Below are 57,671 nucleotides of genomic sequence, written 5' to 3'. Positions count from 1 at the left end.
GCATACGATTCAATGCGTTGAAAAGGTTAACTGCGGTCGGTCGAGCGAGTCGAAGATAATGGATAACCTGTTCCGCTTCTTGCCGGAATGAGCGATAGTCAGTAGTTTGCGAATGGAATAATCCGAGTACGACCCCAAACGCCGCGGCAATTCCGATAGCTGGTGCGCCACGGACTCGCATCTGCTGAATCGCTTCAAACACTTCTTCTTTCGTTTGGCATTCAATATACCCTTCAACTTCTGGGAGCATCGTCTGGTCAATTAACCGCAGTTTATTGTCAATCCATTCTAATGTTTTTATTGCCATACTTCAACTCCGAATTGTACCCATTACGGTGGTACCGTCGGGAGGGTTACCGTAACGGTCGTTCCTTTCCCGACTTCTGAACTTATCGTAATCGTTCCATCAATATCATTAATAATCCGTTTAGCGATTGGCAGACCGAGACCGGAACCATCTTCTTTCGTAGTATAAAAAATATCGAATACTTTTGCGAGATTTTTCGGTTGTATACCGATTCCTGTATCCTGAATGATAACTTGGATTGGATTCAACTCCGAGTTAACCGCAGTAGTCTTAATCGTTAGCGTTCCACCGGTTGGCATTGCTTCGATTGCGTTCAGAATTAGATTTAGAAATGCGGATTTGATGAGTTTATCGTCAGCGCGAATGGACGGTAGTCCTGACTGCAATTCGGAGATAATTTCGATCTGTTTAGCTTTCGCGGTTGGCATGATAAACTCAATCAAATTACGGAGCAGCTGATTGATATCGAGAGAAATTAATTCTTTATGAGCGGTTTTTGCAAAACGTAGGAAGTTCGATAGTAGATGTTCAAGCCGTTCGATTTCATGTCGCGATATTTCTATTCGTTGGCAAAATTTATTGCAATCGATTATTTGCGAAATTAATCCCAAGTCTAAATTGGTTGATTTGAGACGTTTTATATCTTCTTCAAGCAGCTGCAAATTTATCGAAATGGTATTGAGTGGATTCCGCAACTCATGCGCTAGTTTGCTCGACATCTGCCCTAGATATGCGAGTTTTTCTGTTTCTCGTAATTTTCCTTCAAGTTCTGTAGTATCCGGTGCCATAGTTGAATGTTGCAATTGTTAACTATTTGGATTGTGTTTGTTATGTTCTGCGGTTGCTACTGTGATGTAGTCAACAATCCCGACAATTAATTCTCGAATCGGAGCGCGGGGATATCCGAATACTTCTGCCGCAGTTCCCGGACCAGCACTGATGATAACAGTATCCCCTTCTCCTGCGCCGACATAGTCAATCGCAATCGTAATTCTTCCAGTGGGTAGGTTATTCGGGGTTAGCGGTTGGATAAGCAACATTTTTCGGTCAAGATACGCTGGATGTTTAATGGTTGAAATGACTTTCCCGATGACTTTCGCTAAATACATTATCGATAATCCTGAATACCAAATGACCTATACACTATTTTTTATTTTAAGATACGTAATGTCTATGATAAAACAATCCTGATGCTGAATAGTTTCAGTCGAACAATCATATAGGGTCGATGCCATTTATATTCGCAATGCTTTAGCGGAAATATCCTCGATACAGCGGAAGATACCCTCGACTAAACGCCGAGTCGAAACCGCAAAGTTTGATAGCCCAACCCCTTCATTATAAAATTTAATAGGACACCGGCAATTTAAAACCGAAAACCCTTTACAAATTGTATCATTCCTGTATATTATACAATAACAATTTCAATTTCCGAAATTGATTCTTTGCTAGAGACACGTTGAATATATGGCACAAGAACGAATTCTCGTTGCCGATGATGAACAAACCGTAGGCGAACTTATTGCGGATGCACTTGAGCCGGATGGATATAATATTACTCAGGTTGCATCGGTTGCGGATGCGATACAATCGTTATGTGCAAAACGGTATGCGCTGGTGATAACCGATATTAAGTTTCCTGACGGCAATGGGATGGATATCGCTCGGCATGCGAAAAAACTCGACCCGGATACAGAAATAATTATTATTACCGCCTACGCTTCCATCAATACAGCGATTGATGCGGTTACCTTGAATGTGTTTGATTATATTCAAAAACCGTTTTCGGTAGACCGAATTCGACTAACAGTCCGCAATGCGATAACAAAACGCGCATTAGCTATTAACAACCGCCAGTTAATTCATGATTTGGAACAACAGCAACGGATTTTAGAAGAGAAAATCGAACAAGCTACCCGTGAGCTGAAAATCGCAAATGAAAATTTATCGAAACTAGCGATTACTGACGATTTAACCCAACTCTATAATCATCGGTATCTACAGGAGCGACTTGATGAAGAAGTGAAAAAAGCGATTCGGTATGATTTGCCGCTGTCCTTGATTATGATTGATTTTGACCAATTCAAGGATTATAATGATACCTATGGCCATCAGCAAGGGGATATCTTACTGAAGCAAATTGCGAGGTTACTTTCCGAAAATGTGCGAGAAGTAGATTTAGTTGCACGATATGGCGGCGATGAGTTTGCCATCGTGCTTCCCCAAACGAACGGCACCGCTGCGGTTGTGGTTGCCGAAAAACTACGGCATTTGATTGATACCACCCAATTTCCAACTAATGAACCCGGAAAAACATTTCATTTAACCATTAGTGTCGGAGTAGCAAATATTCCTACCCATGCCAGAACAACAGATGAACTGAATCGGCAAGCGGATACCGCATTGTATAAAGCGAAAAAGGATGGGAAAAATAAAGTCTGTTTACCACCAGAGAACATAGTTAAATAGGTTCAATAGGTTACAAGGTTACATAAATATATATCGTTTTTCCTTTCTATCAGATTGTGGTAAATCGTTCATACCGAAATTATCAAATCATCGTCCAATTCTGTTCTCGTCATAAAGTATTTACTCAATTATCCGCTGAAAAACAAAACCAATTTATCCAGCAGGCGCTAGAATGCGGTAGAAAAATTGCATGCACAATGCAACAAAATTATCCGAATGTTCCGTTAGAAAAACTTGCTAATCAATTGGGGGTCATAGTGCACTATAATTATGAAACAAGTCGGCTCGGAACTCTGCGAATCTATGCAAAATATTCCGGCAATCCCCCGACGATAACCATTTACCGAAAAGCTATCCAGCAGTTAGCAGAAAAAAACAACCATGAAATTGCTGTTACCCAACTTGAACAAATCGCACTGGCTCATGAACTATATCACCATCTAAACTTATATAAGGTTCACGGTATACCATACGGTTTACAGAGTAAAGAACAAAGAGAAAAACTACCACGATTATTTGATGAACTTGCAGCGCAAAGTTTTACGCAACATTATTTAGGATTAGCGTTTTTCCCATGCATGCTTGATTTTACAGAATAGAACGCTAACCGCTAAGTTCACAGGAGTTGGCAAAGGAGGCACTTAGCATATGATATTATTTTCTAGCGGTCAGAAGTGGTATGACTTTAGGTTGATTGCCCATTTGGCATTAATATATGAATATAAATATCATACAGAAAATAGGTACAACTATTGTTATTGGTATATTAATAGTTTATTTTCTCTTTTTTCTCTACCATTGCATCATGTATATCATCTATCCCTATGATTTGGATAATGAAGAAGGATTTATCTTAAATCAAACCAAATTACTCGCTCAAGGGAAAACTATTTATCCGACGTTGAACGATTATCCTTATACCGTCGGGAATTATCCACCGGTATTCCAGTTGGTCTGCGTGCCACTAACCTGGATTTTTGGGAATAGCCATGCCATTGGCCGAACTTTATCAGTTCTCTCTACACTCCTAATCGGATTGATAGTATTTCTCATCGTTAAGAGGATAACCAATACGAATACCCCAGCATTCATCGCCGCATTGTTTCCATTTGCTACCCATTATTTCTATCGTTGGGCAGCGTATAACCGGGTAGATATGCTCGCGCTGTTCTTCTCTCTGCTTGGAATATATCTTATTTGGCGTATATTCGAAATTCACAATTCGAAATCAAAAATATCAGGTGTTTTAATCCCTTGTATATTGTTCATTCTCGCTTTTTATACCAAGCAGAGTATGGTAGCAGCTCCGGTTGCCGCCGCAATATATCTTTTTATGAAAGATAAGAAACAAGCTAGGATGTTAGTTTTCGTATATCTCGTAGGAATAATCATTGTTTTTCTGGTTGGAAACACGATTACCAGCGGAGAGTTTTATCAGCATTTGGTTGTATATAATATGAATCCATTTTCGTGGTTTACCGTCTGGCTCTATGCAAAAAACCTTATTTATTTCTATCCGATATTTCTGATGTTAGTTTTATTTGCACTATTTGCACTAGGTAGGGAAAAAATCAATATCCTCTTTTCGCTCTATTTTTCCTTTTCGGTCATAGTCGCGTTAAGTTGTGGAAAGGTCGGGTCAGCGGTGAATTATTTATTAGAACTTATCGCTGCGAGTAGTATCCTCTTTGGGATTAGTATAAATAAATTTCGGATTTCCAAACCAATGGTAATCAATGTTTTGCTTATAGTACAATTGGTTTGGATATACCATATCCCCTATAAATTCGAATATGGAGAAACGCCGACTAAAAAAGATTGGTTCTATGCTCGGGAAACCGAAAAATATATTCAGCAGACGATGGGGATGATTGTAAGTGATGATGCGGCGATGTTGGTTCGTAATTACCGACCAGTATTATTTCAGCCGTTTATCATGAGCACGCTCGCCCGCCAGAAATTATGGGACCAAACGCCTGTCGTCAATGATTTGAACCAGCAGAAGTTTGACCTGATTATCCTCTATTTCGATGTTAACCGCAATCCGGATTTAGAACGATATACGGAAGAAATGATTAACGCGATTCGAACCAACTATCATTTAGTTGACCATCTCGGGAAATATTGGGTGTATAGTAGGGATTCGAAATTATGAATCCTGATTTTACATACGTTAAAGATTAAATATATTTAACTTGTATTATGCTCTAGTAGGAATAATTCAACTCAACGAATTGTTTCAAATTGTCAGAATTATGCTAAAGATATTTTTCGCAAATTCGCATAAAGAGGTAGATTTATGCGAACTCAAACAAAAAGAATTACCATCCAGCATCGTGTAGACCAGGAATTTTATTTAAAATTTCGATTATTTAATATTTTGTTAGACTTCTGATTCTAATCATAAACAGTTGACGAATTTAGCGATTTCTATATACAATAATCACCTAAACTATAGTCAAACCATGTATTATTGGAGGGAAAACTTATGAATAAACTATGTATATCAGATATTGAGCTTAAAGGGAAACGCGTTTTAGTTCGGGTAGATTTCAATGTTCCGCAGGATGAACAAGGAAATATCACGGATGATACTCGGATTCGTGCATCGTTGCCAACTATTCAATATATCATCGAAAAAGGCGGGAAAGCGATTCTGATGTCGCATCTCGGTCGGCCGAAAGGGAAAGTAGATGAAAAATATCGGTTAACTCCGATTGGGAAACGGTTAAGTGAGTTGCTCGGGAAACCGGTGATAAAACTAGATGACTGTATTGGACCGCAAGTTGAATCTGTGGTGAACGCGATGAAAGAAGGCGAGGTCGTGTTACTTGAAAACGTCCGGTTCTATGCAGAAGAAGAGAAAAATGACCCGGAATTTGCTCGGAAACTAGCGAAACTCGGCGATGTCTATGTCAACGATGCGTTCGGGTCAGCGCATCGCGCGCATGCTTCAACTGAAGGAGTCGCTAAATATATCCAGCCGGCAGTAGCGGGTTTCCTGATGAAAAAAGAAATTGATTATCTTGGAAAAGCGTTAGAAAATCCGGCACGTCCATTCCTTGCTATACTCGGTGGCGCGAAAGTTTCAACGAAAATCGGGGTTATTAAAAATCTGCTTAATAAAGTTGACAGCCTGATTATCGGTGGCGGGATGGCGTATACGTTCCTAAAAGCGCAAGGGGGAAGTATTGGCAAATCGCTCATTGAAGAAGACCAGATTCCGTTAGCGAAAGAGATTCTTGCGAAAGCGAATGAAAAAGGTATTCCGTTACTGCTGCCGATAGACCATATTATAGCTGATAACTTTGCGCCGGATGCGAATGTGCAAACTGTGGTTCAAGGCAAGATTCCTGAAGGATGGATGGGAATGGATATCGGTCCGGCAACCATCGAGAAGTTTGCTAGTGAAATTAAGAAAGCGAAAACGATTGTCTGGAATGGTCCGCTCGGTGTGTTTGAAATGGAACCGTTTGCTAAAGGAACCAATGCGATAGCGAAACTCGTTGGTGAATCCGGTGCGGTAACTATCATCGGTGGTGGTGATTCAATTGCAGCGCTCGAAAAAGCAGGGTATATCGATAAAATGAGCCATGTTTCTACCGGAGGCGGTGCGTCGTTAGAGTTTTTGGAAGGAATCGAATTACCAGGCGTGGCAGCGTTAACGAACAAATAATAACAGATTCAGACGGGCATAAAATAGCCAGCGGATTTAAATGGATGCTATGCAAGAGCAAAGTCCGAAATTCGGACTTTGCTCTTTTTATTATCTATTACCTGCTTCGAGGTCAGATGCCATAAGTTAGAGGTCAGAGAACCGCTAGTAGCTAAAACATTCCCGAAGCCTTCCTGAACATAAGAAACCATATCAATCAGTTTAAATGGCAAAGTTAGCAGTGTGCAAATTTTCGTTTTGAAATTCCCGACTTTGTCGGGGTAAAACTAAATGTTTACCCCGTTTAACGGGGCTAAATTTGAAATGAATCCGTTCGTATCACCCGTTTCTCAAGCGCACAATAAATGCATGGGAAATTTCATATTCTATGCTGCAGTTGTACTAAAAACTTAAGAAACTGCCATACTTTATGCCAAAAAATAAAGCCTACAGTATAACTTACAATAAATATTACGATTGTAATTATGACAAATTGTTTATATTTTTTGCTGCTCTTAATGCTTCTTATTCTGCCTTCTTGACGAGCAACCTTGATAAGATAAATCATAGATATATTAATAATCAACATCCCAATGTCCATTCCAAAACTATTCCAGGTATTCCACCGAGCCCTGCCATCCCAATAACCCACCAGCATTGTATGTATTATTACGAAGAAAAAGTAAAACCAAAATATAAATTTTAAAATATAATCACTAATTACCTTTTTAAGTTTCTGCATAAAGTTTACTTGCCAAGAAGAAAGCGTAGGCACCACCGCACTAATCGGTATCGCTAAAATATTGGGGTTAATAATTCCGTAACCTGCTCCTCTTATATATAGACGGGAATAGACCATATAAAACCCTACAAAAAAATGCGAAAAAAATTGATTTTGATTATATTTCACTACTGTCCAAAAAAATTTAACTGACTTATTGTAAAGACTATCTTTCTATAGAGGTAAATAGTTTGAAACAAAACCGCACCCTTTATCATACCATAACGCAGGACACATCGTAGTGTAGTGAACCACAATTTTACCGCAAGTGTATGGTACCACAATCGAGCTGAAACACTGGGCGAGTTAGTTCGATAGTGAATAGCCTGGAATTTCGATATCCATTGGGATACTCCGCTTAAAACGAAAAATCCTGCTGCAAGTGAGTATCGGTTCTAATTCAAACTTCGGGTTAATTTGATAGTAAAGAAATAAGCTCTTGGAATTTTTGAGGTAACGGAGCAGTAAATTCGAGGTATGTTTTGGTTATCGGATGGTTAAATCCGAGCGTTTGTGCGTGGAGTGCGATTCCGTTCAGTTGTTTAACCGCTGATTCTAGGTTGGCTGGAAGTTTTCTGGTTTTTTTGCTCCCATAGGTTGTATCGCCAACAATTGGATGTCCGACGTAAGATAAATGGACTCGAATCTGATGTGTTCTGCCGGTAGTTAATTTGCATTCAACTAAGGTAAATCCAGAATAAAAATATTGGATAACGTTATAATAGGTGCCTGCAATTCTTCCGCCCTGAGTTACAACCGCCATTTTTTTCCGGTTTTTTGGATGCCGACCGATTTTGGTCTCGATATATCCTTCATTCGGTTCTACTTTCCCATAAACTAACGCTAAATATTTTCGGGTTATACTACGTTCTTTCAACTGTGCAGATAATATCTGATGCGCAAAATCGGTTTTAGCGACCATGAGTAAACCGGAAGTCCCTTTATCCAATCGATGAACAATTCCCGGTCGCTGGATTCCGCCGATGCCGGATAAACCTTTGCAATGCGCTAACAACGCGTTAACCAACGTTCCTTTTTTAACTCCAGCTGCTGGATGAACAACCATCCCCGCCGGTTTATTGATAACGATAACTTGTTCATCTTCATAATAGATATCAAGCGGAATTTGTTCTGATTCAATCGTTAATGGTTCCGGTTCAGGAATTATAATGTCAATACAATCGTTAGTCCGGAGTTGATAACTCGGTTTAACTGTTTTCCCGTTAACTTTGATTAATCCTTGGGCCAACAGGGATTGAATGCGTGCTCTTGATAGTCCTAGTTCAGGTTGTTTAGCTAAAAAAAGGTCTATCCGAATTTTGGGTGCGGTAGAATCAATTGTTAAGGTAATCTTTTTTGCCAATGTTATTTCCCTACCGGTTAACTCTAGCGTAGCAGATTGATTCATTTCGTAGATATCCCTCAAATTTTACAATAGGGAATATCCATTTTTTGTTTCCAGCCTTGCGGGATCAAGAGATTCGGGATTCACTCCCAACGTGGTTTAGGTACCAGTTACCCCGAACTGAAGCTCATAGGGATTTATTCTATTGAACTGAGTTCCCACTAGCTTGATAATATCGGACTTTAGCCCATACATTTTGAGATTAGGTGGAGTCAATAAAGTAAGCCGCTACTTTTGGTATACTTCTGGTTTGAGAACACAAACATACGGTAGATTTCGATAGAATTCACCGTAATCAAGACCATATCCAACAACAAATTCATTCGGAATATTGAATCCGATATAATCGAGATGAATATTTATCTCACGTGGAGCAAGTTTGTTTAAGAGAACGCAGGTTTTTACGCTTGCTGGATTTCGGAGTTTGATATGTTCAAGGATATAGTATATTGTTCTTCCGGTATCGAAGATATCTTCGATAATCAGAACGTGCTGATTAGCTACATCTTGTTTTAAATCCATGACGAGTTTAACCGATCCGGAAGAATGCGTTTTTTTCCCATAGCTGCTGACCGTCATTAAATCGAAAGTACAAGGGATTGTGATACAACGGAGTAAATCAGATAAAAATATAATCGACCCTTTAAGTACCGAGATTAACAACGGATTTTTCCCGACATAATCTTGTGAAATTTGGGCACCGAGCTCTTTAATTCGCGTTTGCAGCTGTTCTTCGGTTAATAATATTTTTTCTATATCAGAATACATATATCCACAAGCTTAATTTTTCGAGCATGTTCTCTAAGGTAATAATGTCAAATTTCAAATTCCAGATCATATATGATTGTTTTGACATGGGTCATTTATTAGCATGGGGATTTAGGCATTTGGTATTGTACTGTTCACAACCGAGATTTCTTATTGCGTTCCTTTCACGATTGCAATACTTGCGCTAGTGCCCAGTCGGGTTGCACCAGCTTGTACCATTTGTTCTGCGGTAGCTAAATCCCGAATCCCGCCGGAGGCTTTAACGCCCATTTCCGGACCGACCGCTTTTCGCATCAGCGCGACATCTTTAACCGTAGCACCGCCGGAAGAGAACCCTGTCGAAGTTTTAACGAAATCCGCTCCAGCCGCTTTCGCCAGAATTGAAGCGGTAACTTTCTCCTCATCAGAGAGCAGCGCAGTTTCGATAATAACTTTTAGGATTCGTCCTTGACAAGCTTGTTTAACCGCGCGGATATCTTCTTCAACTTCTTTCAGCCGACCTCCTTTAAGCAACCCGATATTAATCACCATATCGATTTCATCGGCACCGTCAATTATCGCTTGCAAGGTCTCGCAGACTTTAGCAGTGGTTGACGTGGCGCCTAACGGAAACCCTACCACTGTGCAAACTTTAACCGGACTCCCTTGTAATTGCGATTTAGCTAATTTAACATACGTCGGATTTACACAAACCGTAGCAAACCCAAACTGTTTCGCTTCTTGGCAGAGTTGAATAATTTCATCCGGAGTTGCTGTTGGTTTTAGTAGGGTATGGTCAATCAACCGTGCGATGGTGGCAGGAACCTGCGCGATATGCGGTGCAGAACTGATTCGAGCTACCCCGGCGTGAACGAATTCTTGCACCGCATCAGTTCGTTTAGTTGCGCAATGGCCGCAATCCGAACAGGAAGCCGGATCGTTGCTGCAACCAAGTGCGGTTGTGGGACGTTGGAGTTGATGAATCGAGTCTTTAGCCGATTGCAGACGCGCCAGAACGTTTCTGGTTATAGCAGTAACCAATTCGTTTATCTGTTGTTCATTCATAGTTCCTTATTTCAGTCCATCTATCGTGCTGACGTTATGCTGAAGTAACAACTTACCCCTAAAGGATGATAAACCCTGATTTTCCAGCGAAGAGTTCGCAGAGTCTGCTGAGAAACCAATTAGTTCTGTTTGTTACCTCTACCAGTTGTACCACCTCGGCATTCTCCGCAGTGAAATGATGTTTTTTCATTCAGCCGCCCCAAGGACGGGACTATTTCGTTTTGCTCGAACTAAATTTCCCAACATTGCATACTGGGCTAAACTAAGCGCAATCGCCCTTTGCAGGGCTTGTTGTTTATCCCGAATGGATAAGTGATTTAGCGCAGCCGTTTATGGCTGTGTTATGATGAACCGCCGTTTCGCTAGTCCCGCTAATGGCGAATAAACTTTCTGCATAGCCACAAGTTGTAACGTTCTACAGGCTTTGCGTTTTTTTTGTAGGTTGTTCTGGTAAATATTTATCAATAAGCAACGCTAGTTTTTTCCTGATTGCGGGAGTAATCCGTTTCGGGTCGGTTATAATTGCATACTGTAACGCCGTTGCACAATGACAATTCCGTTCTTTCGGCAGCATGGGAATAATATTGCGAATCATATTTTTTGCCGTTTCTACATTAGCTAACAGATTCTGAATCACCATTTCAACAGAAACAGTTTCTTCCGTCTGATGCCAGCAATCATAATCAGTAACCAAAGCTATTGCAGCATAACATATTTCTGCTTCCCGCGCTAATTTCGCTTCAGGAAGCACGGTCATCCCGATAATATCCATCCCCCATTGACGATATAAGTTCGATTCCGCTTTTGTCGAGAATGCCGGTCCTTCCATACAAATCCAAGTTCCCTGCGGATGGACAGTTTTATTGAGATTTTGTCCGGATTGAATAAGCCATTTCGATAAATCCGGACAGAACGGGTCAGAAAATTGAATATGAGCAACAATTCCATTCCCAAAAAAAGTTGAATGTATTCGATGCCGAGTTCGGTCAACGAGTTGGTCGGGAATAACCACATCGAGCGGTTTATAATCTTCTCGCAAACTACCTACCGCACTCACGGAAATAATCCGTTCTACTCCCAGTTTCTTTAACGCATAAATATTCGCCCGGGAATTCAGTTCCGTTGGCATAATCCGATGTCCGCGACCATGCCGAGGTAAAAATGCTATCCGCATCCCTGCTAAAGTGCCTATCATAATTGTATCAGATGGATTACCGAACGGAGTTTTCAGTTTCACTTCCTTCAGCTCCGTTAGTCCTTCCATCTGATATAATCCACTACCACCAATTACGGCTAAATTAACTTTTTCCATAGGAGTAAAAATCTATTCTAAATATCGAATGTCGCAACAATAAAAGACATGCCAAAAACCAAAATATACATACTCTACTTCAAAACTTACCAGTATCGTTGTCGGCTTTTCCGTTTTTTACGTTTTATAGTTATCTTTTTGTTTCGATATTCGATATTTCGAATTTATTTTAATAATTCTGGTTTATAAAGAACTTTCTCTAGTTCTTTTACTTTCTCCAATCGTTTGATATATCGACCACCGAGAAATTCAGTAGTCAGCCATTGTTTAACTAATATTTTCGCTAAACCTTTACCGGTCATATACCCGCCAAGACAGAGGATATTTGCATCAGCATGTTCTCGACTCATTTGCGTAGTAAACGCATCATAACAACACATCGCGCGAATCCCCGGCAGACGATTGGCTACGATTGGCATAGCGGTTCCGATACCATCAATCATAATCCCGCGATCGAATTCACCCCGCATCACTGCTTGTGCAACTAAAAACGCAATATCAGGCCAATCGACCGGCGTAGAACCATCAAACGTTCCGAAATCTTTCACTTCATGTCCGAGTTCAAGTAAATAAGATTTAATGGTTTCTTTCAATTCGAATCCAGCGTGGTCTGAACCGATAACAATCTTCATACGGAACCCCACACAGGGTTATACCACTGTTTGTTTAAAATAATAATACAACAATATAGCGAGAACTACACCATTTCGTCAAGCGAAAAAATGGGGAAGAACAAAAAAACCGCTATAATTATTTACTACGGAGCCCGTTGAAAAAATAAGGAAAAAAGTATATATTATTTAAATGTATTTTAATGTTTCGCTGTGTTTCTGCGTGTTCTGTGGTGAGATGAATAATATTATTCTTCCGACTCGATCGTAACTTGTTTAACTTTTGAAGAGCCTTGCCGGGGAAGACTGATAATTAAGAACCCTTGCTGGTAAGTTGCTTTTGCTAGTTGTTCATTTACTGGAATATAAAGTGGAAGGTGCCGTTCAAAAACGCCGTAATTTATTTCGGCTAGATGATAACTGCATTTCCGAATATGCCGTGTGTGAATATCTTTGCGGACACCACGGATTATTACATAATCTTTTGAAACTGAAACCACTACCGCATCCGGATTAATTCCCGCAATTTCAAGTTTTATAACTAACTCGGATTCGGTTTCATATACATCGGTCGCTGGAGAAAAAACTTTTTGCGGCCGAATAAACGCCATATTTTTCCGTTTACTCGGGAGAAAAGAATCGAAAATATTATCAATCAGTTCATCGAGATCCGCAACTTCATCTTTAACAGATTTCAAACTATCCGTTGAAAGAATTAGTACATCTGTAGATTGGTTGACCGAGTTATTTCTATGGTAAACCGTGCGGTAGAACATTGAATATGGTAAAGGCAGTCATTCGTCATCGGAGTATCGCATAGGTGATTTCAACTTCCCTTGTGCTTCTCTAACGAATGACTGCCTAGAGTAACTTGATTAATTTACTTTTTTTCCGGAGCCGCTGGTGCAGGTGCTGGTGCTGCCGGAGCAGCTGGTGCTGCAGTGGTATCAGGTGCTACTGGAGCTGGCTGTTCAACCGCAGGCGGTGGTGCCGGTGGCTGTTCTTGTGGTTTCGGCGCACAACCGTAAATACATAATGCTACCAAGCTGAGCATTAATGCGGTTACTAAGCCAAGCTTTATCCAACGTAACATATCTCGCAATACACCTCCTTTCAATCCATTAAAAAACTTTTTATTTATCAAAATTAACCTTTTTATTGTAGTAAAATATCCCTCGTTTGTCAAGGAAAACATCTCACGCTCCTTAAAGTCAAGTATTTTCTGGGTACTTTCGTTATATTAGTTCCTTTATTAACTTTTACCATGATTCTGAATATTGAATATTTTAAGATTCTGAATATTGAATATTTTAATTTTGAAGCGTTATTCGATAATGAAGTTAGAGCAGCAGGCAATAATGATTACGTTTAGCATCCAAGCGTACTATTCCACATTGTGTATATTGCGCTGCATAATGATACAGTATGTTATAATACTTGCATCGAAATCTAACATTTTTGTGAGGAAGATTAAATTATGGAATGGTATGAAAAACCAGTGCGAATGATGCGGCTAGACTATTTAGATGCATTTGAACAAATTAAATCCATTGATTTAGATGCATTAGCGAAAATAAAAAAAGAACAATGGCATATCAACTGTGAATGGCTCGTAGCCACGTTAGGAGTCGCTCCCGGATTAGGGTATACCGTGAGTTTTAACACGCCTAAATTTGAAAAATATCCCGCTTTAGGTGAGTTCGATTGGCTGCGAGAATATTTACCTTATGCGAAAAAATATGGAATCCGAGTGCTTGCGTATCTAAATATGCATTGGTTTAGCTATGAGTTTGCGGCTAACCATCCAGAGTGGGAACAATTGCTACCGGATGGGACACCTTACGGTCGCTATCGACCGCTATACGGTTCTGGAACAACCTTTTGCGTTAATTCCGGATGGCGAGATTGGGCATTTGAGATGATTGAAGAAACAATGAAAACCGGAGTTGATGGCGTGTTCCTTGATGGACCGGTAATCTACCCGAATTGCTGTTATTGTTCTGCGTGTAGGCGTAAATTCGAGTTGCAGGAACAAACTGAAATTCCTACCCAGGAAGATTGGTTTAACCCGAATTGGAAAAAATTTATCGAGTTTCGTGAACAATCAGTAGCTGATTTCCTCTATGATGCCCGCCAAGTCGTTAAAGCAATCAATCCGTTAGGAGTAATTTTTCTAAATGCGGGAAATTGGCTCGGTGGCGCATGGCGCATTGCTCGGGATATGGAGAAAGTTGGACCGTATCAGGATTTCAATGGTGCAGAAGCATTTTTCCATCCTGGTTTTCCAGATGTATCACTCTTTTTCTGGTCAGGGTTAGCGAAATATTTAACTGCAGGGAAAAAGCCAGCAGTAGTTTTTAACCATCATTGTCTTGGTTCTTGGCATTATATTCCACTGCCGGAAGAAGAAATGCGAATTGCAATTGCGCAGACTGTAGCGAACGGTGCAAATCCGTGGTTTGCAGTATTCAGCCCGGCATTAGAATATGGTTATGAAACGGCGCTACATCCGGTACAAGAAGTGAATGGATTCATTGAAGAAAATGAAGTTTATTATACGGCAACAGAATCCGCGGCTGATATTGCACTGCTTCTGTCCCGACAAACAACCACCTATTATCTATCGCAATTAACGGATATGTATCTCGATGTTGGAACCGGTCGCGAAGAAGGATTAGTGGCTGATGTTACCGCAGAAAAAACAATTGACTGGACGAAACGAAAATCAATCTGCGACCAGATTATGAATACCGCAATGCTAGGTTGGATGACAGCGATGTTTCGGAGTCATATCCCTTTTGATATTATTCTTGACGATGATATCAAACGAATTACCGCACAAAAATATCGCGTGCTCATATTATCAAACGCTGCTTGTCTGTCTGATGGCCAAATAGCTAAGATTCAGGAGTATGTGGCAAAAGGAGGAAGCCTTATTGCTAGCTATGAAACTGGACAATATGATGAATCCGGAAACCCAAGACCGCAGAATCCGTTATGGCAATTATTTGGCATAAACAAAATAGAACGGGTATTAGCACCGACTGCTGGCGAAGAATATTTAAAAATTAAATCGAATGAATTAATAACTGATGGGCTTAGGTTAAACCAATTGCTACCACGACCGGGATATAGTTTGCTGATTCAACCGACCTCGAAAACGCCGAGTCCGATAATATTTATGAATCCAGTAGGACAGTTGTATCGTTCGCTTCAAGGGGAATCGGAATATCCCGCCATGATATTGTCAGGCAATGGCAAACTCATTTATTTTCCGCATCTCGTAGAAGAGGCATATATGCGTTTGAAACTTGCAGAACATCTGCAATTGATGATTAATAGCATCAAACTTGCTTATGGAAATAGATTATTTTTGGAAACCGATGCACCACCAACGGTTGAAATCGAACTTCGAAAACAGTCGCATCCTAACCGATTACTGATTCACCTGATTAATATGAGTGGGGATATGCAACGTCCAATCAATAGAGTTTTCCCGATTCCAAAAATAGCTATTTCACTCCGGATATCACCGCCGAAAAAAATATTTTCGCTATCTTTAAAACAGCAAATTCCGTTTCAAATTGTTCTGGATAGAGTTAACTTTACGATCGATAATTTTGAGACCTACGAATTAATAGTTATTGAGTAAATTAATAACGTAAAATAAAGCAATAATTATTTATTTCAAACGTTTGACTATACACTAAAACTACTATTTATAATATTTTATAAATAATTTACATTTTTGTGAAAATTATTGACAATATTGCCAGTTTACGCTATGATATTTATTACGATTTAATTATATCAATATTAGTTCCCATTGAAATACAGAGGGTCAACGACCTCGACTGAGCTTGCGCTCAGGGTTTATCTCAGATACGGGATTAATGCTTTTCCATAATATTACCCGATAAATCGGAATATATCCTCGGTGGAAAGCCGGGTCGAAATAGTAATGCTTGATACATCAATTGCATTTCATATTATAGAATAGACACTAAATAATCAATCAAGATAAAATCAAAAACGAAAGAGTATTAAGTTTAAATAAGCGTACCATAAAAGAAAGGGGGTGAATTATTAATGAAAAAAAACTTAATTGTAGGTATCATGGTAAGCTTGATATTGTTAGCGGTAAATAGTCAAGCGAAAAGTGTCAAATGGGTATATCAAGGGGCGATAGATACTTCTAACGGTTTAGCATTAAGTCCAACAGAACGGTTAATTCGGGTTGCTGCTGATTCTCGTGGGGTGGTGTATTACGGTACCTATCAGAACCAGGCAGGTCGTGGCGATATTCATATCTACAAGCTGGTGAATGTGTTAGACCCGGGGACACGCGCTGCATCGATTTTACATACCGTGAGTGATATTTCGGTTTGGAACCAATACTATGGGCTCACCTGCGATACTGCGGATAATGTATATTTTTCCTACTATTACGACATTGGTGCGTTTGGTGGTGAAACGGCTATCTGCAAATATGATAAAGATGGGAATGTGGTGACCAGTTTCGGGACTAACGGGAAAGTGAGTCCACCGGTGATGGATGGATTATCGTTCCGAGCTGGTGGGTTATGTTACGTTCCAGCGTCGAATAAAATAGTCCTGAGTGGAATAAGTCCGAATCCGAACGTTCAGTATACCAGCCGGTTAGTCGGAATAGATGCGGCAACAGGGATTGGGATCGATACGTCGTATGGCGCATCAACTTCAGGCGGTTCAATCCGGTTTATTCGCGGTCTGACGTATGATGCAGCGAATAATAATTTCTTAACCCTTAATTCTATCGGATTGTTAGAACGTTGGTCAGGCGGAACTCCCTCGGATTTAACAGGGTATGCAATCGATTCGGTACTGATGAACTATAATTCAATGTATGGAGTACGGCTCCAGCTAGGATTTGATGGGGAATATCGGCAGACGTTTGCTTCGGTGAGTTCAGCGGTTCCGGAACGATATTTTATCAGTGTCTATGATTTAGATAGTGGCGTGGAAACACAACGGTTAACCGCAGATAGCACGGTTGGACCCACCGGCTGGTGTTCAGGGTCGTGCACCATTGGTAGTGGAAATAATAAGCGACTTATTGCCATCGATTTCGTTGCGAGTAAACTCCATATTTATGCGCCGGAATTACCACAGTTAGTACCTTCCGGTTCGCTCACTATTAGTATCGGAATCAATCGTGAGCTGACTGCAAGTTTAGGAACTAAACCGTATACTTGGTCAATCAACACGATATCAGGGAGTCCGGGAACATTGAGTGCGGTCAGTGGGGATAGTGTAACGTTTATCTCGACTGGAGTTGGGAGTTGTGTAGTGCGGTGTACTGATGCCAATGGGTTATATGCTGAAGTAACGATTAATGTCGTGCCGACCGTAGCGCCATTATATCCGGATACTCCAGAATTCAATCGAGTCCGATTAGAAGAATAAAAGATATATTCAGCGGGGAGCACAAGAGATAATCGTCGACTCCCCGCAAATTTTGTAATTCTAACTTAATAGATTCGAATAAAATATTGAGACATATTTATCTACTGGTTTTATCTTGGACGATAAGGCGCTTATCATAGGTAAGCGCTTTTATTATGAATAATAATTATTATTGTTAATTCACGTTCTCGTTCATGCGAGGGTGAATTCAGCGGAAAGGATTATAAGATTGCATTATGGAAAGGAAAAAAATCGTAAATATAGAAAATGTATCTATTGCACCTGATGGAACAAGGTATCCCTTACCGGATAAATCACAAACAGATGTGGAATTAGAACGAGTTAAACAGAAAATCCATGAGGCGAAACAGCGCGATGCCGAGATTGTTGTTGTGCAAGGACAGGGATTTGTAGGTGCGGTTATGGCAGCGATCATTGCTGATGCTAAAAATAAATTTGTTGTTGGATTACAACGTCCATCCCGCAGGTCGTTCTGGAAGATTCCGATGTTGAATGCCGGAATTTCGCCTATCGCTTCAGAAGACCCGAACGTTGCGGAAGGGATTGCACGAACTGTTCTCAAAAAGAAAACTTATATTGCTACATGGGTCGATGAAGTCTTAGCATTAGCTGATATTGTGGTCGTGGACGTGCAATGTGATGTCGTTAAGCCAGAATTCGGTAACGCTGACTCTGCAACCGTTGAAATTGATGCATGTAAAGAAGCGATTCGTACAATAGGAAAATATATTAAACCAGAAACGTTAGTTTTAATTGAAACCACGGTACCGCCGGGATTTTGTGAGTATATTGCTAAACCAATTTTAGAAAAGGAATTTATCCGACGCGGAATTAATCTAAACAAACATCCGGTTCGGTTAGCGCATTCGTATGAACGGGTTATGCCGGGAAAGGATTATTGGGATTCGATTGTAAATTTCCCGCGGGTATATTCGGGAATTAATCAAATAAGTGCAGAATTAGCCGGAAAATTTTTGAGCGAAGTATTAACTGGACCGAAAGCGGAATTAACCCAGTTACCGACGACAACGATGTCAGAGTTTGCGAAATGTTTTGAGAATAGTTATCGTGCGAGTTTGTTAGCTTTCGCTCGGGTAGGCGGATTTTTAGCTGAAATTATGGGAGTAAATTTAACTGCGGTAAAAGATGCGATTACGAAACGACCAACGCATCGGGATTTGATTGTTCCCGCCACTCCAAGTACCGGCGGATACTGTTTGCCGAAAGATGCGGTATTTCTGATGTGGTCAGCGCGAAATATCCCAGCGTTTGTTTCCCGACTCGATAGAAAACAGCGAGAAAAACTTAACGCTTGGTTGCGGTTAATTTCGCTTATCGTTGATATCAATGATACCAGTGCATTACGAATGGTCGATTTAGCGCAGATTGCGTTAAAAAGCATTGGGAAGAGAATTAAAGGAAGTAAAGTTGCCGTACTTGGTGCCGCATATCGGGAAGATGTTGGCGATACGCGCTATGCATCGTATGAATCTATCGTTCGCCGTTTGCAAGAATTAGGCGCTAAGATAGCAGTTGGTGACCCATACGTTAAAAGTCTTGACGAACTCCGGGACCAAGATAGAAATCCATACTCTATGGCCAACCATTTTAAAAATCAAGCGCCGTTGAAAAAACTAACCGTTTCAGCGAATACCCAATTGGTGTTACAGGGAGCCGATGTGATATTATTCGTTGTGCCACATCAAGAGTATCGCGAAATAAATCCGGATACGGTTATTAAAGCAACCGGGAAATCAGCACGTTCGTTAGTAATCATAGATTGCGGAACCTTAAGTGATGATAAGATAGCGGTATTCCTTAAACGAGGTTGTGTAGTGAAAAAGATGCATCACGGACATATTTAGCGACAAAAGGAAAACGGTATATTCCTAATATCAACTCAACCATACACGAAAAAACGGAAGAACTAAAGAACAGAAAACTCATAAATCATTAATTTTTGTTTCTTTGTTTCATCGTTTTTCTTTAGTTATTCGGTAGTTTTTGCATTTTGATTTTCCAATTTTGAGTTTTTTCTTTTAAGATGGATGAATATGCTCAGTTAAGATTAGTAAAACGGGTTCTAGCGGTGATACCCGCAGCGGGATTGGGTTCACGCATGACTCCGTTATGGACGATAGGCGACCCGTTTCTCGATGCGTTAGCCAAACCAGCGACGCGAGAACTATCAACCGGGAAACCGTTTCTCGACCTAATATTTGATACCTTATTAAATGGACAAGTTGCTGAACAGATTTTAGTTCGGGTCGGCCATCGACCCAAACCGAAAGACCAGTGCCAAACAGACTATGAAAAGATTCGATATAAACTCCATGCTGATGTAGTTGCGCTTATTGAAAAACGAATTCCAACCGTTAGACACTATTATAGCAATGCCGATGGATTAGATGATGGAACCGGTGCAACGGTGGTCGCGCGGGAAGCAAAAGAGTTTCTCTTGAATCATCCGGAATATCAATATATTCTTATCCTTGCTTCGGATATTCCAACGATACCAGCGGAACTATTGAAAGAGATGGTGTTGTTTCACATCCGCATGGGATATGAAATGACCATCGCATCGGTTATTGAGGAAGACCCCTTTAATTACGGACGAATTGTTCGAGAACCGCAGACAGGTGAATTTATTGCCGTCGTTGAACAATCGGAAATTGGACGAACTCCAGAAGAACGTTCTGGGACGATTTCGTTCCCAGGCATCCCCGAACCATTATCAAAAGAATACTTACATCAGATTAAAGAACGGAACGTGCTTCTTGAAGTCATAAATCGTGAGGTTTTTCTGAACACCATTCGAGATATCGATGCGCCGAATTATGCGCGTGTAATTCGAGATGAATATGGTCGAGAGATTGGAGTGGTTCCGAATCCGGATATAAATGCTTTATCGCCATCTCAAGAGGTTAGTATTCGTGGGAAACTATATACAAAATCAGAGTTATTGTCTATTTTCGAAAGTCGGAAAATAGCACCAAATCCAGTGGGAACCTATGTTTTACGGCGGCATAAAAAAAATGAATACTATTTGCCAGAACTTGCTATGGAACTGAAATCCCAGAATAAATCAGTCGGAATATTTTCACTTCCGAGAAAAACTGCTATGGGATTCGATACGCGGACCGATTTACGCCACTACGCTCAAGATCGAATGCAAAGTTTCCCGCAAAGACCGTCAACTCTGATGTCTTACCTACGTAACGATTTCCGAACCTCAAAACTTCTCGGAGAACCTGAATTTGAAGTTTTAGAGCAAGTGTTTGCAGTCACGGTTATGCCAAATACCGAGATTTATGTTGACCCAGAGATTGCTTTTTTCTTAACCAATTTAGCGCACCGAGTTAAACTCGTTGGTGGAGCGAAAGAATTTTGCGAACAGTATATACACCTGCTCCGGGAACACGATTGGTCCGCGATTCTTGAAATCCCCCCAAAAACCATTCCATCATTTTATATTGGACCCCACGTAGTGCTTAACGGTATAATTGGGTTGAAGGGTAGGATTGATATTGCACCCTGGGCGACGATTTTGAATAGTTACATAGAGAACAGCCGGATTGAACGAAACCAGGTAATTGAAAATAAGATACTTATTGATAATGTAAGTAAAGAGATTTTATAACTGCATCAAATATATGAATGTAGACCAATGGATTGATAAACTAATTCGGTTTGACCAAAAAACGCAAGAACAGTTTGCATTAATGTACGGAGATTCTTTAGAATTAATCCAGGAACGAAGACAAGCATATTTAACCCTTTTAACCGCATTCAGAGACCAATTTGGTGTTCAATCCGAGGTTATTGTTAGTCGCAGTCCATCGCGGATAAATCTCAAAGGGGTACATATTGAGCATCGTGGCGGGTATGTCAATTATTTAACCCATTATCGCGAAATTCTTATTGCGGGTTCTGCACGATCCGATGATATAGTGCACATCCACAATCTACGTTCAGCATTATTTCCAGCGCGTACTTTTTCAATTCATTCGGAGAAACAAAAAGGGAATTGGCAGAATTGGTTGGAATATATCTCTGCGGAAGAAGTAGTTCGTGCGGTAACAGAGACACAGGGCGATTGGTCAAATTATATTAAAGCTGCGGTTTTACGCGTGCAATCCGAATTTCCAAATAAACCATTAACCGGAATGAATTTATTCGTCAATGGTAGTATACCATTTGCCGCAGGATTGAGTTCATCTTCGGCGTTAGTTGTTGCTGCTACGCTTGTTACGCTAGGATTAAATAACGAACGAATAGACCCTACAACCCTCGTTGAACTTTGTGGTCAAGCGGAATGGTATGTCGGTACCCGTGGTGGCGCTGGAGACCATGCGGCGATGCTGCTTGGGAAAAGAAATCAGATAGCGCATATCCAGTTCTATCCATTACAGGTTCAATATTATCCTTTTCCTAGCGGATATGAAATTGTAATCTGTAATTCATTTAAACCGGCAAGTAAATCGAAAGATGTTAAGGATATGTTCAATTCGCGGATCGCGGGGTATGAACTCGGATTTCTGCTCATTAAAAAGAATTATCCGGAGTTTGCGGCAAAATTAGAACATCTCCGGGATATAAATGCGCATCATCTCGGTGTATCTGAATCAACAATTTATCGAATGCTTAAATCACTACCCGAAACCATGACTCGAGCAGAAGCATATGCGCAATTGTCGGAACACAAAGAGCATTTAGATGAATTATTTTGTACGCACGATGAACCGGCAACCGGATATCGGGTTCGAGATATCATATTATTTGGGTTAGCTGAATGTGAACGTGGGAAAATTTGTGTAGATTTTTTAGCGAACAATGATATGGTGGGATTTGGGAAATTAATGAGTATTTCCCATGACGGTGACCGTGTAGTCGAATACGATTCTGAAAAGAATTGTCGACCGTACAATAATCATACTACTGTAGCGCAGTTGGAACAGCTCATCTCCGATTTGGAAAGTAACGAACCCGAACGGATAGAACGAGCGCAACTCTATCGGCAGAGCGGTGGATACCGGTGTAGTTGTGCGGAGTTAGATTTATTGGTTGATATCGCGCGACGTATCCCAGGTGTGGTTGGCGCTGGATTAACCGGAGCTGGGCTGGGTGGCTGTGTTCTTGTCCTTGTGGAAAAGAACCAAGTTGACCGAGTATTGAACGTATTACAGCAAGAATATTATACCCCGCGGGCGTTGCCATTAGGAGCAGAACGGTGTATTTCTGTTTCGGGTGCAGGTTTAGTTTGCTTCTAATCAATCGTTAAATGAGTGGATTCGTGCAGTAAATACGTTAAATAATATCCAGTTATGTATCAGGATTCATCATCGGTAGCCGATTGAGTATTTAACCATAGCCGCGGAACGCAATCGATAAAACAAATCGTTTCCATAACCTTAACGGTACGATTAAGTTGAGTACATGAAATTAGCGCAGAAAACTATTCAATCACTTGCGGGTCCGGTAGTAATCCACTGGATTACATTAGACCTAAAAAAACTCATTCAGAAAGAAATTTCGATATTCCCGGTCATAGCTAATGTTCCGAACACCCTTAAAAAAATGGAACAAATTGCCGCTGCATTCCGACGAATTAAAAATGTTAGCTTGAACGGTATCCGGGGCGAAGAAACGAATGATACAGTATTAATTATCAGTCGCAATAAAGGAGTGCCTAATATCTGGAAACCGTTATCCATCAGAGGGAAAACCATTTTATCCTTTGATGCAATAGAATTTATCGTTATAACCAATTTGGTTCAGGAAAAACGACTCTGGATGCATAAGGGATATCGACGCTGGTTCGAGGTTGCCCCGGTTAAAGATGAATGCGAACGACAGATAGTAATGCAGGTGAGCAATCAGCGTAGATTGTATTATTCAATACCACGAACCGCGACTCCATTTAAATTTTCTGAAGAGTTCAAAGAAAATCAGTTGGCGTTATATAACGATGGTTGGTTTCCGGTTATTCCTACCTTAATGCCTATTGGATATACAAACAGTTTTGCCACGCTACCGGAACTTTGTGAAACAGCTAAGGCTAATGCTGGGATTAATGCCGGCTATTTTTTGAATATGCCGGAAGAATTGGATAGTATCCATGGTGTTATGAATGATCCGGTTGGATTCTTAATGATAGACGGCACTATTCTGATTCCGCCAACATTTACTCGTAGTTGTCTCTTAATTAATACTCGAGGGGAAGTATTTATCCATCGGGTTTCGATGAAAGATATCGAAATTAAAATTAATAATTGTAACATTCGCTCAGCAACCATCTATACACGAACGTATGGTACCACCACCCCGAATGATGCGAATAAAACGGAATTAGTCATAACCGAACAAGAAGTTGTTGAACTCAATGAAGAACCGGGAACGACCATACCACAAAATGGATTTGTTCTTTCATACGATAAAAATAGTCCGGAATTAGACCAGATTCTTGCCGGATTATCCGTCAGTCGGAAAGTAGAATATACCTTAAAATTACCGAGAAGATTCGGGACAATGTTACATGGAATTGCTGCTGGACCACAGCTGGTTGACCAAGGAAGACTTATACCTGCCTATTTTTTTGAACAGGAACCGCCTAGGGAAGAGTTTCGTGCAAAACTATGGGCACCAACACGATTTACCCATACGGTTACCGATGAGAAATCGCGTGCGCCCCGGTCTGCAATCGGAATAACCACCAAGCATCAACTGATTTTATTGACGGTTGATGACGACCGAAATATTGAAAGACCAGGTAATAAACGGTATAGTATTGGTGCAACATTGAGGGAACTTGCTGAAATTATGTTAGATTTAGATTGTTATGCTGCGCTTAATTTCGATGGTGGAGGGTCTTCAACCTTATGGTATAATGGAGAGGTTGTTAATCGACCATCAGATGGTTTCCCTCGGGTTATTTCAACCGCAGTTGTGGTTAAAAAATAAGAATAATTCGTCGAGAGTTAGGTCGATACTTGGCTATCAATTTTGTACAGATATATATGGATGTATCGCGAGAACTCTCATAATGGTTAACATCGGTACTATGAAGTTAATAGTGCAAACCGAGATATCTCTGTAGAGAAGTGCAAATTAAGGAGAAACAGTTCCCATGGATACATTAGAACGATTGGCAATTAATGGTGGAGAAAAAGTGAGAATAAAACCTTTTCCAACGGTAAACGATCAATCCGGCCGGTGGATCGGAGAAGAAGAAAAACAGTTTGTGATGGAAGTTCTTGAAAGTGGTCATTTGTTTGGAGTCGGTGGAAAATTTGTCACCCAATTTGAACGAGCCTTTGCTGAATATTACGGGATAAAATCCGCAGTAAGTTCAAGTTCAGGAACCGCTGCACTTCATATAGCACTCGGTGCTTTAGAGGTGGGACCGGGCGATGAAATTATCACCACGCCGATAACCGATATGGGAACGGTGATCGCTATATTATTATGTAATGCGATACCGATTTTTGCTGATGTTGACCCGTTAACCGGTAATCTTTCACCGCAGTCAATTGAAAAATATATCTCGCAAAAGACAAAAGGAATCATCGCTGTGCATTTATTTGGTCAGCCGTGCGATATGGATGCGATATTAGCGATAGCGGATAAATATCATCTCTGGGTAGTAGAAGATTGCTGTCAGGCGCATGCTGCTGAGTATAAAGGGAAAAAAGTCGGAACGTTCGGTATTATGGGTTGTTTTTCGTTTCAGCAATCGAAACAAATAACGACCGGTGATGGCGGAATGACAATCAGCAATGATGAACAACTCGGATACCGCGCGAAATTATTTTCGGATAAAGGATGGCCGCGAGATAAATCCGGTCGCGGTCATTTATTTTTAGCACCGAATTATCGAATGACCGAATTACAAGCGGCAGTGGGATTAGCGCAGTTGTATAAACTGGATGCTATCGTTGCTACCCGGCGGAAAACAGCAGAACAACTAACTAGTCTGATTCGTAATATTCCTGGGGTCAATCCACCAAAAATGCTTGAAGTCGTTAACCCCAGCTACTGGATGTATTCGTTTACGGTAGATGAACAAGAATTAGGTGTCAGTAGTCAGGAGTTTCAGCAGGCGCTAGCAGCGGAAGGAATCCCGGTTACGTTAGGTTATATTCCGAAGTTAATCTTCGAATATGACGTTATTAAGGAACAGAAAACGTATGGGAAAACCCATTGTCCATTTGATTGCGAAAGAACGAACAAAGGAGCAGGTCGGTATAGGGCGGAAGATTATCCAAATGCGCTCTGGTCGCTCAAGCATTGGTTATGTATAAGTTGGAATGAAGGAATAAGCGAATCGGATGTTCAAGATATTGCAACCGCAATAAGGAAAGTAGCAACGGTATTGAGTAAATCCCATAAATCAAAAGATGACTGTCAAATAAAAAGTTAACCACGATATCCCAATAGAGTGAAATAATATGGAGTTAATTTTGGTGGTATAGATACTCTTGAGTATGTTTACAATTTCATATTTTCGCTGGAAAAGTTTCGGAAAATCAAGGAAAAGATAGGAACAAGAATATGAAACTCGTATATCTTGATGGTCTGATTATCGCTGCATATTTTATTTTCGTTTTGCTCGTTGGTATTTCATTTACTAAAAAGGGCGGGAAGAATGTCGGTGAATATTTCGTTTCCGGAAGAAATCTGCATTGGTGGCTAGCTGGAACTTCAATGGTTGCAACTACGTTCGCTGCGGATACACCATTAGCGGTAACCGGATTGGTTGCAAGTCATGGGATTGCTGGAAACTGGCTCTGGTGGAATATGGTGTTCAGCGGAATATTAACCGTATTCGTTTTCGCACGATTATGGCGGCGCAGTGAAGTTATCACTGATGTAGAATTCGTTGAAGCGCGATATTCGGGTACTCCTGCAAGTATCCTTCGCGGATTTAAAGCGGTTTATCTAGCGATTCCGATCAATTGTATTATCATCGGTTGGGTAAATTTAGCTATGGTAAAAATTTTACAGCATACCATTGGAATTCCACCAATTCAAGGATTAGCGTTGAGTCTAGGTATCACCTTGGTTTATTCAGCGCTTGGCGGATTATGGAGTATCGTTATAACGGATTTCATTCAATTTTGGTTAGCGATGGTAGGTGCGGTGCTGTTAATGTTTTTTGCATTAGAGAAAGTTGGCGGTATTGCCGGATTACAAACTGCATTAGCAGCCACCTATCCTAATGGAAAAAATCTGTTAAATTTCTTCCCTGATATTGATTCACCTTGGATGCCATTATCTGCACTGGTTACATATCTAGCGGTGACCTGGTGGGCATCATGGTATCCCGGCGCAGAACCCGGTGGTGGCGGATATATTGCCCAGCGGATTTTTTCCGCAAAAAATGAACGGCATTCGCTATTAGCAGCATTATGGTTCAATATAGCACATTATACCATCCGACCTTGGCCTTGGATTTTAGTCGCATTAGTTGCAATGGTATTATATCCAAATTTAACGGATAAAGAAACCGGCTACATTCTAGCAATGAATGATTTACTCCCAGCAGGATTGCGCGGATTGATGCTCGCTGGATTTTTCGCCGCATATATGTCAACGTTATCAACCCATCTCAATTGGGGGGCATCCTATCTCATTAACGATGTCTATAAACGGTTCATCAATCCAAATGCTTCAGAGAACCATTATGTTTTACTCTCTCGAATTACAACCATTGTAATTGCCGGAATTAGTGTTATAACCACCCTGTTGATGAATACTATTTCCGGCGCATGGAAATTCCTTATAGCTATCGGCGCGGGAACCGGGTCGGTATATATCCTTCGCTGGTTCTGGTGGCGGATTAACGCGTGGTCTGAAATTTCAGCTATGCTAGCAGCTTTTATTATTTCCGTTTCACTCCAATTTGGCTTAGGATGGAAGGTTGATGTACCATACCAATTTGTTCTCATGACGTTAACTACCGTTATTGGCACTACATTCGTTTGGGGGGTAGTAACCCTATTGACTGCTCCGGTTGCACAAGATAAACTTATCGAATTTTATCGCAGAGTGAAACCACCTGGATGGTGGAAGCCGGTCAAACAAGCTATACCGAATATCCAATCGCCGGATAATTTGCCGTTAAATTTGATTAACTGGTTAAGCGGATGTGCGCTCATTTATTGCGTGCTTTTCGGACTGGGTAAGCTCATTTTCGGAGATATCCTATTTGGGTTAACCCTAATTATTATCGCGCTGTTCCTTTGGTTGAACATATCGCGCAATTTAAAAACCCAATTCGGAAACGAATAAATTTGAACGTATCGAACCCATTTCAGCAGAACTAATCTGAATTCATATATTCCTAATTTGCGCGCGATGACCACTTGTATCCAATGAAATTTCATTTTCGTAATATATCGAGGTTGCAATGTATCAACCATTGTTTAGTGTGACCTGGTTTGAGCTGAATTTGGTATTGGACATTAATGTTTGATTATCGGGAATTCGATAAACTGTTCGGTATGTCGGTTAAATCAATTTCAATTTTTTTTCTTATCCAGCTGTTGACCCATTCTGCATTCAGCGCATATATGCCAGAAGGAGATAGTCGTGCTGGTGGAATACATCATCTTGTCCTTTTTTACAGTTTAAATGCTCCTTCTCCGGGCACGAGAAGTCGGATGCCGTGGATATCCGCAGATGGTAATACTCTTTTTTTTGTGAACGGGAATTATGGTGCTGAAGAAATTTGGTATAGTGAAAAAACCAGTGGAATTTGGAAACCAGCTCGGAAAGTGGTAGAGTTAGATATTCCGGATATTTCGGAGCAATCGCCGTGTTTAACTAGTGACGGACAACGAATCTATTTCACATCAAATCGCGCGGTCGGTCCACCGTATAATCTAGATTCCGGCCGATGGAGAATTTTTACTGCAACTCGAAACGCGAGCGGTGGTTGGAATTCGCCATATTTGGTCAATGATGATGCGGCACCTGGGATCAATGTTACCACCCTAACTGATGGCCATGATTTTGGCGTATTTTTATCCCGAGATAACCAGACATTATATTTCTGTTCTTCCCGGTCTGGGGGCTATGGCGGATACGATATCTGGTATTCAAAAAAAGATGTGAATGGAAAATGGACTGCTCCGGTTAATATTGGTTCCCCGATTAATTCTACTGCAAGTGAACAATCCGGCGTTAGTGTTACGGCAGATGAACTAACTATGTACGTTGCGTCGAATCGAACAGATATCCGGATTCATGGGAGTGATACTTGGAACATATATCGCGCGGTACGTTCGAGTACGACTCAGCCATGGTCAACCGCATCGGTATCACAAGTCGGAACCATATCTCCGGCGACTACCTCAACGAGTTGGGGGGTGAGTTGGCCATGTATATCTAGCGATGGGAATATATTATACTATTCTGATAAAGGACCCTATTTATGGCAGGATTCGATTTATGATATTTTTTATTCAATTAATTCCGGCGGCATGTGGCAGGCACCGAAAAATATTGGAAGAGCGATTAACAATCTCAGCTGGAGCAATCGAAACGATTATCTTCCTTATGTTGCTTATCTAGAAGCAACAACGAAATGGGTTTTAGATACGATGTTTGATGCGGCGTTGTATTTAGCTCTCAGTGGTTCTCCTTCCGGTCAAAATTATGCAACGGGGTCAACGAATAAAGTTGATTGGCTTTCATTCATTGATACTATTCATCATCCGGATATGCAGTTATCTATGCTGAATCAAGTTGTCGGCGAAGTTAAAACCACCTTAAATCTATCAACCTCATACAAGATGAAAATTGTAATGATGATTCCATACCCGAATCCCGGGGTGTCCAATTTTGGAGATGTTGATGGTGATGGATTAACTGAAAATCTATCTACAGATTCTGTGCGATTGAAAGTAGTTAAATGGTATTTGAACGAATTGTTTTCCCGATGGTCCACAGCGAATTACTCGAATCTAGATTGGGTCGCATTATATTGGATGGTTGAAAGTGGTAGTGATGCAAGTTTGGTTAGACAAATTGCAGATGAAGTACATAAGCGTGGAATGAAATTTCTTTGGATACCTTACTATAGTGCCACTGGATGGTCTACTTGGACTTCCTATAGATTTGATGGTGTAATATATCAACCGAACTATGCTTGGATGTTTCGTACTGGTAGTCCTGACCCCAATAGATTATCTACTGCTGCGCAACGAGCAAGAACATATACCATGGGAATAGAAATTGAATTAGATAATCGTCCGCTTACCGATGGGATAAATTTACGTACGTATTTAGATTATGGTAATTTCGACCGAGAAGCATATATAGGAGATTGTCTTTTAGGATATTATCAGAATGTTGATTCGATTAAACGGTTCTGTTTTTCTAGTTATGATAGTGCTCCGTATGCGCGTGATGCTTATGATAATATATATCATTTTATCAAAGAAAGATATCCAACGCTCCTTTCCATAGGAAAACCATATGCATATTCTCCTTCACCGGATGCAAATTATCCGGATATCAGTTTTACCAAACTCAATGATTTCCGATATTTACCGGATACTACTACCACATTACGGGTTGTTGGATTTCAGAATGTTAATCCGGTAATCACTTTCAATTTGCAGTCAACGCAATTAGTCCAAAAAGTATACGGCCATTTTTTAGGTGGGAACTATAGTGGTATTAGTTTTCCTGCAAGTATGAAAGTAGAAGTTTCAACTGATAGTACCAATTGGCAGCATGTTGGAACAACCAGCGTGCGACCGACTGAATCAGGAAATGCAATCAGCGGAGATATGTTAGTAACGTTTAGTCCCTGCTATGCGAAGTATGTCAGAATAACGCTCACGAGGAATAATACGTGGGTTATGATAGATGAAATCCAAATATATAGTCCCGTTCGGCCGGTTGCAGTCGAGTTATCCTCCTTTTCCATAGAGTAACCACTATGTGTATCGTTTTTCGTCTAACCTATATTTTCATTGTGGTTTTATTATTTTCGACGAATGGAATTCCGGCTAGAAGTATGGAGTATAAAGAATGTGCAGAATTCCGGAAATTAGTTCAAGAAAAGAAACTTCCCCCAATTCGAGAAAGGTTACCAGAAGAACCGTTTATTGTCACGGTTAAAGAAATCGGACACTACGGCGGAATCTGGCGACAAGCGCATCTCGGCGTGATAGACCTAGCTGATTGTCTTCGAATTATTCGCGAACCACTAGTGGTTTATGATACTTCATTTACCTGTATAAAGCCGAATATCGTTCGCGCCTGGCAATGGAATAAAGATATAACGCAACTGGTACTTTATTTACGGAAGGGAATCAAGTGGAGCGATGGCAAACCGTTTACGGCAGACGATTTATTATTTTGGTATGAAGATATCGCTTTAAATAAGGAATTAACCCCGATTCCGCCATCGTGGTTGAAAGTTGATGGGAAAATCGGTAAACTTGAAAAACTTGATGTGTATACGGTTCGGTGGACGTTCCCGAAACCGAACGGTTTTTTCCTCGAGCATCTTGCTTCAGTTTGGAATCTAACCTATGCACCGAAACATTATTTACAACAGTTTCATCCGCGATATACTCCGCTAGAGAAAATAGAAGCGATGCGAAAAAAAGAGAATTACGATACGTGGTCCGCATTTTTCTCCGCGAAAAATGCGCAATTTAATAATCCAGAATTACCGGGAATTGAAGCGTGGATATCGAAAACGAAACTTGATGCACCGGTTCACCGTTTGGAACGAAATCCGTATTATTGGAAAGTTGACCAAGCTGGCAATCAACTACCATATCTTGACCGAATTGACCGATATTTTGTTCCATCACCTGATGCGGTATTACTCCGTGCATTATCCGGAGAGATTGATGTTCAACAGCGTCGATTAGCCGATATGAATAATTATCCGATCCTGGTTGAACATCAACAACAGGGGAACTATCGCATTCAACTATTTCCAACTCCGGAAAGTAATTTTTCGACGATTTTTTTTAATTATCATATTCAAGATAAATTTTTACGTACTCTTTTTTGGAATAAACAGTTTCGACGTGCGTTGTCGTTAGCGATAAATCGAGACGAAATCAATCAGTTATTTTTTAAAGGAACATTTTATCCTTCTCAAAATTTTCCTGGGAAAGGAACCCCATGGTATATGCCGGAATATAATAATCGTGATATTGAGTATAATCCGAAGGAGGCTAACCGTATTTTAGATGAACTTGGGTTAACCAAGCGCGACCGAGAAGGATATCGGCTTCGACCGGATGGGAAACGATTATTTTTGATTAATGATGTTTTCGCAAGTTGGTTTTTAAATATGGAAGTTCAGGATATGGTTAAAGAATACTGGCGAGATATTGGTATTCAAGTTATTCCTAGACCAGTAGCAACCTCACTGTGGGTGACTCGAGTTGCAGGAGCACAATTTCAATTAGCAACGTATATGTCGTTTAATGGTTCTTATGGCGTTGACCCAATACTTCAACCATTTGTTTATCCAATTAGTTCAAGTTCATATTGGGGTCCGCTCTGGGGACTATGGTTTGCGACTGATGGAAAAGCTGGAGAAGAACCACCACCTCCCGTTAAAGAGTTGATGGTTATCCGGGATAAAGTTCGAGCCGAACCAAATATGGATAAACGGATTGCGTTAAATAAACTCGCATTCAAAATTCGCGCAGAAAATTTATGGGATATCGGTATTGTTAACGAACCACCACTGAGTACGGGACGATTTCTCGTCATTCACAATACGATGCGTAACGTTCCTGAAACCGGCTTATATGACGGTAATTTTATTTATTATCACCCAGCGTCATGGTTTAAAATAAACCAATTAAAAAATTAAATGCGAATATCGAAATCCGAAACACTTAATAATTCATAATTCTAATATCGAAGCTCTGAATAGTTTAAAAGTTAAAATTTATGATTTCGTTATTGGAACATTCTATTGATATGTTCATTTCGAATCTTGGATTTTGGAGTTTGTCTGCTTTAGGCAGGTGAGGAGATTATGTTTCGATATATTGTACGCCGAATTGTATTAATGGTCCCGACGTTATTGGCGATATCCATGGTCTCGTTTGCGGTTATTGAGTTGCCACCGGGTGATTTTGTAACTTCATATGTTGCGCAATTAGCTAGTCTAGGAGAACAGGTGAACGATGATGTCGTTGCTGCACTACGGGAACGGTATGGATTAGGGGAACCGTTGTATGTACGGTATGCAAAATGGTTCATCGGAATTCTGCATGGGGATTTAGGGCAATCGTTGTTATACAATAAACCGGTGAGCAAGATTATATTAGAGCGATTACCGTGGAGTGTAACGATAACCGTATGTGCGTTTTGTTTTGTATGGCTCATTGGTTTACCCATCGGAGTTTTTTCGGCAACCCATCAATATTCAATTCGGGATTATATCTTTACGTTTCTCGGATTTATTGGCATTTCAATTCCTGGGTTTGTTTTAGCCATCATTCTATTATGGCTATACTTTATTAATACCGGTAAAGTCGCAATAGGTCTTTTTTCACCGGAATATGTTTCCGCACCATGGAGTTTGGCGAAATTCATCGATTTGCTGAAACATCTCTGGCTACCGGCAATCATATTAGGCTTACATGGGACCGCAGGATTAATTCGAACGATTCGGGCAAATCTACTTGATGAACTGCAAAAACCGTATGTCATGGTTGCCCGAGCTAAAGGGTTATCGGAAAGAAAACTGCTCTATAAATATCCGTTTAGAATAGCAATAAATCCGGCAATTAGTACTATTGGTTGGATACTTCCCGCACTGGTTGGTGGTGAACTACTCATTTCGTTAGTTCTCGGATTACCAACGCTCGCGCCGATTATGCTCGAAGCGCTGATGAATCAGGATATGTTTCTAGCAGGTAGTATTGTAATGGTGTTAAGTTCGTTGACAGTTATCGGAACCTTAATTTCCGATTTATTACTTGCTTGGGTCGATCCACGGATCCGTGAATCGGTATAACTCAAGGATGAAGTACAAAGCATTAGGATGAAATCGAATAAAGACGAAAAAATATTCATGGCTTCCCAGTGGCAGTTAATTCGCTGGAAGTTTTTGAGCCATAAAATGGCAGTGGTGGCTAGTATTATTTTACTCATCTTCTATGGTATAGCAGCTTTGTGTGAGTTTTTATCTCCTAATGACCCACGGAAACGCAATATTGCGTATCTCAATGCCCCGCCACAAGGAATCCATTTTATTGATACGAATGGTAAATTTCATTTTCGACCGTTTGTCTATCCGATGACCATGACTCGAGATCCGGTAACCTATCGAGAAAAATATCTTATCAACTATCACCAGCGAATTCCGATATATTTTTTTGTTCGCGGTGATGAATATAAATTATGGGGATTGTTCAAATGTTCCCGACATTTATTTGGAACTGGGATAGCCTCGCAGCCGATATATCTTTTAGGAACTGATAAAGCCGGAAGATGTTTACTCTCGAGGATATTTTACGGCAGCCGGATTTCGTTAACGGTCGGTCTATTAGGAATTGGTATAAGTTTTTTATTAGGAATAATCATTGGCGGAATTTCAGGATATTATGGCGGATGGATTGACCGTGTCATTCAGCGAATCATCGAGTTTATTATGGGGATTCCGAGTTTACCGTTATGGATGGGATTATCTGCGGCATTACCGCCGTATTGGTCAATGGTAAAAATTTATTTTGGCATTATTATCATTCTTTCGTTGATTGGTTGGACATCGTTAGCGCGAGTGGTACGCGGAAAATTCATGGCGTTACGGGAAGAAGATTTTGTTATGGCAGCTCGATTAGATGGCGCTTCCACACTACGAATTATCTTTAAATATTTACTTCCTTCGTTTTATAGTCATATCATTGCGGTGATGACGTTAGCTATTCCCGGAATGATCCTCGGAGAAACTGCATTAAGTTTCATTGGATTAGGATTACAATCCCCAGCGATTAGCTGGGGGGTATTGCTGAAAGATGCGCAGAATATCCCGGCCATCGCTCATACCCCGTGGTTATTAAGTCCGGCAATATTTGTTTTAGTTGTTGTTCTAGCATTCAATTTTGTTGGTGATGGATTGCGAGATGCTGCTGATCCGTATAGTCGGGTGTAACGTTTGGTATCAAAGATATTACCATCAAGCTTCAATAGCATTTAGCCGAACTTCTTTGACCAAGGATAAGCTCAGGGTTAGTAATCTTTTAAGGTTAGATGTTTATGTCAAGCTACAGGTTTGATATTCTGCTAAAGACGGACGGAACCTAGGATTAGTGATTGAAATTATGCAGGATAACCAGTTACTTTCGGTAAAAAATCTTAAAACCTATTTTTATTCTCGTGAAGGTGTTTTAAAGGCGCTCAACGGTGTATCTTTTTCAGTTAATCCGGGTGAAGTTCTCGGAATTGCCGGAGAAAGTGGCTGCGGGAAAAGTATAACTGCGTTATCGATACTTCGTATTCTGCCGAAACACGCGCAAATTGTTGACGGCGAGATTTTATTCCATTCACATTATAATGGGGTCAGGATAATTGACTTAGCTAAACAAGACCCATTAGGAAGCGAAATTCGGGCGATTCGCGGAAAAGAAATTGCGATGGTATTTCAGGAACCGATGACTTCGTTCAGTCCAGTCCATACGATCGGAAACCAGATTATGGAAGTCATTCGCTTACATCGGAAAAGTAGTAAAGCTGATGCGCGCGAGCAAGCAATTGCGATGCTGCGGAAAGTGAAAATGCCGAAACCGGAACAACAACTTGATGCCTATCCATTCCATCTATCCGGCGGGATGCGACAACGGGCAATGATTGCTATGGCGTTATCCTGCAATCCGAAGCTGCTAATTGCAGATGAACCGACTACTGCATTAGATGCAACCATTCAAGCACAAATTATCGATTTACTAATCCAGCTACAGCAGGAATTGAAAATGTCGGTTATTCTTATCACCCACGATTTGGGAATTATTGCCGAATTGGCGAAAAAAATATTGATCATGTATCTAGGCGAAAATATAGAATATGGAGCAGTAAATAATATTTTTATAAACCCGAAACATCCATATACCCGGGGATTACTTGCGGCAATCCCGAAGTTAGGTAAAAAATCGAAATCAAAATTAGCGGTCATCAGCGGGACCGTCCCAAGTTTATACGAGCGACCGAGCGGATGTCCGTTCCATCCCCGATGTCCGAATTATATTGGTACAATATGTAAAGAGCAGAAACCGAACGAAACGGTTATAGCTTTGAATCATTCTGTTTGGTGTCATCTATATCAATAAAATGCGTAGTGATGTACTGTTACAGGTTGATAAGTTAAAGAAATATTTTATTGCAACTAAAGGGTTAACCCGCCGTATTGTCGGATTGGTAAAAGCGGTTGACGAGATTAGTTTTGATATTCGACACGGGGAGACGGTTGGATTAGTCGGAGAGAGCGGCTGCGGGAAAACAACCGTTGGTCGTTGTTTACTTCGTGCGATTGAACCTACGTCCGGAAGAATATTGTTTCGGTTTGATGAATCCCACGAACCGGTAGATATTTGCCGATTAGAAAAAGAACAGTTGAAAGAAATCAGGCGGTGGTTACGCCTGATTTTTCAGGATCCGTATTCGTCATTGAACCCGAGAATGAATGTTATGGAAATCATTGCTGAACCACTGATTGTAAATAGATTGGTTACCAATAAAACTGAAATTGAGCATCGTGTTGCAGAAATGCTCAAACATGTTGGGTTAGATCCGCAGCATTTACGACGATATCCGCATGCGTTTAGCGGCGGACAACGGCAGCGAATCGCAATAGCCCGGGCGTTGATATCAGAACCAAAATTTGTTGTTGCCGACGAACCGATTTCAGCGTTAGATGTTTCCGTGCAAGCGCAAATTCTGAATTTATTGCAAGAGTTACAGGAGAAATTCAAATTAACCTATTTATTTATTGCGCATAATTTAGCTGCAGTTGAGCATATCAGTGAACGGATTGCAGTGATGTATGTAGGTAAACTCGTTGAATTAGCTGATACCGAAGAACTGTTTGCGATGCCGAAACATCCTTATACAGAAGCGTTACTATCCGCAGCATCGAGTCCGGAACCAGGGTATAAAGAGAAAAAGAAACGAATTATCCTCGAAGGAGATATCGCTGACCCAGCAAATCCGCCGACTGGTTGTTATTTTCATCCGCGATGTCGATATGCAAAAGAAATTTGTAAGCTTGAATCGCCAGCATTCGTTAATATTAATCCAATGAGTGCTAAACCGCATTATTCAGCATGTCATTTTGCTGAAACTCTGAACCTAGCTGGAATATCAGGGTAATCAAATTAATTTGATATAGAATTAGCACAATGAAAGTGGTATTTAAATGTGATAACGAGTAAAAGAGTTAAAATGGTAAAATGATATGAATCCAATATCAGTTATTATAATCGGAGCTGGATCACGAGGGTATAATTACGGTACGTATGCAATAGCATTTCCTGACCGTATGAGAGTAATTGGAGTGGCTGAACCGAGAGAATACTATCGAACTAGGTTAGCACAGCTGCATCAGATCCCTTCAGAGAATATCGCGAATGACTGGCGGGAACTAGCCGACCGTCCAAAATTTGCTGATGCGGTAATTATCGCCACGCAAGATACGATGCATACTGAACCAGCGATTGCGTTTAGTAAACAAGGATACCATATCCTGCTTGAAAAACCCATGGCATCAAATGAAACGGATTGCCGACGGATTGCCGAGCAGGTACGAAACTCGCATATCATCTTTGCGGTATGCCATACTATGCGGTATACCTCATATACGCGTAAAGTGAAACAACTGGTTACCAGCGGACTTATCGGTGATGTAGTTAATATCCAATTGTTAGAGCCGGTCGGATATTGGCATCAAGCACATTCGTTCGTTCGTGGGAATTGGCGGAATGAAGCGGAATCTTCTCCGATGTTATTAGCAAAAAGTTGTCATGACCTTGATTGGATTCGATATATCATGGGCGTCCCCTGCATAGCCGTTCAATCATTTGGTACCTTAAAACATTTCCGTCCTGAAGAAAAACCTGTGGGAGCGGGGGATCGATGTCTCGATTGTTCGATTGAATCGAAATGTCCCTATTCAGCGAAAAAAATATATTTAGGATGTTTAGCGCGGGGAATTACCACCTGGCCGGTGAGTATTATAACTCCGGAAGTAAACGAGCCGAACGTTATTATCGCGTTACGGGACGGTCCGTATGGCCGGTGCGTTTATGCATGTGATAATGATGTGGTTGATAATCAGGTGGTTAACCTGCTTTTTGCTGGTAATCGTACTGCTTCGTTCACCATGATAGCGTTTACCGAATCCGCACCGCGGCAAGTTCGGATTTTCGGGACGCTCGGTCAATTGGAAGGTGACGGGACGAAATTACGACATTTTGATTTTTTAACTGATACTTGGCAAGAAATCTTACCGGATAAGGTCGACTATCCAGTTTTGAAAGGACATAGCGGCGGTGATTTCGAACTCCTGCACACATTTATTACCGCAGTAGCAAAAGATGACCCGACGCTTATTCTATCTGGTCCTGAAGAAACGCTTGAAACTCATCTGATAGTATTCGCAGCTGAGAAATCGCGACACCAACATATCGTTGTGCCAATTGAAATAGAGAGGGGAAACCGAAGTTGTTCGGAGTTAGATCCCAATATATAGTTTCTCGCGTGCTTTTTTTTGATAGCGCCTATTATCCTATCTGAGCCGCTGGAATAGATTATGCCAATGCCTATTAGGATTCGATACTATTTAGTTGCAGGAGACTGCAACGTTACACGAGCTATCGCTGAGTGAGAAAATGATGCTTAACAAGCCTGCGTTTTACCTTTCAAGCTATTCATCCCTCGAGGCATAAGATTATTGATAGAATATTTCCTATTCTATGATTCGGGATAAATCATCAGGCTTGGCTATTCTAAATGAACATACATATCCCATTTTTCCGCCGGTATCGGCAGCGGTTGATTAAGATGAATTGATTGTATTGCTAGATTACAGAGTAACGTTGCACGATATCCTGCTACGACATCACACGGTTCCGGTGTATTATGAATTATCGAATCAATAAATCCATCAAACATCCCCTGATATCCATGGTCAACCATTAACGAACCCCAATCTTGTTTTGCATTTTGTGAGGTTTGAACACGATACCTATATTTTTCGAGGTATCCTTGGAATCCGCCTTGTGTTCCGATATTCGGAAATGGGTCTCTTTCTAGCGGAAATAATTCTCGCTGTTCTCCTGGTCTACCAAAGTATTGATTTTCTACATAGAATTCCATTCTGAATAATGCACCATCCGCTGCAATTTCAAACATTTCTTTTGGATAATCAAAGGTACCGTTTGGAGTATATATGATGGTAGCAGAATTTCCACTCTGAAATGTGAGATAGATACCATACCGCATTCTGGCTGAACCCCACGCTCTAATTTCTATCGGGCGATCTTGGTCGAACAACCAACATGCTAAATCGAGCCAATGTCCAGCTTCACCGATAATCAAACCACCACCACTATAAGGGTCGAGATGAATCATGCGATAGGTTGAACTTTCATCTTGTACGCGCACTAAAAAATCACTGACGGTTTCTTCTAGTAATTTATCGCGTTTGCTTTCGATATACCTCCACGGTTGATGTTTTGGTTTTTTTATATGATTAAGCCATTCTCGTTTCAAAGCGAGTACTGCCGGCGCTTTTCTCCGCATGTAATCAACACAAAATTTTTTGCCGCCTTTTCGGACAGCTTTGATAATCTCGTAACATTCTTTTTCATGTAACGCCATCGGTTTTTCACAGAATATGTGTTTTCCATGGTTCGTTGCACTTTGGATAATTTCAACTCTACCATCGTGAGGTGTAGCAATACAGATTATATCAACCTCCGGGTCAGTGGTTACCTCTTGAAATGAATCTGTTACCTTTTCAACATTAAATCTTTCCGCGTAGGCTATGGCATTTTTATGAGAAATATCGCAAGCCCATTTTATTTTGGCGATATGTGGGTTCCGTAGACAATTAGGACCATGTTGTTCTCTAGCAAATGCGCCGCAACCAATTTGTCCAACAACAAATTTATGGTTAACCATACGAACACCTCTTATAGCAATAGGAGTAATGTAACTGGAGCATTATTACCCAATATATTTAATCGGCGTACGTTGTTTCCCTGACTGCCGGAATGCAACTGCGTCATCGATAATTTTGGTTATATCATACACCGGATTATATCCTAAAATAGACCTTGCTTTAGCGATATTGTGCTGGAAATCATGATATTCAGGACAAATAAACTCTACCACCGGTAAACCTAATTTTTTACTGAGATATTTTGCTGCATAATCATAACTGAACGGTGCAGGACCTGCAATGGTAAACGCATGACCGATAGCCGCGGGGTTTCCAATCGCGAGTAGGCATGCTTGCACAACATCTTTTATCCCTACCACATGCCGAATTCCTGGTGTTCCGTCAGATTTAAGAAGTTTCGCTACAGCATCACGATTTTTCTTGAAATACATCTTTTGTTCTTTCGTTTTTGCTAGTTCTTTCCAAACTGGAACACCAAAATTTGGTTCTTTCAGAGTCATATGCGCAATCGCGTCATCTTCGTCCCAGACCCACGAAAACCGCAGTACCGTTATCGGGGTACCATATTGAATCCGATATTGTTCACACATGGTTTCTTCAAGCACCTTGGAAAATGCGTAGTAACCCGGATATGCCGCATGCGGGAACGTTTCATCTATCGGAAAGGGACGAGGATAATAATATATCCCTGCTCGGGCGTCAGAACCGGCTTGAATAAATTGTTTAATATGCCCGCACCGCATTGCTTCGTCTAAAAGGTAGAACGTTCCTTTTATATTCGTTTCCATGAACAATTCCCGGTTTTCTTTACAATTAGCGAAATGGATTACCGCATCCATATTTTTTAAAGCTTTCGGAGCGAGTTTCGGGTCTCTGATATCACCTTTAATAATGTTGACTCCTTTACACTCAATCTTTTCATTATCGAACTCGAGCGCAGTTACCTGGTATCCAGCTTTAACTAATTCCGGTAACAATGCTCTACCAATTTTACCACTACCACCGGTCATAAAAATATTTTTAATCTTCATAAAACAAAACTCCTCCTTTGAAAAATAATGTTTAAAATGCTTTGCTACATAGAAAAATACCCGTTTCAAATTAATTTTTAGCGATTGCCTATTTAATCTAGCCTATCTAAGAAACCGGTAGTATTTTTTTATCAATGAAATTGTACCATGTTCATTTATTATTTTCAAAAATGCTTTTAAGATATTTTATACTTTCTGCTGCAATATTTCTTTTCTAGTTCGAGGCGGAAACGTTAGCTACCGAATCAGCAAAAGTAAACGGTGCTATTTCAATTCTATTGTAGCCCAGCGAAGATACACATAACAGGTTACTTTTTCCCAATGCCATCCTTGAAATATTTCATTACAAATGCCAAGTTTCATACGAGGTGGAACAAAATGTAGATTCCGCTTACATATTTTTATATTCCATAAATTCGATAACCACTTTATCCTTACTTTCAAAAAATCCTACTCGCAATGATTCATTGACCTGGAACGGCGCTAATAATACGTTCAAGCCAGCAGCTGCCTGTTCAATATTATCAACTCTGAACGCTAAATGCGGTTGATTTCTAACCGGACCGGTAACAGGGCTATCCGGTTCGTATCGTAACCATTCAATTCGATAAGGATGGTGACTAGGGTCGGTTACCCAAACCCGAGTAGGTTCAACCCAAATTTCATTTTCTTTTTTTTCAGTAGTAATTAATCCGAGATGGTCGAAAATCATGCTTCCCTCCTAGCTAACCAACGTTATTTCTTTTCCGATTTTCGCTGATTCTTCAGCAGCAGTAACTATAGCTACTGCTTGCCGAGATTCTTGCGGTGTAATAATTGTCGGAGCCGTGTTGGTAAGAATACAATTTAAAAAATACGCAAGTTCTTCTTTCAGAGCTCCGATTCTGCCGATATGGATTTTAGGCCAGTAAACAGTATCAGGATATTTCCATCCGGTAGATGAACTTATTGCTACAGAATCGCCTGGGCTATTAATATAGATCGAACCTTTTTCGCCAATAATCTCCATTTTGGCATCAAGTTCAAATGGCGTATTATCTGGCAAACACCAAACATTCTCTAGCACCGCCACTGCTCCCGTACTCAAAGAGCACATTGTCCATCCTAAGTCCGGATTTGGTAGATTTCGATATTGCACAGTTTTCGCATATACGGTTTTAACTTTTGCATTGGTAAACCATAGAATAATATCAATATCGTGAACCCCGTCTCCAACGATAGGAGAAATTTTCGTCAGAACCTGTTCGGTTACTTTCGCCGGAATATTTCTTCGGGCATAAATAGAGAGAATGTTTCCAAGGTTTCCCGCATCAATATAACGTTTCGCTAAAGCATACGAGGGATCAAAACGACAGATATGTCCTACCATAAAGAATTTTTCAGTATGTTTTAGTGCAGCGATGATTTGATCACATTCAGTCACGGAAGCAGCCATCGGTTTCTCTAAAAATATATGTTTTTTCGCTTGGATTGCTGCCAAGGTCGGTTGAAGATGGTCGTTGATATGGGTAACAATACTGACGGCATCGACTTCCGGATTGGCGAGCAATTCATTATAATCCGTATATGCATACGGTACGTTATATTTCTTGGTTATTTCTTCTAATCGCGATTGACGACGTGTACATACTGCTATTACCTCAGTTTGTGGTAAGGTTTTTAACGCTTCAATATGTTTTTCACCGAAAAAACCTAAACCAATAACTCCATATCTAATCTTATTCACAAACGAAACCCTCCCAATATTACTTATTATTATTCCTTATTGTTGATGATGATGGCGGTGGTGGAACTGTGATAATTTTTCCACCTTGCCGTAACGATTCAGTTGCTGCATACCCAACCGCGACACTCATTCTTCCGTCTAATGGATTGACCAGCGGCTTTTTATCGTAAAGAATCATATTAATAAAATCTTGGGCGATCAGAAAATCGGAACCACTATGAGAACTATCACCTTGTTTCAGTGTATATTCACCATCAGCATAACTTTTCCATTTCATTTTGTTATTTCTCATGAGGAGTTTAACCGTTGTTCTATCCGTAGTATTTTCGATGCGACCTTCAGTTCCGATAATCGTATAATTTCTGAAATAATCCGGGGTAAAAAAACATTGCATATAGACCGCTTTAATATTATTTTCGAGTTCCATCATCACTATATTGTTATCTTCAACGTTTATTTCTTTACGAAAAGCGCAAAGTTCGCGTCGTTTATTATCAACGAATTCCATACACAGCTCTTGTTCACAGCATGCAGAACATTTCAGGTTGTTGGGTTTGGTACCGCCGTAATAATCTAAACTCCCGAACGCTGCAACCTTTTTCGTATACTGACCGGTTAACCAATGTATCATATCGAAATCGTGACTCGCTTTGTGTAATAAGAGACTGGTAACCCATTTAGTATTAGCATGCCAATCGTGATAATAACTCGCTCCGCCGTTCCCGACAAAATGGCGTACCCAAACCGATTTGATTTCCCCGATAGCACCTGAATCAATAATATTTTTCATAAGTCTAAATATCGGCATATATCGCATATTAAATCCGACCATAAAATGTTTATGCGATTTATGCCACGCAACAAGCATGCGGTCACAACCTGATGTAGTTATTGCCATTGGTTTCTCACAATATACATGTTTACCCGCTGCAAATGCAGCGATGGTATAGTGTTCGTGGGTATGATCCGGGGACATGACCGCAACGGCGTCAATATCTTTTTTCCGGAGAAGTTCTTGGTAATCGCAGGTTATCAATGCCTGCTGGTTGACCTCCTTTCGGAAGTCGTTAAGCATTTCCTGATTGATATCAGCTCCGGCGATAACCACGGATTTCCCCTCAGGGTTATGCCAATATTTCGATAATCGAGCTCGTCTCCCAACCCCAATAATACCAATTCTTATCTTGTTCACATTCCGTCGTTTCCTTTCTTGGAGTCAATTGCACCGAGATATACCCCATCATTTTCTAAAACACTTTGCAACAAGGATATTTCGAGCTGGGAAGGTATTATTTGTTTATAAACCGCAATTGCTGCAGCTGTACCTGCAGCTTGTCCGATAGCCATACATGCAGGCATGATGCGAACGGAACCCAATGCTTCATGTGTAGTTGAAATACATCTCCCTGCAACTAATAAATTATCGACCTTATCTGGCAGAAGACACCGATAGGGAATCATATAATAATTTTTTGGTTTCTGCAGGTCATGATATTTTTTCTTCTGATTTGTTGGAAGATGGATATCAATATGGTAGGCATTGCAGGCGATGCCATCATAGAATTGTTTACCCGATACAATATCCTCTTTCGTTAACATATATTTTCCTCGAATTCGTCGGGATTCACGAATACCAACTTGCATTGCCGTATCAATTAAATAAGCATGGCTACATCCCCGGACATATTTCCGAAAAAATAAAAGGATTTCCTGCGCTTGCTGTCTTCCGATAATTTCTGCTTGACTGATATCAGTTGGTGAAATGGGGTTCAAATCATAGATATGCGACATATTAACCGCGATTACTCCGGGCATTCCCGGAACAAATTCCGCTGCACCTATCCCGTCGGTATCGAAGGTTAATTCACCGTTCCGTTTCGCAAGGTTGATTTCTTCTGCATATCGGAAATTCCCTTCCCATCGATATTCTTTTTCGTCAACACCACCTAACCGACATACCATTGTCATAGGTTGTACCCAACCAGTTTTAGCATCGCCAACTTCATACGGAACCCCACTTAAACTCGCAAGGGTTCCATCGCCAGTAGCGTCAATATATTGTTGCGCAACGATTTTCTTTAACCCTGATTTCGTCGCAATCGTTATATGGTCAATCAATCCGTTTTTCACTGCTACATCCACTAAAAGAGTATGATACCATACGCTCACCCCTGCTTGGACAAGCATCGCATCGAGAACAAATTTTAAAGTTTCCGAATTGATAGGAATGAATCCGGTAGCGCGTTCTTCCGCAGCTTTTAATGCAAGAAGTCTGGACAGTATCTCTTCGGGAATACCTCGAATAATTCTTTCTTGCCCATTATCAAACGGACCGAAGATAGATAACAGACCGGAAGTAGCCATCCCTCCGGCACAGTTCTCCTTTTCAATTAACAACGTTTTACATTGTTTTCTACCAGCGGCAATCGCTGCAACCGTTCCTGCAGCACCAGCGCCCACAATAACAATATCATAATCATATTTGTTCATGGTTATTTCATTCCCTATTTGATATAAGAGCGTTATTCCTTTTTCTCGATAACCTAAACTTAAATTTTATTTTTATTTCTGATTTCAATATATTTCTTAGCGATATTCGTACAGGCAGTATCAAAATCGAGTTTCCCCGCTTCAACTAATTCAAACTGGCTCAACGTATAATCGTTCCATTCATATTGTCCGATAAACGTCGGATATGCTTCAGAATGAACCACCGCATCAAAAAATATCTTGTTTACTTCCGGAGAAAAATGCATCGTTAAAAATTCTTCCGATGTACCATTGGAATAGAGAATGGAGATATCCGACCTGGTTGTAAGAATATATTTCTGTCCGGATTTACTAATAGCAAACTTTAGAAATTCCCAGCATGCTTCAGGATATTTTGTTTTTTGCGAGATTGCTAGCGAAATGGTAACCCGGTTTGTGGTTGCGCGTTTCCCTTTCGGCAAGGGCGCTATACCCCATTTGAATTTTAGTTTGTCTAAGTTATATACATGCCACCATCGGCCACATTTCGACATAGCGACTTTTCCAGATAAAAAAGCAAAATTAGCAAAACCCGGCGCATAGAAATTACCGGAATTAATTTCTTTGCTCAACGGAGCGACATGTTCTTTCATTTTTAAATCTAATGCCCAGCGTATCGTTTCTTTAACTTCTTTATTTTCAATGAGACATCGTTCTCCATCTTCGCTGAATAAGCGAAGATTATTTTGTATAATATACATATACAGGTCCCAATTCGGTCCGCCTAACGATGATGGTACCGCTTCCCAACCGAACTGATCAATACGACCGTCGCCGTTAGTATCTTTCGTTAATTTTTTCGCTGCGGTTAAAAAATCGGTCCAGGTCCAATCTGAAGTTGGATAGGATAAATGTTCTTTATCAAACAAATCCTGGTTATAAATCATAGCAATTGCATTAGTCCAGAACGGAACCGCATAATGTTTTCCAAGATATTTCGTATCATCAAGGAGTCCAGGAATAATATCATTTTTCAAATTGATAAACGTTGTGTCTTGTTCCATATACGAATCTAATGGCAAAATTACGCCCCGATGCGCATATTCAATTAAATCAACCGGCCCTAATATCATCATATCCGGTGCCATTCCCCCGGAAATTAAGGTGAGTAGTTTTCGTTCATACGGGGATTCTACAGGAAAATATTCAACGGTTACTTCTGGATTTAAACTATTGTATTGGTCAATGAGTGTAGTTACAGAAACCCGATTAATCCTATCAGCCCAGAACGCAAATTTAACCACCTTTTTTTCTCGCTGATTACCGCAAGATGCTGTTAAAAAGGCTATGATAATACTACAAGCCAATCCTATAAAAATTGGTTTGTTGATCTTTTTAATGAGATTCCGAAAATTCATATAGTCAATTTTCTTAATATCCATAACTTTATGTTACTTTCTGAAATAAATTCTTATTAAACTTCTTAACTTTTATGTAAATTATAATAAGATATAAGGTTACTATTTGTCAATCTTATTATCTATAACATATTTATATGTATTGCTTATTGCCGCGAATTTCTTTTATAGACTGATATCTTAGATTCATAGGTTGTACGGTTGTACGAAAACGTAAGTGTTTGTTTATTTTCTATTTGAGTTTCGGTAGCTGAAAATAAAGCAGGTTTAGATTGCTAGCTTGGGCCTGCACGTTTCGAGTTAATATATAAAACGGCGAGATACACAAACCATTTTTCAAAGGATAATTTAATGATTCGGTATCTTCAAGAGCAATCCTCAGCCATAATCTTGCTATTCAATTCCGAATAAAAAGGTTCTACGATATAATTAATAATTGACATCAATTTATACGAAAAAAGTTGACAAAATAATTTTTATGTGATATAGTTTTAATATCAAAATTGTAAATAACCGGGTTGAACTAATCATCTTTTTCTCCATAGCTTATATAGAATATAATCGAAAAATTTTTTTAAATTGATTTTTTATTCTCGATTGCTATGTGGTATTGTTGCTAAACTAGCAATTGAGCACAACGCAATAAGCAATAATTAAAAAAATTTTTTCCTAAAACGGAAAGGAGGGTTAAGATAGATGGATAGTAAAAATAAATACCAAATTTATGTTACTCAAGAAAGGAGGGAATATGTTATGAGACGTTTTTTAGTTTTCGTTTTTATGACTATCGGAATTGTATTACCGCTCACCGCTCAATCGCAAGAAGTCTGGATTGATGCTTCGCAACCCACCGATACGTCTGTTGCGCGATATCAGACCTTACAGGAAGCGATTGCCCAATTTAATCCCGGCGGACTCTATTATGAAGCTTTGGATGTAACCCCGAATATCTTTAATGTGAAGAACACTGCGCCCGTTGGACCCGGAACAGGTCAGATTCTGTTCACGTTGAAAGGTTCAGAAATGGGAATACAGCCGGGTGAACCGGGATATTGTCGGGCAACAGTTATCGTTCGCGCTGACCCGACCATTTCGACGCCGACATATACCTCACCTACCACTGAGTATCGCCCAATTATTTTAGTTCCAGAATTGCCGTATACTGGAGGTAATAGAGCTGATAAAGCAATTGCGATCGATAGCATTGGCTCAGCGTATTATCGGTTTGAAAATTTAATTTTTATGCCGCCGGTATTGCCGGATAAAATTTTGGGTAGTATAACGACCCATAATGACGGTGATGTTTTCTGGATAAACTGGAATTATCGGACTGACCCAAGTTCGGAAATTGTATTAAAAAACTGCCTATTAACTTCGAATGCTGGTGATACGACTCCGGGATGTTACGAAAATGGATTATACGGCAATTGCACCGTGAAAGCAAACTCGACAATTATTGGCGATGAATGGCTTGCGTTGGAAGCAGCGTTTATGTCACGGAGTTTAACGCGAATAGCTACCTTTTCGAAGACCGCATACACTATAGTTCCGCCTTATGTGCCGATGACAACAGTATCAGGTGTATTCGTTAATCCAGATGGTTCCGGTCGAAATTATGCAGCACCAGCGACGTATACGCTCGAATCAGTACTATCTGATAGTGCTACACAAGTTACGGTTGGTTGGACACCACTAAATTCGGTAACCGGTGTGTGGACAAATAGCGCCGGAGCGGGATTCAATTTCTACAGTGGTCCTGGTAATAGTTTTACCAGCGGTGGAATTATTACATTGAATTCAGTGACTACATTACCTGGTGCTGGGACTCCGGTTTGGGTCACATATAATGCGGGGACGGCAGCAGATGTATTTTCGGGGATGACAATTCAGCTTAATGGCGCCGCATTACCTGGTGGAGCTGGTACCCCGGTCTGGGTAAGCTATACATTAGATTCAGCAACGTGGGCGACGAACTTCAGTAAACAGGGACCGAAAATTGTTTTTGATAATACCATTATCACCCAGGCTAAAGGATACGGAACAATGATCCACGGTGGTGTTGTCCAGATTCTCCCTGGAACACGGTTCGATTATAACGATGCGATTGGTTTTTGTTTATGGACTCCGGCAGTGAAATTAACCGCTATCGGAACACCATCAAATCCGATTTCGTTCAGTGGTAATAATCGTGGTGCGCGATTTGTTACCTATTCAACGCATTCGAGTTCAAATCAGTTCGCTAGCAACCTGTATATTGCGAATCCAGCAGCTCCGTTCCCATGCCATGAAGCCTATTTCCAATATTGCAATTTCGATAATGCACTCCCGCAGGATATTTTTGGCGTTGGTGTTACCGAAAACATTGTTAATGATAATCCGTGGTCAGTAATGACGATGAAAAACTGCAATATTCGACAAACGCCGCTCGGTACCTATGCTGTAGCGACCGGTACGGAAATAATCAATATCCTCCAACACGGGGTTAGTTTAACAATCGAAGATAGTTTAATTAGTTGGTTAGACCCAGGTAGAGGATATACGGTTATTCGAGTGCGCAATACTCCACGTGAAATTGTATTAAGAAATGTTGATGTGATACGTTCACCGAATGCAACGGACCAGATTCTGAATACTTGGTGTATAGTTACGGTAGATTACGATAATAATCCTGCTAATGGTATCCAGCCTGGACAAGTGATTTTGGATAATTGTCGGTTTGTCGGCGGAAATCGTACCGGTACAGATTGGTTAATCCTGCAACGAGCGAATACCAATATCCAGTCGCCTGGATTGCCTGTGTTTACTTTGACAAACTGTACATTTGACCCAGCGACAACCAGTAACGGTAGATATGGAATATATATTGACGGAGTAACTTCGTTTACTGCGACTTCGTGCAAGTTCTATAATCCATGGAGTAGTGCGATGTATGCAGCTGGTGCAGCAAAAGATGTTCGGTTCGAGAAATGCACGTTCTACAATTGGGGCGTTCGAGGTACAGGGAATATGGCGCTATATAACGATGTTAGAAATGCGACTAATACCACTACTTTCATTGGCTGTACCTTCTATACGCCAGATCCAGACAGAAATTTCGTAGTTCTGGTAAACGCTGCAGCGGTAACTACACAAGTCAACTTGCGGGATTGTGTTCTTTCCGCCTATAACGGAACGGGAGTTGATAACCGGTCAACAGCACCAGGTGCGGCAATCAATGTTTATAATAGTGTATTTGCTATCGGAACCAGTACTCCAGCGTTTGATAATACAGAACGACTTCTATCTGTAATTGGTTCCGGTGCAGCAACGGTATCATTGAACTCAGTATATTACGCGATGCCTTACTTTGCAAGTACAGATACGGCTAATCCGCAATTTTTAGCTGTCCGGAATACGTTCCTAGCTGGGAAAGGTACTGGAGGTACAAATCTTGCTGGTAGCGGAAGTTATGTTGGTGGTATAACGCCGAAATGCGTTGATACTGATGAATATACAATACCAGGAAGTAATCCTATCGGAACCTATGTGTTCGGTATCGGAACTACTGGCGCTTCATTAGCGGAATTAACACCGGTATTATTCCGGTTGACTTCGGTTACCACAACTGCTGGTACTGCACCACGAATTCAAGCGAAAGTAACGGATGCAAAACATCCGTTTGCAAACGATACGAGCGGATTGTTAGGTGGTCAATATTTTGTATCGCGTTACTTCACTTTGGATACGACTGCCATCGGGATTTCTGTAATGACCGCGCATATTACCTTGACTTACACTGCAGCGGATTCAACGGATGCTAATCTCGGAGCTGGGACAATCGGGACGGATGTTTATATGAACAAATGGGATGGTGCGACGTGGACATATTCTGTTCCAAATTCACGTGGTTGGATAGATAATTATAATCTCTATACAATCACTATGAACAACCAGAGCTCGCTTTCCGATTGGACTATCAGCGGTCCGTTTGGTGTGCCGGTTGAATTATCCCGATTTGAAATAGAAGCAGTTATTGACCCGAAGAAGTAAACTGCGGTTTTATGGGAGGAGAGTTTCCAGAACTCTCTTCCCATTTTTAATAGATTGATTGAGACATTTTTGTTAAAAAGATTTGCTGGATTAAAAGGGGAATATAGTGTGGAATCATTATATTGCTGTTTAGTTAAAATGGGACATTACGGGCATAAAAAACATGTTACGAAAAAATTTATTATTCGCTCACAAAACGCTGTTGACGCTATGATGAAAGCGAAACAATTGCCCGGAGTGAAAAAAGGATGTGCGCATCTTCAGGGACAGAGTGTACTGGAAGTGTATCCAGTTAAGCCATATACTTCATAATTTTAAGGAGGTGAAAATAAAATATGGATAGAAAAGGGTTTACGTTGATAGAATTATTGATTGTTGTAGCCATAATTGCGATACTTGCTGCGATTGCGATACCGAATTTTCTCGCAGCGCAAACGCGAAGTAAAGTATCTCGAATCCAGAAGGATATGCAAACAGTAGCGACTGCGTTAGAAGCATACTATGTAGATAATAACGATTATTTACCCTGTTTTGAATATGGGAAAGGATATACTTATAATATCGTTCCACACGATATCCGACTAGTGCGGTTAAGTACACCGATAGCGTATTTAAGTAGTATTCCTAAGGATACATTTCAGGAAGCACGTCGCGCATATACCGACCCGGCGTATGTTAATGTGACTAAAGAGCGGCAATTTGATTATTGGTATTGGGATGCTAAACTCTACGGAGCAGCAACACGACATCATGAAATTTATGGTGGTCCGTTAGTTTGGCAGTTACGTTCGGTTGGACCGAATGGAAGGTTTGATGCACCATACGAAACTCGTGGCGTACAAGTATGGTATTTATCTACATCAGTTTATGACCCGACGAATGGTGTGGTTAGTCCCGGTGATATCTGGCGCGTTGGTCCGTAACGTATTAAAACCAAAAGTTCGGAAGTTGAGTTCAGCTGAATCTATCTCAAAAGAGGAGGGAGGTGCTGCTAACTTATGAAAAATATTATTGTCGTTATTTTAGTGTTACTATGTGCTATTCCCGGTTACGCCATTATTGGTACGCAATTATTACAAAATACCGGATTTGAAAATCCTATTTCCCTGGATACTATCGTTCGATATCGAACCCAGCTTGGACAATGGGGACTCGGAGCGTTTGCTCCTAACTCGGAAGGAATTTATCAGACGGATACATTGTATTTTGCTGGGAATAAAGCAGTATGTATTTCCCGAAGAACTGATGGTCGAGCTATTTCGCAATGGGCGGATGTAAGTCCGTATTCCGGAAAAAATCGTGTTCATATGGGATGTTGGGTATGTATTCCGAACGTCTATGCTGCACAAGGTTGGTATGCCGGCACTGGAAGAACTGGATATATTTCGAATACCTTTTCTACCGGGACTGGGGATGACCTTCACGTCGGCGCGTATAGCGCAGGAACAGGACCGTATGCAGCGTTAGCAACCTGGCAGCCGTTTTTCGGTTGGCCTCTCTGGATACCAGATACTTGTGTAAATTTCCGGACTTCGTTTTATTTAGATTATCGAGCTGGAGCGACTGATGATATTGATAACCATTTTATAGACGAGTATAAAGCGTGGGTTGATGACCAGGTTACTGAATATAAAGCGATTAATTTTGGTTCCCCGGTTATAGCGCTAGATACTGCACCTGCTAAAGATGATGATATGGAACGCGGTCATCCTTGGGTAATTAAAGACGGTGACCTGTATAAAATGTGGTATACAGGCAGAGCGCAGGATTCTGTATTTCGGATCTGTTATGCGGAATCGACAAACGGGATAGATTGGCTGCGGTTCGGTGCGGTCTATGCGTTTAATGATCATACCGCTGATGGATATTACTATGATACTACCCGTATTTGGATACCTTGTGTACTGAAAGAAGTTGATGGTGTTACAACAACTTACAAAATGTGGTATACCGGGCTGGGTCTTTGGAAAGACCGAGGAACTCCAGCGAATCGTATCTGTTATGCTACTTCTCCTGATGGAACGACGAATTGGACGCGATATGGTCCGGTGCTTGGTGTAGATACTGGCACGAAATTCACAATGAATGAAGGTTCAGCGATGTGTCCGCGAGTGATTAAAGTCGGTAATACCTACAAAATGTGGTTTTGTGACGATGGTGGAACCAAAATTGGATATAGTGAATCGACTGATGGGATTAATTGGAGTAAACCGTATCAGGTGATGCGAACTAGTACGATGACTTCCGATACTACACAATACGATAGTTTTAGACTCTGGTTACCAGGACCATATTATGATGCTGATGCTGAAGTATATCACCTTTGGTACACTAGCGGCACCTCAGCTTCACCGTGGGATATTTCTCACGCGGTATCAGATGATGGTTTCTTTTTCACGAAAGACCCAAGAAATCCGATAATTCGCACGAAAACTTCATCCGATTGGGATTATAATTTACGCGCAGCCCATGTGATTCGAGTTGGGAAAAAATTTAAGATGTGGTATAATCCTAGTGGTACAAAAGACGGAGTGAACGCTTGGCGCATTGCCTATGCTGAGGGGACGGTAGACAGTTCGCCGACGCAGATTGCGCCGCAGGTAGCGAATCGGAATCCTGGGAGTCAGATTGTGTTCACGCATACTGGTGGGGTAGCGCCGGTGACGTGGGTGAGTAGCAATTCTGGGATAGCGGCGATAGATAGCACAGCGAACAAGGGGCGGACGGCGTATGTTACGACTGGGTTGACGTATGGTACGGCGACGATAACGGCGGAGGATGTGTATGGGAATATGGCGACGGCGGAGGTAGTGGTGACGCCGACCAATGCGCCGTTACAGCTGGATATCCAGCCAGCGATTCTGCGCAAAGGGAACATCAGCTATACTTGGGAACTTTTCGAAGAATAATTTTGAAATATAACTGGGTTGAACGATGGTGCTGTTATTTTTTATATAACAGCACCATTTTTTACTATAAAAAACTATTAATATGAATCAAATATATAAACCTGTTAAAACTATCAATTGGTATGTAATACTTCTTATGTTTTTTAGTCTTATAACCTCTATCATTTCTGCAGAAAAAAAATATCAACATGATTTGGTTTTTTATACTATTTCTCCTATCACCAGCGAAAAAATTTTACCTTTCAATATTAAACTACCTGAAAAAATAGGACACGAGATGAATCTTATCGCTTGTCCTGGAGAATATGAACCGGGAAGTTTTGTCGTAGTAGCAAACTCAGATATTATCGGATTACATTTTACTGCAAGCGACCTGGTAGGTAAATCAGGAGTTATTCCAGCGAACAATGTCGATATTAAACTGGTTAAATGCTGGTATCAAGCGGGTAGCGCATGGATTGGTATCGGTCAAGATAAACGGGATAAAGTATTGGTTCCGGAACTATTGGTAAATGATGATACATTGGTTAAGGTGGATTATGAAAAAAAAGAGAACTATCTCAAACTTTCATTTCCAGATGGGGAACGCTATGTTTGGATTAGCGATACAACCGAATTACGACCATATTATGTTCCAACGCCGGAAGAATATCCGGTAAAAGATAGTCCGACCTTATTACCAGTGAACATACCAGCGAATTCACAGAAACAAGTCTGGGTTACTGTTCAAATACCTGAGGATGCATTATCTGGAATATATAAAGGGAAAATCAACTTGATGATTGGTAAAAAAAATGTCGGGACGATTACGCTAAACGTTAAAGTACTTCCGTTTAAACTCGCTGAGCCATACTATACCTCGAGTATATATTATCGAGGACGACTCGATGCCACGGGAAAAGGGTCGGTTTCTTCAGAACTGAAATCACGAACGCAGCTTATTGCTGAATATAAAAATATGTTAGCACATGGCGTAACGAATCCGATTGTATATCAACCGATTACAGATACCACATTATTAGGGGAAGTATTATCAATTCGTGAACAAGTAGGAATCAAGAACCAGCCGTTATATTATTTAGGATTAATTATTGAAAAGAAAGACCAGCTTGATACTATAAAATCAGCGTTAGCATTTTTTAAACAATATGGCATATCAGAAGTATACTTTTATGGGCGCGATGAAGCACGTGGTACGCGATTAACCGAACAGCGCGAAGCTTGGGATGAAACGCGAAAGGTCGGTGGTAAAATTTTTGTTGCCGGATATCGAGATAGTAATTTTGAAAAGATGGGTGATATCCAGGATTTATTAGTTTGTGCGTTTAAACCTTCAAAAGAAGAAGCAGATAAATGGCATTCGCTCGGTCATAAAATCTGGAGTTATTCCTATCCGCAGATTGGGGTCGAAAATCCAGAAGTATATCGCCGTAACTACGGTTTATTGTTATGGCAAAATAATTACGATGGCGCTGCAGATTATGCATATCAACATTCGTTTGGGAATATCTGGAATGATTTTGACCATCCGCAGTATCGCGACCATGTTTTTGCGTATCCGACGGTAGATGGAGTGATTGATACTATTGCTTGGGAAGGATATCGCGAAGGGGTAGATGATGTTCGCTATTTAACCACGTTACTGCAGGCTATAGAAACCGCGAAAAAATCAAACTCGTCTTCCTTACGAGATATTGCGGCGAAAGCGGAACAATACTTAGCGAATCTTAACCTCAACCGCAATCTCGATATCGTCCGATTAGAGATGATTTACTATATCTTACTGTTACACCAGAATCAACCTAAAACTGAAGTGGTGTTTGATTCGGTGTTAAGTTCAACTATTCAAGAAATACAGAAGAGTTATCCGATATATCAGCTTGAGCAAGAACCACAGTTGGATGGAAACGTGGAAGATGATATCGCTTGGCAAAATATCCCAGCAGCATCAGATTTTTTATTGTTGAAAAATCAAATTGAATTCGCTCCGAAACAAACCTACTTCAAAATAGGGTATACGAGTACCGCGCTATATGTAGGTATCGAATGTTTAGAACCAGAAATGGATAAAGTAAAGGGAGAGTATAAGGATAACCAGAGTGTGTGGTTAGATGATAGTAACGAAATATTTATTAAACCATACGGCAGCCGAGCTTATTACCAATTTGCGATAAATATTGCTAGCGCCCGATGGAGCGGAATCTCGTTTGGAGAAGGTAGCATTCCTTTAGACCAATGGCAAGGGAAAGCATATCGAGGTGAGCAAAAATGGTCCGTTGAATTAAAAATCCCGTTTTCAATATTGAAACGTATTCCGGAACATAATGAACAATGGCAGGGGAATATCTGCCGTAATGTTTATACTGCTGAAGAACGGTCAACCAGTTGGGCGCATCTTGAAACCGGATACCATATTCCCGAGAAATTCGGTACCTATATTTTCTATCAGAAAACGCTCTCTCCGGAAGAAGCACAGCGGATAACTCAGCAACTTACTACAACTTTTTATAAAAATCAGATTACAGAAAATCTTAGGTTCTTTTCCATCAATTATGAACCGGTATTATCAAAGTTATATAGAATGGCTAAACATAAAAAAGATATACAAACCCTGAAAAACGATTTTACGACCTTGAAAAATCAGTTGAAAATTTATGATTCATTATCATTACCGAACCAGAAAAGTCTATTTGCTCAGAGCGTGAGACTAAACAACACCGCAATTGATTTGGTTCGAGAAGTTATTATCCAAAATTTATTTACTACCGATTAAATCATCAAAGAGAGCGGTTCGAGTTTGAATATCTAGCCCTTATCTTGATGTCGACGACTACAATTATCAACGATAACGGGGGTTCAATCCATAGCTTGTTTTCTAATACAAAATTTGGGTTTGCGGTTCCGTTTCCCGGAGGAAAATACAAACGGATTATGATACCATAAGCCCTCGATGATATGCTTACATAATGTGTGTGATAGTTGTTTACTAGAAGACGGAACTAAGAACAAACATGATAGAGAAAATTAAATGGATATTCTTCATGTGTTTTGGTATATACCAAACCGTTTCTCTAGCAAACGCGATTGATTGTCAGATTACTGCACCGACTACCGGACAAACCGTCAAACGGCTAGTTCCGATTCATATCACTGCTACTGACCCAGAAGGAGTTAAATCGGTTTGGATTAAAGTCGAAGGAGAGACCACAAGTCGCGCAATTGAACCGAACGCAACTACGTATGGATATTTACGGGCATACTCCCATATTTCCGCTGGTGATTTCCAATGGGATTGGGATACGCAAAAATATCCGAATGGCGTATATCTTTTAACCGCTTGTGCCTACGATAGTACCACTGAATACCGATATCATTCAGTAGCGTCAATTACCGTCAGGAATACATTTTCCGCAGAGTCAGGGTTTCGCAATTATGTAATCCAAGTTTGGGATAATTTTGTTAAACTTTGGGACCCGTATAATAATCATTACGGGTCGAATAAATATGCTGCCCTCGTTGGAAAATATACTGCTTTTTCAGCATTGTATTATGCATACACGACCAGTTCCAGTGCACGAACGAAAACTGTACGTGGAATAACGTATGCGAAAGATAGTTTACTAGCGTATTATACTTTCAGCAAAAATGGGACTACCTACCATGCATGTTATGCCGCAGATACTTCGTACGGTAGTGTTACCGTTGATGGCGATAAATCGAACGAATGTTATCATACGTTTTGGGTCAGTTTAGCGTTTGCTTACGCCCGAGAGTCTTTAGGCACGGATACAACTATTGCTACGACAACCGCGATAATAGGATTAGCGAATCATATCGAGCATATTTATTGCGATGTTTTAGGGAATTTAAAAACTGGTGGATATTCGGCTAATGGAATGGGGAATGCGGTTGCTGCATTAGGAGAAACTGCGCTCGCATTACATACGACTAAATATGATAATTCGATTCGATATATCTACGATGCTTTAATCTGGTTCCAAGACTGGGATAACACCGGGCAAGCGAAAGGAGCGTTTGTTGATGGTGGTGGATATATATCAGAATATCCTCCATTACCCTCTGGAACAACGTTTCGCTGC

General features: G+C 40.6%; 42 protein-coding genes and 1 pseudogene (1 of these 43 running past the window's edge). 25 read left to right on the top strand and 18 right to left on the bottom strand.

Annotation, left to right across the window (positions count from 1 at the left end; translation table 11 throughout):
• The 3 genes in view from mtnA to N3A72_01260 are tightly spaced (at most 23 nt apart) and all read right to left on the bottom strand, a layout consistent with a single transcriptional unit that may run on beyond the window.
• On the bottom strand, positions 1–307 hold the beginning of the coding sequence (gene mtnA, locus N3A72_01270; protein MCX7918240.1) for an S-methyl-5-thioribose-1-phosphate isomerase. The gene continues 707 nt to the left of window position 1, outside the view; 307 of the gene's 1,014 nt are visible here — the first part of the coding sequence; the start codon lies at positions 305–307; its stop codon lies off the left edge, out of view.
• A 23-nt stretch (positions 308–330) separates the two neighbouring features.
• A complete protein-coding gene (locus N3A72_01265) occupies positions 331–1,095 on the bottom strand; it encodes an ATP-binding protein (GenBank protein ID MCX7918239.1) in 765 nt (254 codons plus the stop codon).
• An 18-nt stretch (positions 1,096–1,113) separates the two neighbouring features.
• On the bottom strand, positions 1,114–1,416 hold the full coding sequence (locus N3A72_01260; GenBank protein ID MCX7918238.1) for a EutN/CcmL family microcompartment protein: 303 nt from the start codon (positions 1,414–1,416) through the stop codon (positions 1,114–1,116).
• Between the two features lie 358 nt (positions 1,417–1,774).
• On the opposite strand from N3A72_01260, the gene N3A72_01255 reads away from it, so the two are divergent.
• The 4 genes from N3A72_01255 (at position 1,775) to N3A72_01240 (ending at position 6,452) form a co-directional block, all read left to right on the top strand.
• On the top strand, positions 1,775–2,776 hold the full coding sequence (locus N3A72_01255) for a diguanylate cyclase (protein MCX7918237.1): 1,002 nt from the start codon (positions 1,775–1,777) through the stop codon (positions 2,774–2,776).
• A gap of 56 nt (positions 2,777–2,832) precedes the next feature.
• Positions 2,833–3,375: a metallopeptidase family protein gene (locus N3A72_01250; GenBank protein ID MCX7918236.1), complete on the top strand. Its 543-nt coding sequence runs from the start codon at positions 2,833–2,835 to the stop codon at positions 3,373–3,375.
• Positions 3,376–3,491: 116 nt separating this feature from the next.
• Positions 3,492–4,931, top strand: a complete 1,440-nt coding sequence (locus N3A72_01245; GenBank protein ID MCX7918235.1) for a glycosyltransferase family 39 protein — start codon at positions 3,492–3,494, stop codon at positions 4,929–4,931.
• Between the two features lie 333 nt (positions 4,932–5,264).
• The gene (locus N3A72_01240; GenBank protein MCX7918234.1) at positions 5,265–6,452 is read left to right on the top strand and encodes a phosphoglycerate kinase; all 1,188 of its coding nucleotides are present in this window, start codon (positions 5,265–5,267) and stop codon (positions 6,450–6,452) included.
• A 358-nt stretch (positions 6,453–6,810) separates the two neighbouring features.
• Here N3A72_01240 and N3A72_01235 read toward each other — a convergent pair whose 3' ends face one another.
• The 8 genes from N3A72_01235 to N3A72_01200 form a co-directional block, all read right to left on the bottom strand.
• Complete coding sequence (locus N3A72_01235) at positions 6,811–7,290, bottom strand: hypothetical protein (protein ID MCX7918233.1); 480 nt, start codon at positions 7,288–7,290, stop codon at positions 6,811–6,813.
• A gap of 334 nt (positions 7,291–7,624) precedes the next feature.
• Entirely contained in the window at positions 7,625–8,620 is a 996-nt protein-coding gene (locus tag N3A72_01230; protein ID MCX7918232.1) for an RluA family pseudouridine synthase, read from the bottom strand.
• A gap of 225 nt (positions 8,621–8,845) precedes the next feature.
• A complete protein-coding gene (gene hpt, locus N3A72_01225; GenBank protein ID MCX7918231.1) occupies positions 8,846–9,385 on the bottom strand; it encodes a hypoxanthine phosphoribosyltransferase in 540 nt (179 codons plus the stop codon).
• 150 nt (positions 9,386–9,535) lie between these two features.
• A complete protein-coding gene (gene deoC, locus N3A72_01220; protein ID MCX7918230.1) occupies positions 9,536–10,198 on the bottom strand; it encodes a deoxyribose-phosphate aldolase in 663 nt (220 codons plus the stop codon).
• Between the two features lie 646 nt (positions 10,199–10,844).
• On the bottom strand, positions 10,845–11,741 hold the full coding sequence (mtnP, locus tag N3A72_01215; GenBank protein ID MCX7918229.1) for an S-methyl-5'-thioadenosine phosphorylase: 897 nt from the start codon (positions 11,739–11,741) through the stop codon (positions 10,845–10,847).
• 164 nt (positions 11,742–11,905) lie between these two features.
• The gene (gene rpiB, locus N3A72_01210) at positions 11,906–12,373 is read right to left on the bottom strand and encodes a ribose 5-phosphate isomerase B (protein MCX7918228.1); all 468 of its coding nucleotides are present in this window, start codon (positions 12,371–12,373) and stop codon (positions 11,906–11,908) included.
• Positions 12,374–12,600: 227 nt separating this feature from the next.
• Positions 12,601–13,050 (bottom strand): Hsp20/alpha crystallin family protein, encoded by a 450-nt coding sequence (locus N3A72_01205; protein ID MCX7918227.1) that lies wholly within the window; start codon positions 13,048–13,050, stop codon positions 12,601–12,603.
• A gap of 182 nt (positions 13,051–13,232) precedes the next feature.
• Entirely contained in the window at positions 13,233–13,445 is a 213-nt protein-coding gene (locus tag N3A72_01200) for a hypothetical protein (GenBank protein MCX7918226.1), read from the bottom strand.
• Positions 13,446–13,829: 384 nt separating this feature from the next.
• Here N3A72_01200 and N3A72_01195 point away from each other — a divergent pair, with 384 nt between their 5' ends.
• From N3A72_01195 to N3A72_01125, 15 genes are all read left to right on the top strand, one after another.
• Positions 13,830–16,004, top strand: coding sequence for a beta-galactosidase trimerization domain-containing protein (locus tag N3A72_01195; protein MCX7918225.1), 2,175 nt, complete (start codon positions 13,830–13,832; stop codon positions 16,002–16,004).
• 437 nt (positions 16,005–16,441) lie between these two features.
• Positions 16,442–17,797 (top strand): hypothetical protein, encoded by a 1,356-nt coding sequence (locus N3A72_01190; GenBank protein MCX7918224.1) that lies wholly within the window; start codon positions 16,442–16,444, stop codon positions 17,795–17,797.
• 236 nt (positions 17,798–18,033) lie between these two features.
• Positions 18,034–19,683 (top strand): GDP-mannose dehydrogenase, encoded by a 1,650-nt coding sequence (locus N3A72_01185; GenBank protein ID MCX7918223.1) that lies wholly within the window; start codon positions 18,034–18,036, stop codon positions 19,681–19,683.
• Positions 19,684–19,862: 179 nt separating this feature from the next.
• Positions 19,863–21,458 (top strand): hypothetical protein, encoded by a 1,596-nt coding sequence (locus N3A72_01180; protein MCX7918222.1) that lies wholly within the window; start codon positions 19,863–19,865, stop codon positions 21,456–21,458.
• A gap of 13 nt (positions 21,459–21,471) precedes the next feature.
• Entirely contained in the window at positions 21,472–23,088 is a 1,617-nt protein-coding gene (locus N3A72_01175; GenBank protein MCX7918221.1) for a hypothetical protein, read from the top strand.
• A gap of 166 nt (positions 23,089–23,254) precedes the next feature.
• Positions 23,255–24,778, top strand: coding sequence for a phosphodiester glycosidase family protein (locus N3A72_01170; protein MCX7918220.1), 1,524 nt, complete (start codon positions 23,255–23,257; stop codon positions 24,776–24,778).
• Between the two features lie 166 nt (positions 24,779–24,944).
• Positions 24,945–26,237 (top strand): DegT/DnrJ/EryC1/StrS family aminotransferase, encoded by a 1,293-nt coding sequence (locus N3A72_01165; GenBank protein MCX7918219.1) that lies wholly within the window; start codon positions 24,945–24,947, stop codon positions 26,235–26,237.
• 131 nt (positions 26,238–26,368) lie between these two features.
• Positions 26,369–28,108 (top strand): Na+:solute symporter, encoded by a 1,740-nt coding sequence (locus tag N3A72_01160; protein ID MCX7918218.1) that lies wholly within the window; start codon positions 26,369–26,371, stop codon positions 28,106–28,108.
• Positions 28,109–28,284: 176 nt separating this feature from the next.
• Positions 28,285–30,762 (top strand): DUF4855 domain-containing protein, encoded by a 2,478-nt coding sequence (locus N3A72_01155; protein ID MCX7918217.1) that lies wholly within the window; start codon positions 28,285–28,287, stop codon positions 30,760–30,762.
• Between the two features lie 83 nt (positions 30,763–30,845).
• Positions 30,846–32,675 carry an ABC transporter substrate-binding protein gene (locus N3A72_01150; GenBank protein ID MCX7918216.1) on the top strand — a complete coding sequence of 610 codons (1,830 nt, stop codon included), beginning with the start codon at positions 30,846–30,848 and terminating at the stop codon, positions 32,673–32,675.
• Between the two features lie 168 nt (positions 32,676–32,843).
• Positions 32,844–33,830: an ABC transporter permease gene (locus N3A72_01145; protein MCX7918215.1), complete on the top strand. Its 987-nt coding sequence runs from the start codon at positions 32,844–32,846 to the stop codon at positions 33,828–33,830.
• Between the two features lie 27 nt (positions 33,831–33,857).
• Positions 33,858–34,967 (top strand): ABC transporter permease, encoded by a 1,110-nt coding sequence (locus N3A72_01140; GenBank protein ID MCX7918214.1) that lies wholly within the window; start codon positions 33,858–33,860, stop codon positions 34,965–34,967.
• Positions 34,968–35,136: 169 nt separating this feature from the next.
• The gene (locus N3A72_01135) at positions 35,137–36,138 is read left to right on the top strand and encodes an ABC transporter ATP-binding protein (protein ID MCX7918213.1); all 1,002 of its coding nucleotides are present in this window, start codon (positions 35,137–35,139) and stop codon (positions 36,136–36,138) included.
• A gap of 1 nt (position 36,139) precedes the next feature.
• Positions 36,140–37,177: an ABC transporter ATP-binding protein gene (locus N3A72_01130; GenBank protein ID MCX7918212.1), complete on the top strand. Its 1,038-nt coding sequence runs from the start codon at positions 36,140–36,142 to the stop codon at positions 37,175–37,177.
• An 85-nt stretch (positions 37,178–37,262) separates the two neighbouring features.
• Entirely contained in the window at positions 37,263–38,555 is a 1,293-nt protein-coding gene (locus N3A72_01125) for a Gfo/Idh/MocA family oxidoreductase (GenBank protein MCX7918211.1), read from the top strand.
• Positions 38,556–38,806: 251 nt separating this feature from the next.
• On the opposite strand, the gene N3A72_01120 is transcribed toward N3A72_01125, so the two are convergent.
• From N3A72_01120 to N3A72_01090, 7 genes are all read right to left on the bottom strand, one after another.
• Positions 38,807–39,988: a Gfo/Idh/MocA family oxidoreductase gene (locus N3A72_01120; GenBank protein MCX7918210.1), complete on the bottom strand. Its 1,182-nt coding sequence runs from the start codon at positions 39,986–39,988 to the stop codon at positions 38,807–38,809.
• A 45-nt stretch (positions 39,989–40,033) separates the two neighbouring features.
• The gene (locus N3A72_01115; GenBank protein MCX7918209.1) at positions 40,034–41,020 is read right to left on the bottom strand and encodes an NAD(P)-dependent oxidoreductase; all 987 of its coding nucleotides are present in this window, start codon (positions 41,018–41,020) and stop codon (positions 40,034–40,036) included.
• A 391-nt stretch (positions 41,021–41,411) separates the two neighbouring features.
• On the bottom strand, positions 41,412–41,732 hold the full coding sequence (locus N3A72_01110; GenBank protein MCX7918208.1) for a VOC family protein: 321 nt from the start codon (positions 41,730–41,732) through the stop codon (positions 41,412–41,414).
• 9 nt (positions 41,733–41,741) lie between these two features.
• Positions 41,742–42,746: a Gfo/Idh/MocA family oxidoreductase gene (locus N3A72_01105; GenBank protein MCX7918207.1), complete on the bottom strand. Its 1,005-nt coding sequence runs from the start codon at positions 42,744–42,746 to the stop codon at positions 41,742–41,744.
• 19 nt (positions 42,747–42,765) lie between these two features.
• Positions 42,766–43,938, bottom strand: a complete 1,173-nt coding sequence (locus tag N3A72_01100) for a Gfo/Idh/MocA family oxidoreductase (protein MCX7918206.1) — start codon at positions 43,936–43,938, stop codon at positions 42,766–42,768.
• Complete coding sequence (locus N3A72_01095) at positions 43,935–45,236, bottom strand: FAD-dependent oxidoreductase (protein MCX7918205.1); 1,302 nt, start codon at positions 45,234–45,236, stop codon at positions 43,935–43,937. The genes N3A72_01100 and N3A72_01095 overlap by 4 nt, the downstream gene beginning before the upstream one ends.
• 59 nt (positions 45,237–45,295) lie before the next feature.
• Positions 45,296–46,657 carry a sugar ABC transporter substrate-binding protein gene (locus tag N3A72_01090; protein ID MCX7918204.1) on the bottom strand — a complete coding sequence of 454 codons (1,362 nt, stop codon included), beginning with the start codon at positions 46,655–46,657 and terminating at the stop codon, positions 45,296–45,298.
• 729 nt (positions 46,658–47,386) lie between these two features.
• Here N3A72_01090 and N3A72_01085 point away from each other — a divergent pair.
• From N3A72_01085 to N3A72_01060, 6 genes and pseudogenes are all read left to right on the top strand, one after another.
• Complete coding sequence (locus N3A72_01085) at positions 47,387–50,662, top strand: hypothetical protein (protein MCX7918203.1); 3,276 nt, start codon at positions 47,387–47,389, stop codon at positions 50,660–50,662.
• A gap of 69 nt (positions 50,663–50,731) precedes the next feature.
• Entirely contained in the window at positions 50,732–50,974 is a 243-nt protein-coding gene (locus N3A72_01080) for a hypothetical protein (protein MCX7918202.1), read from the top strand.
• A 23-nt stretch (positions 50,975–50,997) separates the two neighbouring features.
• Positions 50,998–51,084: pseudogene (locus N3A72_01075) on the top strand (prepilin-type N-terminal cleavage/methylation domain-containing protein).
• A 576-nt stretch (positions 51,085–51,660) separates the two neighbouring features.
• Entirely contained in the window at positions 51,661–53,571 is a 1,911-nt protein-coding gene (locus tag N3A72_01070; protein MCX7918201.1) for a hypothetical protein, read from the top strand.
• Between the two features lie 136 nt (positions 53,572–53,707).
• Entirely contained in the window at positions 53,708–56,344 is a 2,637-nt protein-coding gene (locus N3A72_01065; GenBank protein MCX7918200.1) for a hypothetical protein, read from the top strand.
• Positions 56,345–56,582: 238 nt separating this feature from the next.
• Positions 56,583–57,671: Ig-like domain-containing protein (locus N3A72_01060; protein MCX7918199.1), on the top strand; the 1,089-nt coding region annotated here is incomplete at its 3' end.

This window comes from bacterium, from assembly GCA_026416715.1.
GTDB lineage: Bacteria > UBP4 > UBA4092 > JAOAEQ01 > JAOAEQ01 > JAOAEQ01.
Note: the sequence above shows the minus strand (reverse complement) of the source record. Positions and strands in the feature narration are given on the sequence as shown.

Bases quoted from the DNA above. Each gene is read 5' to 3' on its own strand.
- N3A72_01160 (MCX7918218.1), top strand. From the start codon at position 26,369: ATGAAACTCGTATATCTTGATGGTCTGATTATCGCTGCATATTTTATT.
- N3A72_01135 (MCX7918213.1), top strand. From the start codon at position 35,137: ATGCAGGATAACCAGTTACTTTCGGTAAAAAATCTTAAAACCTATTTT.
- N3A72_01230 (MCX7918232.1), bottom strand. From the start codon at position 8,620: ATGAATCAATCTGCTACGCTAGAGTTAACCGGTAGGGAAATAACATTG.
- N3A72_01190 (MCX7918224.1), top strand. From the start codon at position 16,442: ATGAAAAAAAACTTAATTGTAGGTATCATGGTAAGCTTGATATTGTTA.
- N3A72_01260 (MCX7918238.1), bottom strand. From the start codon at position 1,416: ATGTATTTAGCGAAAGTCATCGGGAAAGTCATTTCAACCATTAAACAT.
- N3A72_01120 (MCX7918210.1), bottom strand. From the start codon at position 39,988: ATGGTTAACCATAAATTTGTTGTTGGACAAATTGGTTGCGGCGCATTT.
- N3A72_01115 (MCX7918209.1), bottom strand. From the start codon at position 41,020: ATGAAGATTAAAAATATTTTTATGACCGGTGGTAGTGGTAAAATTGGT.
- N3A72_01175 (MCX7918221.1), top strand. From the start codon at position 21,472: ATGAATGTAGACCAATGGATTGATAAACTAATTCGGTTTGACCAAAAA.
- N3A72_01110 (MCX7918208.1), bottom strand. From the start codon at position 41,732: ATGATTTTCGACCATCTCGGATTAATTACTACTGAAAAAAAAGAAAAT.
- N3A72_01185 (MCX7918223.1), top strand. From the start codon at position 18,034: ATGGAAAGGAAAAAAATCGTAAATATAGAAAATGTATCTATTGCACCT.
- N3A72_01085 (MCX7918203.1), top strand. From the start codon at position 47,387: ATGAGACGTTTTTTAGTTTTCGTTTTTATGACTATCGGAATTGTATTA.
- N3A72_01245 (MCX7918235.1), top strand. From the start codon at position 3,492: ATGAATATAAATATCATACAGAAAATAGGTACAACTATTGTTATTGGT.
- mtnP (MCX7918229.1), bottom strand. From the start codon at position 11,741: ATGGAAAAAGTTAATTTAGCCGTAATTGGTGGTAGTGGATTATATCAG.
- N3A72_01195 (MCX7918225.1), top strand. From the start codon at position 13,830: ATGGAATGGTATGAAAAACCAGTGCGAATGATGCGGCTAGACTATTTA.
- N3A72_01090 (MCX7918204.1), bottom strand. From the start codon at position 46,657: ATGGATATTAAGAAAATTGACTATATGAATTTTCGGAATCTCATTAAA.
- N3A72_01255 (MCX7918237.1), top strand. From the start codon at position 1,775: ATGGCACAAGAACGAATTCTCGTTGCCGATGATGAACAAACCGTAGGC.
- N3A72_01145 (MCX7918215.1), top strand. From the start codon at position 32,844: ATGTTTCGATATATTGTACGCCGAATTGTATTAATGGTCCCGACGTTA.
- rpiB (MCX7918228.1), bottom strand. From the start codon at position 12,373: ATGAAGATTGTTATCGGTTCAGACCACGCTGGATTCGAATTGAAAGAA.
- N3A72_01155 (MCX7918217.1), top strand. From the start codon at position 28,285: ATGTTTGATTATCGGGAATTCGATAAACTGTTCGGTATGTCGGTTAAA.
- hpt (MCX7918231.1), bottom strand. From the start codon at position 9,385: ATGTATTCTGATATAGAAAAAATATTATTAACCGAAGAACAGCTGCAA.
- N3A72_01265 (MCX7918239.1), bottom strand. From the start codon at position 1,095: ATGGCACCGGATACTACAGAACTTGAAGGAAAATTACGAGAAACAGAA.
- N3A72_01125 (MCX7918211.1), top strand. From the start codon at position 37,263: ATGAATCCAATATCAGTTATTATAATCGGAGCTGGATCACGAGGGTAT.
- N3A72_01140 (MCX7918214.1), top strand. From the start codon at position 33,858: ATGAAATCGAATAAAGACGAAAAAATATTCATGGCTTCCCAGTGGCAG.
- N3A72_01065 (MCX7918200.1), top strand. From the start codon at position 53,708: ATGTTTTTTAGTCTTATAACCTCTATCATTTCTGCAGAAAAAAAATAT.
- N3A72_01130 (MCX7918212.1), top strand. From the start codon at position 36,140: ATGCGTAGTGATGTACTGTTACAGGTTGATAAGTTAAAGAAATATTTT.
- N3A72_01170 (MCX7918220.1), top strand. From the start codon at position 23,255: ATGAAATTAGCGCAGAAAACTATTCAATCACTTGCGGGTCCGGTAGTA.
- N3A72_01235 (MCX7918233.1), bottom strand. From the start codon at position 7,290: ATGGTCTATTCCCGTCTATATATAAGAGGAGCAGGTTACGGAATTATT.
- N3A72_01150 (MCX7918216.1), top strand. From the start codon at position 30,846: ATGGAGTATAAAGAATGTGCAGAATTCCGGAAATTAGTTCAAGAAAAG.
- N3A72_01165 (MCX7918219.1), top strand. From the start codon at position 24,945: ATGGATACATTAGAACGATTGGCAATTAATGGTGGAGAAAAAGTGAGA.
- N3A72_01095 (MCX7918205.1), bottom strand. From the start codon at position 45,236: ATGAACAAATATGATTATGATATTGTTATTGTGGGCGCTGGTGCTGCA.
- N3A72_01180 (MCX7918222.1), top strand. From the start codon at position 19,863: ATGGATGAATATGCTCAGTTAAGATTAGTAAAACGGGTTCTAGCGGTG.
- N3A72_01070 (MCX7918201.1), top strand. From the start codon at position 51,661: ATGAAAAATATTATTGTCGTTATTTTAGTGTTACTATGTGCTATTCCC.
- N3A72_01200 (MCX7918226.1), bottom strand. From the start codon at position 13,445: ATGTTACGTTGGATAAAGCTTGGCTTAGTAACCGCATTAATGCTCAGC.
- N3A72_01240 (MCX7918234.1), top strand. From the start codon at position 5,265: ATGAATAAACTATGTATATCAGATATTGAGCTTAAAGGGAAACGCGTT.